The organism is Streptomyces sp. C (genome assembly GCF_000158895.1).
GTDB classification, from domain to species: Bacteria; Actinomycetota; Actinomycetes; order Streptomycetales; family Streptomycetaceae; genus Streptomyces; species Streptomyces racemochromogenes.
Genome location: NZ_GG657750.1, coordinates 4,393,979 through 4,440,796 on the forward strand (window position 1 = coordinate 4,393,979; position 46,818 = coordinate 4,440,796).

Genomic DNA, 46,818 nt, shown 5'->3' on the forward strand with positions numbered 1-46,818 from the left:
GACGCAGTACATCCCGCCGGTGCAGGCGGCGCCCCACGAGCAGGCGACCCAGTACATTCCCCCGGTCCAAGCGGATCCGGGGGCGCTCCACGAGCAGGCGACGCAGTACATCCCGCCGGTGCAGGCGGCGCCCCACGAGCAGGCGACCCAGTACGTTCCCCCGGTCCAGGCGGGTCCGGGTGCGCCGCACGAGCAGGCGACCCAGTACATCCCGCCCGTCCCGGCGGCGGGCGCCGGTGATGCGGCGACGCAGTACATCCCGCCCGTCCCGGCCGCCGGGCTGCACGAGCAGGCCACGCAGCACATCGCGCAGGTCCCGGCCGCCGCCGACGAAGCGGCGACGCAGTACATCCCGCCCGTCCCCGCCGGAGCGGCCCCCGCGGCCCCCGCAGCCCCCGCCGAGGAGTTCGACGCGCTGTTCCGCGCCGACGGGGACGCCGGTGCCGCCGGGCACACCCAGCAGCTGCCGCCGGTGCGGGACCCGGGACCGCGCCGGACCCCGCCGCCCGGACCGCCGCCGCAGCAGCAGCCGCCGCAGCAGCAGTACGCGCCCCCGCCGCCGCCGCCCGCGCCCGCGCGCCGGATCCCGCCGGCCGTCATCGCGGCGGCGGTGTTCGGGCTGGTCGTGGCCGGGCTCGGGGTGGGCGCCCTGCTCAGCGACGGCAAGGCCCAGAACACCGACCCGGGCGCGGTGGCCCCCGCCGCCAGCGGATCCGCGAACTCCGGCGCGGCTCCGGGCGAGGAGGCGGTGGACCCGGCGCGCCCGCAGGCCGTCCAGCTCGACAAGCTGCTGGAGGACGCCAGCGACAGCCGGACCACGGTGATCAAGGCCGTGGACGACATCAAGGACTGCCGGAACCTGACGCAGGCGGCCCAGGACCTGCGCGAGGCCGCGCAGCAGCGCGAGGGGCTGGTCACCCGGCTCCAGGAGCTCAAGATCGACCTGCTCCCGAACCACGCCCGTCTCTCGGCGAGCCTGACCAAGGCGTGGAAGGCCTCGGCGGACGCCGACAACAGCTACGCGGACTGGGCGGACGACGTCGCCCGCGACAAGGGCGGCTGCGGCAACGGCAAGGACGCCAAGGACGACAAGGACGCCAAGGACGGCAAGGCCAAGGTGACGGACGACGCGCAGGACGGCAACAAGTCCAGCGCCGAGGCCACCAAGGCCAAGGAGTCGGCGGCGACCATGTGGAACACGATCGCCGCCAAGTACGGCCTCACCAAGCGGGACAAGTCCCAGCTGTGACGGACGGCCGCCCCGCCCGGGTCAGGCCGAGCGGGGGGCCTGTTCCAGGGTCGGGGTCATGTCGAGGTTCTGCTCGCCGAGCTGGGCGACCAGGCGGCCCGACTGGACGGTCTGGAAGCTGACCCGGCCGTTGACCAGGCGCGGGAACCCGGCGACGGCGCGCATGTCCTGGTAGCGCCAGCTCAGCTCGGGGGTGAGGTTGCCGGTCTGGACGCCCGGGGACTGGTTGAGGGCCCGGGTGAGCTTGCGGGCGGTGATGTCCTCGTTGCTCTTGAACCGCTGGACGATCTGGTTGAGGACGTTGTACGCGATCCAGGTGGTCTGGGCGCCGCTGTCGTCGGGGTCCACGGTGTCGTCGCCGAAGGCCTGCTCGGAGATGACCTTGCGCATCGGCGCCCACAGGGGGTCGGTGGAGACGGGGTACCAGCTGGTGACGTAGGCGCCCTCGAAGGGGCTCTCCTTGCCGCCGGTGCGGTCCACCAGGGCCTGGCTGATGCTGCCGAGGACGGAGGAGATCTGCGTCTTGTGCTGGGTGTCGACGCGCCGGAAGGCGTCGAAGAAGATCTCGGTGCGCTCGCCGAGGACGGCCGTCACGCAGCTCTTGTCCTTGGCGGTGTCGGCGGCCGGGGCCTTCGCGGGCTTGGGCTCCTTGGGGTCCTTGGACGGGGCGGCGGACGCGGACGCGGAGGGGGCGGAGGGGGCGGAGGGTGAGGCCGGGCTCGTGGCCGGTGTCGTGGAGGGTGTGGCGGCCGGGGTCGACGGGGTGCCGGTCAGGGCCTCGCGGGCCTGCGGCTTGAAGTCGGCGGAGTCCTCGGCGGCCCGGATGTCGTCGGCCTCGGGCATGCCGTTGGCCTTGAGCCCCGCGTTCAGCAGGACCGGCATGGTGTCGCCCGCGAGGGTGTCCGGGCGGACCAGGGAGACCTGGGAGCAGGCTTTGCCGAGCTGGTGGCCGGCTCCGGCGAGCAGCGCGGGTTGGCCGCCGTTGACCGGGAAGGACAGGGTGCTCTGGAACTCCTCGGCGGAGACCCCGTAGCCGCCGATGAACGGGATGCCCTCGGCCTCCAGCGGGGCCATGAAGGCGCGGCCGTGCTGGCTGTAGGAGCCGACGACGGCGACGGCCTTCTCGGTGATGGCCTTGCGGGCGCAGTCGGCGGCGCCGGTGGCGGTGTTCTTCTCGTTGCAGGTGAGCACGCGCAGCTTGCGGCCCTTTATGCCGCCGTTGGCGTTCACCCACCGCTCGTAGGCCTTGGCCATTCCCGGCATTCCGGCCATGTTGGTCGCTTTTGTTCCGATGGGTGCGAAGGTCATGACCGTGAGGGAGTCCCCGGAGCCCCCCGTGGCACCGGGGACCACCCCGCACGCTGTGGTGAGACACGCGCCCGTCACCGTGGCAATCAGCAGGCGGGAGAGGGGAGTTGCGCGTCGGTGATTGGTCATGTCCACCGACCCTTCCGCCCCGTGGGTAACTCGGCGATGAGATGGACACAACAAAGGGTGACGCCGAGGTGAATTGCGGGGGTGCGGTCACGCACAGGTGCTTCAAGATCGCACTACTCGGGAACGTACGATCGAAAGCGTGACATTCGCCCAAGGTTCGAAGAACTCTTCCCGCCGCGGCGGCCGCTCCTCCACCATGGGCGGCATGCCCCTCAACGACATGCCGTGGTGGCGCTGGCGCAGCAACGTGCGCTCGGCGCTGCACATGCTTTCCGACCCGCTGTTCCAGGAGGAGGTCTGGGGCGCGGGCGCCGAAGGGTACGGCGACGTCACCGACGCCGTGTACCGGCTCGTCGAGGACACCTGGCTCGACAGCTGGTCCGCCGACAAGTACGTCGGCACGATCTTCCGCGACGCGCAGGAGGCGGCCCTGGTCGACCACGCCGTCCTGCGGGTGCTGCGGATCCTGCACCAGGTCGGTCCCGACGCGCACGTCTCCGCGTACCTCGGCCACCAGGACTGGCCCGAGGCGGTCCGGGCGGCGCGCGAGGCGCACGTACGGATGTCGACGGCGGACGGGGAGGACCCGGACGACCGGCCGACCTCCGTCGACGTGCTGAAAACGCTGACCCGCGTGGTGTGAAAGGCTGTGCCGTCATGAGCGCAGACCCACAGTCCCAGGCCACGCCCCAGGCCCAGGCCCAGTACGTCCTGACCGTCTCCTGCCCCGACAAGCAGGGCATCGTGCACGCCGTGTCGAGCTACCTCTTCATGACCGGCTGCAACATCGTGGACAGTCAGCAGTTCGGAGACCGGGAGACCGGGCTCTTCTTCATGCGGGTGCACTTCGAGGCCGAGCCCGCCGTGACGGTGGAGAAGCTGCGCGCCAGCTTCGCCGCGATCGGCGACTCCTTCCGCATGGACTGGCAGATCCACCGCTCCGACGAGCGGATGCGGATCGTGCTGATGGTGTCGAAGTTCGGGCACTGCCTGAACGACCTGCTGTTCCGCTCCCGGATCGGTGCGCTGCCGGTGGAGATCGCGGCGGTGGTCTCGAACCACACCGACTTCGCCGAGCTGGTCGGCTCGTACGACATCCCCTTCGTGCACATCCCGGTCACCAAGGACACCAAGGCGGACGCCGAGGCGCGGCTCCTGGAGCTGGTGCGCGAGCAGAACGTCGAGCTGGTGGTGCTCGCCCGCTACATGCAGGTGCTGTCGGACACCCTGTGCAAGGAGCTGAGCGGGCGGATCATCAACATCCACCACTCCTTCCTGCCGAGCTTCAAGGGCGCGAAGCCGTACCACCAGGCGCACGCGCGCGGTGTGAAGCTGATCGGTGCCACCGCCCACTACGTGACGGCCGACCTCGACGAGGGCCCGATCATCGAGCAGGAGGTCGAGCGGGTCGGCCACGAGGTCACCCCCGACCAGCTGGTCGCCATCGGCCGCGACGTGGAGTGCCAGGCGCTGGCGCGGGCCGTGAAGTGGCACAGCGAGCACCGGGTCCTGCTGAACGGCTCCCGGACCGTCGTCTTCGCGTAGCCCCGGGCGGCTAACTCGCGACCCAGCCGCCCAGCCCGTTCACCTGGGTGCGGCCGGCCAGGGCCATCGCGTCGGTGAAGCCGAGCAGTTCGGGCGGCAGGTAGCCGGAGCGGACGCCGAGCTCCCACTGGTGCGTCTGGACCGCGAGGGCGGCCAGGGCCAGCGGACCCAGCGGCAGCAGGGTCCGGGGCGCGGGGTCGGCCTCGGCCCGGGCGCTCTCGCGGTGGGCGGTGAGCCGGTCCGCGAGGGCCGTCTCGAAGGCCGCCCGGTCGTCGTCGAGGAGGACGCGCAGCAGCCGCTGGTCCGCGGTCAGCGGGCCGGCGGCGTCCAGGGCGGCGGCCGCCGCGGCGCGCGTGGCGGCGTCCGGCTTGCACAGGGGGACGGTCGGCCAGCCGCTGGGCAGGTGGCTGGTGCTCTCGGTGAGGTAGCCGCACAGGGCGTCCATCGCGGCGAGGTCCCCGGGCTCCGAGTGGGAGGTGTGGCGCGAGTACGGCACCCCGTCGCGGACGGCGGGGGCGTAGTCGTCGCGCAGCAGCAGGCCGGTGACCTTCTTCCAGTCCCACACCAGGCCGCTGACCACGCTGGTCTCGAAGGCGTCGAGCCAGGTCCGGGCGGTGGGCGCGGTGGTGGCGGCGCCGCGGAAGTCGAGGTCCTCGCTGCTGAGCGTCTCGCCGATCAGCGGGAGCGGCACCTCCTGGTCGCCGTCCGGGAAGCAGCCGACGCTCAGGGCGCCCAGGGCGCACTGCGCGGCGGTGTGCAGCGCCGTGCGGGCCTCCTCGCCGAGCCGTCCGCCCTCGGTGGTGCGGGCGGCGACGTGGTCGAGGATCTCCTCGGCCAGCCCCTGCAGCCGCTCGGGGGACGGGTCGGTTTCCAGGCGGCCGTGGCGCATCAGGGTCCGCAGGACGATGTCCTGGAGGGCCCCGGCCGTCCGCTCCCCGCCCACCGAGTGCCGTTCCACTTCCCGTACGTCGTCCTGCATGCCGAGCCGCCTCCCGTGATCGTTCCGGCTGGTGGCGGCACGCTATCAGCGCGCTCGGACAGTGCCCGGGGGGACGGCCCCGGGCGGCTGTCGGGAGGCTGCCGGGAGGCTGCCGGGGCTCAGGCGTCGGGGTCGACGCCGCAGTAGCCGGCGAAGGCCTTGAGGATCTCGTCCTCCGAGATGCGGCCGTCGCCGTCCGCGTCCAGGGCCGCCGCGACATGGGTGGCCAGGGCGGGATCGGTGCCGAGGACGCGCAGCACGCGGGCCGCCGCCGCGGGGCTCGCGCCGGTGCCGTCCCCGTCCGCGACGGCGATCACGGCGTGCAGGAACGGCCGGGCGATCTCCGCGAACCGCTCCGGGTTGTCCCGCAGCCGCTTCGCCGCGCCGGTGACGAACTCCTCGCGCGAGACGCGCTGGTTGCCGTTCACGTCGGCGATCCCGGCCATTCCCTGCCAGAACGCCTCGGCGCCGTTGAAGACGGCCTGGCCCTTCTCCGAGCGTGCGGCCGTACCGAATTCGGCCAGCACGGCCTTCGCCGCCGTGCTGAAGTCCTCCCGGTCGATATAGCCGGACCCGTCCTGGTCGAAGGTGGCGAATCGGGCGGCGATCTTGCGCTCGTACTCTGCGCTGTCCATGTTCGGCGTTCCGCCTTCACGTGTGCGTTGGGGCTGTGGTCGGGGTTCAGATCAAGACAGGCAGGAGCGTAAGGCCTACGTGGCCTGCGCGTTAAGCGAAGCGGTCAAGGAGGTGGCCGCATCGAACCCGCGCACGGGGAGCGCGCCGGGGCGCGTACGCCTGTGCCCACGCGCCGACCGGGATGCGGCCTAGCACGGCGGTCCCGCTCACGGGGGGAGGTTCTCGCAAAACCGGCGCGTTCCCTCCGTTGCCCACTACATTTGACGGGTCGACACACGGTTGGAGGCACGATGGCGAAGGACGTTCCACCGCGTTGGGACCGTCGCATGCAGCAGCGCCTCGCCCGCGGGGAGGCCGCGGCGCTGGGGGAGCTCTACGACCGCTTCGCCTCGCTGGTCCACAGCCTGGCCCACCGGGTCCTCGGTGACGAGAAGGCCGCGGACCGGATCACCCGCGAGGTCTTCGGCTACATCTGGGAGAACCCGGACGCCTACGACCCCAAGCAGGGCTCCATGCGCTCCTGGGTCGCCCGGATCACCCAGGGCCAGGCCGTCGCCCGGCTGCGCCAGGCCGAACTGGGCCGCGGCTCGCGCGAGGAACTGGAGCAGAAGGTGCGCAGCGCCAACGCGGCGGCCCGCGCGGACTACATCGTCACCTCTATGCCCGCGCCGTTGCGGGCCGCGCTGGAGCTGGCGTACTTCAAGCGCCGCGACTACCGCCAGGCCGCCGCCGACCTCCAGATCAGCGAGGACGAGGCACGGCGCAGGCTGCGGCTCGGCCTCCAGCTGCTGTCGACCGCCAACGTCCTCCCCCGGGAGGACACCGCCCCGCCCGGATACGGCCCACGCGGATACGGAACGCCCCGATGACCGGACCCTCCGAAGACACCCCCGACGACGCGTACGAGCAGCGGGCGGGCGGTCGCGCACGGATACCGGGTCCCCGCGCGGCCGGTGACGACCTGCACGCCCCCGAGACCCTGCCGCCCGCACCGCCCTCGCACGCCGTGCTGAAGTCCCTCCTCGGCGCGTGGGCGCTCGCCGCCTGCTCCGCGGAGGAGACCCAGGCCGTCGAGGACCACCTCACCGAGTGCGCGCCCTGCTGCACCCGGAGGAGAGCCTCGACCTCAAGCCGCTGCTGCGTTCGCGGGTGCTGGAGGACTGCCTGGGCAAGCGGCCCGCCCGCATCCCCGTGCCGGTGTGGGCGAACCCGTACGACACCGAGACGGCGCGGCTCGACGCGCTGCTGCGGGACTTCGGCGACTCGGAGTGGCACACCCCGGTGCGGCTGAAGTGGTTCGAGGAGGAACGGCGGCGCACGCACCGCACGACGGTCGCGGGGGTGATCGGTCACCTTCTCACGGTGGACGGGCTGATCGCGACCGCGCTGGGGCTGGACGACCCGCTGGGCCCCAAGGCGCCGCCGGGCGGCGGCCCGGCCGACCGCACCGAGCACTTCTGGAACTCCTCCCCCTACCCGGTCACCCGCAAGGTCCGCGAGCCGTGGCGGGCGCAGGGCCACACGCTGGTCCGCACGGTCTCCTTCGCCGGCCGGGGCGTGGCCGAACTGGCCGTGGACTACGGCGGGTTCGCGCTGCCGCTGGGGGACGCCTTCCTGGAGCGGGCCTTCGAGTGCTGGGTGCACGCCTGGGACATCGCGGAGGCGGTGGACTACCCGTACGAGCCGCCCTCGGGGCCGCACCTGCACCGGATGATCGACCTCGCCGCCCGGCTGCTGCCCGGAGCCCTGGCGGGCCGGCGCCGCTCGGGACTGGCGGCGCCGGCCCGCGGCCTGGTCGCGGCGGGCGCTCCGGGCCGGACCCTGCACCTGGAGATCGAGGGCGCGGGCGGGGGCGGCTGGGACATCGCCCTGGACTCCCCGGCCGCGAAACCGTCGCGGGAGCACACGGTGGCGGAAGTCGCGCTGGACGGCCTGGAGTTCTGCCAGCTGGCCGCCGGGCACATCTCCCCGGAGGAGGCCGCGGTCGGCCAGACCGGCGACCGGGAGGCGATCCGCGACGTGCTCTTCGCGGCGGCGTCGCTGAGCCGGCTGTAGGGCTGAGTCGGCTGTAGGGGCGTGCGCGAGTACGCGGCTCCGGTGGTCCGGAGCCGCGTACGGGGGTGGCTGATCAGTTGCGGGTGGCGAGCATCTGGGCGCTGCCGTCGCCGAGGCCGGCGATGGCGACCTTCTGGGCGCCCATGCCGGTGGCCCACCAGCCCTGCCAGTTGCCGGCTGCGTAGCGGGCGGCGTGGTAGGCCTTGCCGTCGTTGCCGACGGCGAGCATCTGGGTGTCGCCGCTGGGCATTCCGGTGATGGCGAGGCTGGTGGCGGCGAAGCCGGGGGCGCCGCCGTATCCGTCGACCTTGGCCCAGCCCTGGAGGGTGCCGTCGGCGTTGCGGATGTTGTGGTAGACGAGGCCGTCGTTGCCGGTGGCGAGCATCTGGGTGCTGCCGTTGGGGAGGCCGGCGATGGCGATGTTGCCGGCCTGGAAGGTGGCGGCGGTGCCGGTGCCGGGGAGGGCGTTCCAGCCGGTCCAGGTGCCGTCGGTGGCGCGGATGGCGTGGTAGACGTTGCCGTCGTTGCCGATGATGAGGGTCTGGGTGGAGCCGTCGGGCAGGCCGGCGACGGCGATCTTCTTGGCCTGCCAGTTGCCGACGGGGGACCAGCCGGCCCAGGAGCCGCTCTTGAAGCGGGTGTTCTGGTAGATCTTGCCGTCGTTGCCGATCGCCATGACGTTCGAGTCGCCGTTGGACATGCCGGCCATCGCCTGGTCCTTCGCACCGAAGGTCGCCGCGCCGCCGTAGCCGGGCAGGGCCGCCCAGCCGGTCCACTGGCCGTTGGTGTAGCGGGCCGTGTGGTACAGGTTCCCGTCGTTGCCGGTGGCGAGGGTCTGCGTGGAGCCGTCCGGGGTGGCGGCGATGGACTCCTGGGAGGCGTTGAAGAAGGCCGCGCCGCCGAAGCCGTTCAGCGCCTGGAACGGGGTCCAGCTCCCGTCGGTCGCGCGGATCGCGTGGTAGACGTCGCCGGCCTTGCTGACCGGAGCCGGCGGGGTGGTGTCGCCCGGGTACGGGTCCGCGTGGTCCGATCCCAGGTTGGCGGCGGCGCCGCAGCTGCCCCAGGCGCCCGCGCCCTGGCCGGCGAGGATCTTCTCCGCGATCAGGATCTGCTGCTTCTTGGTGGCCTGGTGGGGGTAGGCCGCGTACGCCCGTCCGCCGAAGGCGTCCCAGGTGCTCTTCAGTATCTGGAGGCCGCCGTAGTAGCCGTTGCCGGTGTTGATGCTCCAGTTGTCGGTGCTCTCGCAGTGGGCGACCTTGTCCCAGGTGGCGACCGAGGCGGCCTGGGCGGAGCCGGCTCCGATCGTGGAGAGGGCGACGGCTGCGAGCGCGGTGGCGGTGATGACGGCGAGTCGGGGGCGGGGGGCGGCGGTACGGGACATCGCTGAGGGTCTCTTTCTGGCTTGGCGGGGAAGGGCGGCGCGGGCGGGCCGGCCCACCGGGCGTGGTGGGCCGGCCCGGGTGCTCAGTTGCGGGTGGCGAGCATCTGGGCGCTGCCGTCGCCGAGGCCGGCGATGGCGACCTTCTGGGCGCCCATGCCGGTGGCCCACCAGCCCTGCCAGTTGCCGGCTGCGTAGCGGGCGGCGTGGTAGGCCTTGCCGTCGTTGCCGACGGCGAGCATCTGGGTGTCGCCGCTGGGCATTCCGGTGATGGCGAGGCTGGTGGCGGCGAAGCCGGGGGCGCCGCCGTATCCGTCGACCTTGGCCCAGCCCTGGAGGGTGCCGTCGGCGTTGCGGATGTTGTGGTAGACGAGGCCGTCGTTGCCGGTGGCGAGCATCTGGGTGCTGCCGTTGGGGAGGCCGGCGATGGCGATGTTGCCGGCCTGGAAGGTGGCGGCGGTGCCGGTGCCGGGGAGGGCGTTCCAGCCGGTCCAGGTGCCGTCGGTGGCGCGGATGGCGTGGTAGACGTTGCCGTCGTTGCCGATGATGAGGGTCTGGGTGGAGCCGTCGGGCAGGCCGGCGACGGCGATCTTCTTGGCCTGCCAGTTGCCGACGGGGGACCAGCCGGCCCAGGAGCCGCTCTTGAAGCGGGTGTTCTGGTAGATCTTGCCGTCGTTGCCGATCGCCATGACGTTCGAGTCGCCGTTGGACATGCCCGTCATGGACTGGTCCCTGGCCGCGAAGTCGGCGGCGCCGCCGTAGCCGGCGAGCGGGGCCCAGCCCGTCCAGGTACGGTCCGCGTAACGGGCGGTGTGGTAGAGCTTGCCGTCGTTGCCGGTGGCGAGGGTCTGCGTGGAGCCGTCCGGGGTGGCGGCGATGGACTCCTGGGAGGCGTTGAAGAAGGCCGCGCCGCCGAAGCCGTTCAGCGGTGCGAAGCCCTCCCAGCTGCCGTCGACGAGACGGGTGGCGTGGAAGAGGTCACCGGCCTTGCTGACCGGGGTCGAGGGGGTCTCGGGCAGGCCCGCCGGGCCGATGAAGGCCAGGGCCCGGCCGGCGCCCACGGGGCTGGAGTTGGTCTTCCAGTTGAACCAGGAGCGGAAGCGGACGCCGCCGCTCTCGTTGCCGCCGACCGTCTGGATGTCGTCCCCGTCGACCGCGACGACGATGTTGACGTGGTCGGCCTCGCCGTCGTTCAGGTTGCCGTCCCTGTCGTAGAGGACCGCGTCACCGACCTGCGGGGTGCTGTGCAGCGTCCCCTTGTTCTTGCCGTACTGGTAGATGCTGACGGCCGCCGGGCTGATCCCGGAGGTGTTCGCGCCGGCCTTGTTCCACACCCACTTGGTGAACTCGGCGCACCAGGCGCCGGGGTACTGGCAGTTGTAGTCACCGCAGGTGTTGCCGACCTGGGCACGGGCGATCGTGGCGACCGTCGTCGACTCGGCCTGCGCCGATACCGCGGGCAGGGCCACGGCCAGCAGCGGGGCGGCGACGAAGGAGGTGAGGGCGACGGTGAGCATGCGGGAGGAGCGACGCGCGGTCATGGTGGTGTCTCCAAGAGGACATGGCGGCCCGAGGCGTCAGGGCCGGGGAAGGTCGGGGTGGCCCGCGCAGGTGTGCCGCGGGCGGGCCTGGTCGAGGCCGGAAGGGGTGGGGCGCGCACCGTGGTGCCGGTGGGACGGCTGCCCTGCAGGAACAGCGGTCGGTGAACCGGGTGGCCGGTGGGCCGAAGAAGGTGGTGCGGTGGGTCAGTTGGGGATCAGGGGGCCCATCGAGTAGTGGCGGGCCGCGCCGGTCCCGAGGACGGCGGCGAGCAGTGCGCGGGCCTTGTCATGGGCCTGGGCGTCGTTCTCGGCCCGGACGAACAGGGCCACGCTCATCCCCTCGGGGAGGGGGCGCACCCGTACGTGTTCGAGGGCGTGCTGCGGGCCGGCGTGGGCCCAGAGGGCGTCCTGGAGGAGGCTCGCCCCGCTTTCCGTACCCGGTGCCCCGGTGTGGCTGATCAGGGGCAGTCGGACGAGGAGCACGTCACTCAGTCCCACCCGATGGAGCGGTCCGCGGCGTTGCGGGTCGCGATGGTGCGGAGCGCGGTGAGCTGAGTGGTTCTGGACATGGCGGTGCCCCCTGGCGACGGCTGTTGCGGTGGATCCGGAAGGCGGGTGTCCGGGCTCCGGGGGTGGTCGTCGCCCCCGTGGCCCCGGCTTCGGGTCTTTGTTCCCGCCGCCGTTCCGGTGATCACCATCCTGCTGGTCCGTCAGGGGCCGGGGAAGGCTTTCGGCCCGGCACCAAGCGGCCTGACACCTTGGTGTCAGGCCCCGCTTGGGTCCGGCTCGGTTTCAGCTGTAGCGCTCGCGCAGCCGGTACTTCAGCACCTTGCGCAGGGCGTCGTTGCGGGGCAGCGCGTCGACCAGTTCCAGCTGCTCGGGGAGCTTGTGCGGGGAGAGCCCCTGGGAGCGCAGGTACGCGGTGACCTGGGGCAGGGTGAGGGCGGCGGCGCCGGGCGGCTGCTCGACGACGGCGCAGACGCGTTCGCCGCGTTCCTCGTCGGGCAGGCCGATGACGGCGGCGTCGGCGACGCCGGGGAGCTGGTGGAGGAGGTCCTCGACCTCCTTCGCAGAGATGTTCTCGCCCTTGCGGATGATCACGTCCTTGCTGCGTCCGGTGAGGACCAGGTGGCCGGAGGCGGTGAGGTGGCCGAGGTCGCCGGTGATCAGGTAGCCGTCGGCGTCGAAGGTCTCCTCGGCGGTGTCCGGCCGGTTCAGGTAGCCCTGGCAGACGGCCTCGCCGCGCAGCCGGACCTCGCCGTCGGTGCCGGCGGGCAGGGGGGTGCCGTCGGGGGTGGTGATGCGGATGGACATGCCCTGCGGGGGCCGGCCCTCGGTGGTGGCGAGGTTCTCCGGGGTGTCGTCCGGGGAGCCCATGGTGATCATCGGGACCTCGGTCATGCCGTAGCCGTGGGTGAGCTGGCAGCCCAGCTCGCGCACCACCGCGTGGTAGATCTCCGGGGGCTTGGGGGCGCCGCCGCCGGCCAGCAGCCGCAGGCTCGGCAGGAGCTTCACCGAGGGGTCCTTGCGCTGTTCGGCGAGGAACATCGAGTAGAAGGCGGTGGAGCCGCCGGCGACGGTGACCCCGTGGCGGCGGTAGCCGGCGAGGGCGTCCGGCATCGCGAACTTCTCGAAGAGGACGGCGGGGAACCCGTACAGCAGCAGCATCACCGTGTAGTCCGGGCCGGCTATGTGCGCGTAGGGGAAGGCCATCGAGCCGACGTCGGCGGAGGTCAGGCGCAGGGCGTGGGCGAGGCAGGAGCCGCCGGCGATGAGGGAACGGTCGGTGTGCAGGACGCCCTTGGGGTCGGAGGTGGTGCCGGAGGTCCAGTAGATCCAGCGGACGGAGGTGCCGTCGGCGGGCGGCGGGGGCAGTACGGCCGGGTCGCCGTCGGGGAGGTTCGCGTACGCCTCGAAGACGCCGCGGGCGCCGAGCCGGTGGGCCATGGCGGTGTGGTCGAAGCCGCGCCAGAAGCCGGGTACGGCGAAGAACTCGGCCTTGGACTCGCGCAGCGCGAAGCCGACCTCGCGGTCGCGGTAGAAGGGGATCACCGGGGACTGGACGGCGCCGAGGCGGGCGAGGGCGGCCGACAGCAGCACGGTCTCGATGCGGGTCGGGAGCTGCCAGGCGACGACGGTGCCGGGGCGCACGCCCATGCCGTACAGGCCGGCGGCGACGCGTTCGGCGCGGTCGCGCAGGGCGCCGAAGGTGAGGGTGCGGTCGGCGGTGCCCTGTGCGGTGGCGGCCTGCTCGGCGGTGCCCTGCGCGGTGGCGGGGTGTCCGGCGGTGCCCTGCGCGGTGGCGGGGTGTCCGGCGGTGCCCTGCGCGGTGGCGGGCTGCTCGGCGGCCTCGATGAGGACGGTGGCGGCGGGGGTGAGGGCGGCGCGGCGGGCGATCAGTTCCCAGAGGGTCGCGGACCGGCCGAGGTCGGTGGCGGTGGCCGTGGCGTCGTCCGCCGTTTCCGCCGCCCTTTCCGCCGTCGTCTGCGCCGCCGTTTCCGTGGTCGTCATCGCGGACCTCCCCTGGGCGTGCCGGCCGGACGCCAGCTGACGGTTAGTCAGATCAAGGGCAGAGCGTAGGGCTCCGGCGCTTGTCGGTCCAGGGGTGGCGGGGCTAGCTTGTTTCTGACGATGCATCAGATTGGGGAGAAGGAGCGCGCGCCCATGGCACTGGAACTGCCTCGGATCATCAGCGTCGACGACCACGTGATCGAGCCCGCCCACCTCTTCGACGTGTGGCTGCCCGCGAAGTACCGCGACCGCGGCCCCAAGGCCCTCACCGCCGGGATCGGGGAGCTGGAGTACACCGGCGGCAAGTACGTGATCTCCATGGACCCCGACGGCCCGCCCACCGACTGGTGGATCTACGAGGACCTGAAGTTCCCGTACAAGCGCAACATCGCCGCCGTCGGCTTCGACCGCGACGACATGACCCTGGAGGGCATCACCCGCGAGGAGATGCGCCGCGGCTGCTGGGACCCCAAGGCGCGGCTCCTCGACATGGACCTCAACCACGTCGAGGCCTCCCTGTGCTTCCCGACCTTCCCCCGCTTCTGCGGGCAGACCTTCGCCGAGGCCAAGGACAAGGAGGTGGCGCTGGCCTGCGTGCGCGCGTACAACGACTGGATGGTCGAGGAGTGGTGCGGCGACAGCGGCGGCCGGCTGATCCCGCTGTGCATCATCCCGCTCTGGGACATCGACCTCGCCGTCGCCGAGATCCGCCGCAACGCCGCCCGCGGGGTCCGGGCCGTCACCTTCTCCGAGATCCCCACCCACCTGGGGCTGCCGTCCATCCACTCCGGGTACTGGGACCCCTTCTTCGCCGTCTGCCAGGAGACCGGCACCGTCGTCAACATGCACATCGGTTCCTCCTCCCAGATGCCCGCCGCCTCCCCCGACGCGCCGCCCGCCGTCCAGGCCTCGCTGAGCTTCAACAACGCCATGGCCTCGATGATGGACTTCCTCTTCAGCGGGGTGCTGGTGAAGTTCCCGACGCTGAAGCTCGCCTACAGCGAGGGCCAGATGGGCTGGATCCCGTACGCACTGGAGCGCGCCGACGACGTCTGGCAGGAGCACCGCGCCTGGGGCGGGGTCCGCGGCCTCGTTCCCGAGCCGCCGTCCACGTACTACTACCGGCAGATCTACTGCTGCTTCTTCCGCGACAAGCACGGCATCGCCTCGCTGGACGTCGTCGGCCGCGACAACGCCACCTTCGAGACCGACTACCCGCACGTCGACTCGACCTTCCCGCACACCAAGGAGGTCGCCCTCGACCACGTCAAGGGCCTCGACGAGGAGACCGTCCACAAGCTGATGCGCGGCAACGCCATCCGCATGCTCGGCCTGGACCTCGTCTGATGGACCTGGCCCACTCGCAGGAGGAGCGGGACTTCCGCGCCCGGCTGCGCGAATGGCTCGCCAAGGCACTGCCCGAGCTGCCCGCCAAGCCCTCGCCCGACGACTGGCCCGGCCGGCGCGCCTACGACCTGGGCTGGCAGCGCAGGCTGTACGACGCCGGGTACGCGGGCCTGCACTGGCCCGTCGACGCGGGCGGGCGCGGCGCCACCCCGACCCAGCACCTGATCTTCCTGGAGGAGACCGAACGCGCGGGCGCCCCGTACGTCGGCGCGAACTTCGTCGGCCTGCTGCACGCGGGCCCCACCATCGCCGCCGAGGGCACCCCCGAGCAGCGGGCGCGCTGGCTGCCGCCCGTACTGCGCGGCGACGAGGTGTGGTGCCAGGGCTTCAGCGAGCCCGGCGCCGGCTCCGACCTGGCGTCCCTGCGCACCCGGGCGGTGCGCGACGGGGACGCGTACGTGGTCACCGGATCCAAGATCTGGACCTCCCACGCCGAGGTCGCCGACTGGTGCGAGCTGCTGGTGCGCACCGACCCGGCCGCGCCCAAGCACCGGGGGATCACCTGGCTGGCGATGCCGATGGACGCGCCCGGCGTCACGGTCAGGCCGCTGCGCACGCTCGCGGGCTCGGCGGAGTTCGCGGAGGTGTTCCTGGACGAGGTGCGGGTGCCGGTCGCGAACCGGGTCGGCGCCGAGAACGACGGCTGGCGGGTCACGATGGTGACCCTGTCCTTCGAGCGCGGCACCGCCTTCGTCGGGGAGGTCGTCGCCTGCCGGCGGACGCTGGGCGCGCTGGCCCGGGCCGCGAAGGCGAACGGGCGCTGGGACGACCCGGTACTGCGCCGGCGGCTGGGCCGGCTCTACGGGGAGTTCGGGGCGCTATGGAGGCTGACGCAGTGGAACGTCAGCGAGGCGCAGGGCTCGGGCGGCGGTGTCCCGGGCACGGGCGGCAGCGTCTTCAAGCTGGCGTACTCGCACGCGCGGCAGGAGCTGTACGAGGCGGCCGCGGAGGTGCTGGGCGCGGAATCCCTGTCGCTGGAGGAGGAGTGGACGGCGGAGCGGCTCTCCTCGCTGTCGTACACCATCGCGGCGGGCACCTCGCAGATCCAGCACAACATCGTGGCCGAGCGGATCCTCGGCCTCCCGAAGGGGCGGTGAGCGGCCGTGGACTTCCGGCTGACGCAGGACCAGCGGGACCTGCGGGCGGGCGTACGGGACCTCCTCGCGGGCCGGTACGGGCGCGAGGCGCTGCGGTCCGACGTGGAGCGGGGTGCGGGCGGCGCCCGGGGTGCGGACGCCGGCCGGGGTGCGGGCGGCGGCCGGGGTGCGGGGGTGGACCGCTCGCTCTGGCGGGAGCTGGGGGAGGCGGGGTTCTTCTCCCTCCGGCTGCCGGAGTCCGAGGGCGGGGTGGGGCTCGGCCTGCCGGAGGCGGTGCTCGTCTTCGAGGAGGCCGGGCGGGTGCTGCTGCCCGGGCCGCTGGTGGCCACCCACCTGGCCGCCGGAGTGGTCCCGGGGGCGGCTTCGGGCTCGGCGGTGGTGACCGCGTTCGACCTGGACGGGCCGCTGGTGGCCCACCTGGGCGGGGCCGACGCCGTGCTGGGGATGCCGGAGGTGCCGGCCGGGGTGCCGGTGCGCTCGGCGGACCCGCTGACGCCGCTGTGGCGGGCCTCGGGCGTGCTCCCGGCCGGGTACCGGGACACCGGGGCGCTGCTGACGGCGGCGCTCCAGGTCGGGAGCGCGCTGCGGACGGTGGAGCTGGCGGTGCGGTACGCGGGGGAGCGCGAGCAGTTCGGGCAGCCCGTCGGGGGCTTCCAGGCCGTCAAGCACCTCTGCTCGGGGATGCTGGTGCGGGCGGAGGTGGCGCGTACCGCGGTCTACGCGGCGGCGGTCACCGGTGACCCCGCCGAGATCGCCGCGGCCAAGCTGCTCGCGGACGGGGCGGCGGTGCGGGGGGCGCGGGACTGCCTCCAGGTGCACGGCGGGATGGGCTTCACGTGGGAGGCGGACGTCCACCTGCACCTGAAGCGGGCCTGGGTGCGGGCGGAGCAGTGGCACACGGCGGCGGGGGCGGAGGAGCGGCTCGCGGAGGCACTGCTGGCGGAGGCGTCGACGGGATAGCACCGTGTGACGGGAGGGCGTGTGGGAGGGCGTGGGAGCGCTCGGGAGGGCACGGGAGGGACGACGCGGGACGCATGTCCGATTACAGAGAGTTGATATCGGTTTGTGTCCTTCGCCCGCCTCGATGCGGCCCGGAGGCGGGGGCGCGCCGCGATACGCTCCCACGATGCGAGCGGTTGAGCGGCGCGAGCGTCGCACAGTATGCACCACGCCTACTCCTTCGCGCTGGAATATGCCCGAAGCGCTTGTTGTGGTGACTGTATGTCAACCATGCTGCTCGGCACGGGGATCACACTCGGTGATCCCATCCTGTCGCGAGGCGAAGTGTCCGCCGGTTCGGATGGTGTGAGCGGTGCAGGTGCTTCAGGTACAGCTTGAGGTAGGACCCGACCCCGCCGAGGTCGGCCGGGCGCGCCGGTGGGCGCGGTCCCGGCTGGCCGGCTCGGGGATGGGGGACGACGAACCGCTCGCCGAGACGCTGATCCTGCTGATCTCCGAGCTGGTCACGAACGCGGTCGTGCACACGGGCTGTCCGGCCGTGCTGCGGATGCTGTTCGGGGGGCCGGGGGTACGGGTCGAGGTGGCCGACGCCAGCGACCGCGCCCCGGCCAGGCGGCAGGCCGGTGGGGAGGACACCGGCGGGCGCGGCCTGGAGCTGGTGGACGGCCTCGCGGACCGCTGGGGCTGGCAGCGCGAGGGCGCGGGCAAGCGCATCTGGTGCGAGGTAGACCGCGCGGCGGGCGGGACGGCGGAGGCTCCAGAGCAGGCTCCGAAAAATTGTGGGCTTATGCGGGAACCGCGCGTGTACCTCTAACGAGGTGTTGACGGTTCGTCACCTGTTGATCACCCTGGTGTTGAGCGATTCGTCGCGAGGGGACGCCAAGGGTCCTGTGCCTTGACGAGTGCGGGTCGTGGGGTGGCGGCTGCCGTGCCGCGCTCGGGGCGTGCACGACCGCACGCCGCCACCCGCAGGTTCCGCCGCTGTCACCGCCGCTGCGTAGGCTCGGCCGCATGGCCGACCTCTACGCCCTCGAACTCGCCCTGACGCTCGCCGCCTCCACCCCGGAGCCGGTCCTCGCCCTGATCCGCGACCACATGGAGCCGTACGCGGAGGACGCCGACTCCGACTCCGACTCCGACGGTGACGAGTACGTACCCCCGCCCTTCAAGGTCCTGGCGGAACGCGGCCCGGCGTACCGCGTGGGCGGCGAGTGCACCGCGGCCCTCACCCGCACCCCGACCGGCTGGACCCTCACGGCCCGCCAGGAGATCCACACCGAGAACCTCCCGGACGCGGAGCAGTTCCTGGATGCCCTGACCCCCCACCTCACCACCCCCGAGGCCCCCCTCGGCACCCTCCGCTTCTACGAGGACCCCGCCCCGAAGCCGATCACCCCGAACGCCTCGGGGGCCGTCCGCCTGCCGTAGCGCGCGGGGCGGAGGGGGTGGGGCCGGGCTGGGTTTCGTTGTGGGGGGAGATCGGCGGGAAGTCGGGGGTGGGCGGCTGGAATTGGGGGGTGGGGTTGGTAGGAGCGTACATAAAGGGCAAGGGGGCGTTGTTTTGGGGTCCGGGGGGTGCTTACGGTGGCGGCGCATTCTCAGCGGGCCGTCGTCGGTACGCCTCCGGCGGCGGTCCGTGATCCTTTGATTCGGCCACAAGCCATGGATTGGGAGAGGGGGTACGGCGATGAAGATGCTTTTTGCCATCCGTAACGCTGTTTCCGGTCAGAAGAGCCTCAAGAAGAGCGCCTGGTACTTCTGGTACTAGACCGGCACAGCCGCCCCGGCCGCCCGGCGGCCGGGGCGGCGCAGCCGAGGTGCCGACCGACGGCCTGACTGCCCGACGGATACCACGGATACCACGGAAACATCGGAGTTCCGCATGTCCATCGCCTCCCCGCCGGCCACGCGGACCACGCAGTTCGCGCCCCGGCTGGCCGCCCTGCTGAGTGAGCACACCGGCCAGGACGCCTTCCGGCTGGAGCCCGACACCATGGGCGTCGCAGGCCACGAGCTGGCCGACCGGATCCTCGCCGCGCGCCGCGCCACCGAGACCGAGCGCCCCACCTTCAAGCCGCTGCACGGCCGTTCCATCGAGCGCAACGAGGCCGCGGCCGTCATGCGCGTCATCGGGAAGGACGTACGGGAGGCGCTGGAGCGGCCGTTGGTGAGGAGCGTCGACCTCGCCGGGAGCTGGCCGCTCACCGGGCACCTGTTCCTGCGGGATCTCATTCTCGGGAGCGATCCGCGACGGCTCCGCATTCTCATGAGCCGGAATCTGGAACTGACCCCGAAACTCACCTGGTCGGTGATCGCCGCCGGTGCCGCCATTCCCCGGAGGGGTAGGCGAAGTGCGGAGTCCAGTGGAATTGCGCGGCTGTTCGCCGACGCCCGGGGTTATCACGACCGGCGTTACGCGATGGGCATCTACCGGAGGGCCGCCGCGCCCGTCTGCTTCACCGTGTCCACCCTCGTCGCGAACGCCCTCTGGCTCGGCTCCCCCTTCGAGGAGGGCACCTCGAACCGCAGCATCCTCCACGAGGCCGCCCGGCTGCTGCCGCCCTCCTGGAACATCCTGCGCTACGCCTCCCCCGAGTACGGCGCCGTCGACGCGCGCATCGGCGACCGGGACGACGTACTCGTACTGCCCCTGCTGTCCCACCGGGACCCCGCGCTGTGGGAGGACCCCGACGCGTTCCGGCCCGGGCGGTGGGACCACCTCGACCCCGACACCGCCCCCGGATACCTCCCCTTCGGGCACTCCTCCGAGCGCTGCTGGGGCCGGCACATGGTGATGCCGCTCGCCGAGCTGCTGCTGGACCTCGTCCGGGGCGCCGGGCTGGAGGTCGACCCCGCGCAGCGCAGGGCGAAGGTGCCGCTGGTCGGGCTGCTCGGGGTGGAGGACGTACGCCTGGTCAAGGGGGCGGCGGTGCGGCGTGGGCGTTGAGGAGCCGGGCGTTGAGGAGGTGCCGGTGGCCTTCTTCGACGACCCGCACCCCGACTACCGGCGCTGGCGGGAGCTCGCGGGCGGGGCGCACCGGGTGCGGATCCTCGGGGAGGCGCCGCTGGAGGGGTGGGTGGTCACCGGGCACGCCGACTGCCGGGCCGCGCTCGCCGACCCCCGGCTCAGCAAGAACGCCGCGACCGAGGTCTTCGACCGCCGCGACGGTTCCGAGGAGGGCCCCGGGCCGGGGCGGGCGCTGACCGCGCACATGCTCAACTCCGACCCGCCGGCCCACACCCGGCTGCGCCGCCTCGTCCAGCAGGCGTTCACGGCACGGCGGGTGGCCGCCCTGCGTCCGGTGGTCGAGGGGCACGTGAGGAGGCTGCTGGACGAGATGGAGGGGCGCGGGCCCGCGGTGGATTTGGTGCGGGACTTCGCCGTGCCGCTGCCGCTCGCCGTGGTGTTCGACCTGCTCGGTGCGAGCGAGGGCGCCGACGGCATCCTCAGGGCCTGGGCCGCCACCCTCAGCGGCGAGGAGGGCGACGGGGAGGTCTCCGTCGACACCGCCGAGGCACTGGTGGGGCACATCCGCGCACTCATCGACCACAAGCGCGCCCGCCCCGGCGACGACCTGCTGACCGCGCTCATCGCGGCCCGCGACGAGGACGACCGGCTCAGCGAGCAGGAGATCACCTCGATGGGGTTCCTGCTGGTGGCGGCCGGCCACCAGACCACCGCCAACCTCATCTCCAACGGCGTCCACGCCCTCCTCACCCACCCCCGCGAACTGGCCGCGCTGCGCGCCGACCCGGCCGCCCGGACGGGCCCGTTCATCGAGGAGGTGCTGCGCCACGAGAGCCCGTTCTCCATCGCCACCATGCGCTACACCACCCAGCCCGTGACCATCGGCGGCACCACCGTCCCCGCCGGGGAGTTCGTGCAGGTCTCCGTGCTGTCGGCCAACCGGGACCCGGCCGTCTTCGCCGACCCCGACCGCTTCGACTCCTCCCGCCCCACCGCCGGCCACCTCGCCTTCGGGCACGGCATCCACCACTGCCTCGGAGCACCCCTGGCCCGGCTGCAGGCCGAGATCGCCTTCGGGGCGCTCCTCGCCCGCTACCCGGCGCTGCGCTCGGCCGCGCCCGGCGCCCGCCCGCTGTGGTGGCGCAACCCGCGCCACCGGGGACTGCGCACCCTGCCGGTGCTGCTGCGCTGAGTCAGGTCAGGGCCGGCCGCGCGGTGCGATGACCCGTACGTCGCCTCCGCGCGCCCGGATCCAGTCCTCCAGGGCGGTGCCGGCGAGGGCGGTGCGGGTGCCGTCGGCCGCGACGTGTTCCGCCGGGCCGAAGACGGTGCCGGCCAGGCCCGCGACGCGGGTGTGGTCGTCCAGCACCACCTTGAAGCCGTTCTCCCGGAGCACCGCGCCGCTGAGGTCGGCCCCGCGCAGGTCGGTGTGGTGGAGGTCCGCGCCCAGGATGCGGGCGCCGCGCAGGCTCGCGCCGCGCGCGTCGGCGCCGGACAGCTCGGCGCGTACGAGGTCGGCGCCGTCGAGGACGGTGCCGCGCAGGTCGGCTTCGTCGAGTCCGGCGCGTACGAAGCAGGCGCCGGTGGCGTCGGCGCCGGACAGGTCGGCGCGCTGCATCCAGGTGCGGTGGAAGCAGGTGCCGACCAGGCGGGCGCCGGCCAGCCCGGTGCCGATGAACAGGGAGGAGGAGAAGTCGGCCCGGGCCAGGTCGGCGCCGCTGAGGTCGAGGTCGGTCATGTCGGTCCCGCCGGGTTTGCCCTCGGCGCCCTCCTCGACCCACTTCCACAGCCAGTCCGCGGCCTCCGGGTCGGCGGGCAGCAGCACCCGCCACGGCAGTACGGCGGGCCGCCGCAGCCGGTACCAGGGCGCGGTCGCCGGGTCGGAGCCGAGCTCGTGGCCGGCGTCGTCCACGGTGACGGCCCGGAAGCGGGCGTCGAGGGCTTCGAGGCGGGGATCGCCCTCCAGGTCGCTGCCGCGCAGCGCGTCGCGGGCGTCGAGGTCCTCCGCGTACATGTCGGCCCCGTACCAGCGCAGTGGCGGCCATCCCCCGGCTTCCATGCGGCCGACCAGGTCGGCCCAGGCCCACAGGCGCGGGTCGGTGCCGCGGGGCGCGAAGGGCATGGTGCGTACGGCCTCGGGCAGCCCGCACACGACGGCGTCGGGGAAGGCGGCGACGCCGGCCTGGGTGGCGGTGACGCCGAGGGCGGGGCGGTCCTCGGCGTCGAGGTGCTCGACGCCGGCGATGGTGGATCCGCCGCCGGGGGTGAACACGTGGTAGAGCCACGGCAGGCTCGCGTGGTCGATCAGTACGGCCGTGTCCAGGCCCCGGGCCAGGGCCCGCGCGACGGTCTCGTCGGAGGGCGGGTCTTGGACGGCCTCGCCTGCGTAGAGGTGGAGCTGACAGGAGATGTCCCCGGGCTCGAACCACGTGATCCCGCACTGAACCGGGGTGTCCCACCGCCAGCCGTCGGGCTCTCCCTCTGGCCCGACCTCGACGGCTCCCTCCCCGAGGCCGAAGACTGCGTCGAGTATCGGGCCGAGGGCGGCGGGGTCGGGCGGGGCGGCGACGAGGAAGCCGTAGGCGCGTCCTGTCATCGGGCGGCTCCGCGGGGTACGGCGTACCGGGCTTCGATGCCGGCGACGACCAGGCGCAGGCCTTCCTCGAAGCCCTGGTCGTAGTCCTGGAAGAGGTCGGCTCCGGCTTCGGCGGAGAGCGGGAACCCGGCGAGGCGCTCGGCGCGTTCGGCGACGTCGTAGCCCTCGCGTCGTTCGCCGGGGAGCGGCTCGACGCCCTGTTCCTCGGTGACGAAGCCGAGGGTGAAGAAGTACGCGGTGGTGGTGGCGCGGACGGCCTGGGGGAGCGTGAACCCGGCGGCGGTGAGGGCGCTCAGGTGCTCCTCCATCTGGGCGGCGTGCTCGGTGCCGGTGAAGCGGGAGCCGCTGAAGACCTTGGCGCCGTCGCGGTAGCGGAGCAGGGCGGCGCGCAGGGCGCGGTTGGCGGCGAGGAGGCGGTCCTGCCAGGGGAGGTCCGGGGGGAGGGCGGCGTCGGCGGTCATGCGGCGGTACATCTCCGTCGCCATCTCGTCGAGGAGCTCCTGCTTGTTCTTGAAGTGCCAGTACAGGGCGGGTGCCTGGACGTCGAGCTCCTTGGCGATGGCGCGCAGGCTGAGCCCGTCGAGGCCGAGGTCGTTCAGCAGGCGGAGGGAGGTCTCGACGGCCTGCTTCTTGTCCAGCTTGGGGGATCTGCGGGTAGCCACGCTTGACAGTTTAACAGCGTTAAGTGCACTCTCGTGGAGCCAGCTACTTAACACCGTTAAGGAGAAGTGGGATGAACACGGACGCAATGAACACGGACGCAATGAACACGGACGTACTGATCGACGTACTGATCGTCGGCGCGGGCCCGGCCGGCCTCGCCCTCGCCGTGGACCTCGCCCGGCCCGGGGTGCGGGCGACGGTCGTGGAACGCTCCCCCGGCCTCTTCCCCGGCTCGCGCGGCAAGGGCATCCAGCCGCGCACGCTGGAGGTCTTCGACGACCTCGGCGTGTACGACGCGGTCCGCGCGGCGGGCGGCCCCTACCCGGTCGGGATGATCTGGCAGGACGGGAAGCGGGTCGGCGAGCACGCCATCCTCGACCCCGACGAGACCGGTACGGCCGACGAGGCCACCCCCTACGCGGAGCCCTGGATGGTGCCGCAGTGGCGCACCCAGGAGATCCTCCTCGCCCGCCTCGCCGAACTGGGCGGCGAGGTCGCCTTCGGCCGGGAGCTGGTCGGCATCACGCAGGACGCGGACGGGGTGACGGCCGAGTTCGCCGCGGGCCCGCCGGTCCGGGCGCGGTACGCGGTCGCCGCCGACGGCGGGCGCTCCACGGTGCGGCGCGCGCTCGGCATCGGCATGACGGGGGAGACCGTCGACCCGACCCCGATGCTGGTGGCCGACGTACGCATCGCCGGCCTCGACCGCGACAACTGGCACGTCTTCCCGCCGGCCGACGGCGCGGACGGCTTCCTCGCGATCTGCCCGCTGGCCGGTACGGAGGACTTCCAGGTCACGGCCGCGCTCCCCCAGTCGGACGGCCCGGTCGACCTCTCCCTCCCGGCCCTCCGCACCCTGATCGCGGCCCGCACGCACCTTCCCGCGGAGGCGGTGAAGGAAGTCCGCTGGGCGTCGGACTTCCGGCCGCGCGCGGCGATGGCCGACCGGTTCCGGGAGGGGCGTGTCTTCCTCGTCGGCGACGCGGCGCACGTCCACTCGCCGGCCGGCGGGCAGGGGCTCAACACCAGCGTGCAGGACGCGTACAACCTGGGCTGGAAGCTGGCCGCGGTCCTGCGCGGGACGGCCCCCTCCGCCCTCCTGGCCACGTACGAGGAGGAACGCCTGCCGGTCGCCGCCGAGATGCTGGGCCTGTCGACCCGCATCCACCGCGGCGAGGCCAGCCGGGGAGCGGCCACCCGCCAGCTCGGCCTGGGCTACCGGGACTCCTCCCTGGCGGCGGAAACCCGCCCCGCCCTCCCGGCGGACGCCCTCCACGCCGGCGACCGCGCCCCGGACGGCGTACGCGGCGGCATCCGCCTCTTCGCCGCCCTCCGGGGCCCGCACTGGACCCTCCTGACGGTCGGCACCACCCCGGAGGCGACCCTCCCGGGGGCCCGTACGCTCCGCATCCCCGCGTACGAGGCGTACGGCGACGGCGTGTTCCTCATCCGCCCGGACGGCTACGTGGGGTGGGCGGGCGCCGCGGCGTCGACGGACCTGACGGCGTACGCCGCGCGGGCCGGGGTCTCACTCCAGGGCGAGTAGCGCGAGCTCCCCGAACTCCCCGACCTCGACGGTGGCATCCGCCGCGGGCCGCCCCTGTTCAAGACGCAATGACCCTGACCTTCGCACCGCGGCTGTTGAGCCACGACTCCAGTTCGGACCCGTCCAGCTCGTGTCGCCCATCGGCCCGCACCACTGTCGCGGGACCGAAGATCGTGCCCGAGAGGCCTGCGACCACGGTCTGGTCGTCGAGGGAAACCTCCAGGAAGGTTTCCCACACCGACGCGTCGGTCAGATCGGCACCTCGCAGATCGACGTCAGTGAGGGACGCACCGTGAAGGCTGGCCGCACGAAAGGAAGCAGCGCAGGCATCGACGTTGTACATTTCGACGCTCCCGAGGTCGGCGCCGCTCAGCACCGCTCGGCGCAGCGACGCGTGATCGAGCACCGATTTCACCAGGGACGCCCCCGAAAGGTCCGCCTCGCCGAGATCGGCTCCCTCGAGGTGTGATCGATAGAGGTCCACTCCGGCGAGGCGAGCTCCCCGGAGGGCCGTCTCGGTGAGGAGGGCGTTCGCCAGACTCGCCTGGGACAGGTCAACGCCGGACAGGTCCAGCCCCGCTGCATCGAGCGTGACGAACTCGTGCGCAGCCCAACTGCGCAGCGCTGCGGCCGCTTCCGTATCTTCCGGCCAAACGCGTACGATTCGGCCCTCATCACGGATACCAGACAACTCGATCACTCCACCCGTGTTGCTCGACGATCGCCTTCAGGTCGTCAATTGCTGCTTGATTGGCATTTCTGGTGTCGAGGATGACTGTGCGTCGCCTCTTCACGATCTGTTTGATCAGCGTATTCACCCAGACTTGATTGTTGTCAGGGTCGTACGCGTTCTTGAAAGGCATGGATTTATCGAGCTGCGTGTTGAACGGTGGCCAGTCGGAGTGTACGCCCTTGATGTCATAGAACATCCCCGAACTGGGGGAGTAGAGGTCACCTTGGTTGGCCCCAGGCGGGCGCTGAATGTCGGCCGGGAGCAACCCCCTCTCCCGGAGGTCGAGAGCCAGGCGAGCCTCATCCATCTCGGACGGTGCAACCTGACCTTTGTGGTCCGGGTCATGCTTCAACTCGTCGAAGTCGTCGGAGTACCTCCGTTCCACATCGCCCAGGTGGGAATCCAGGGCGACTCGTTCATCGGGTGAGAGAGCATGCGACGGAGCGTTCAGGCCACCAGGGTCGGCCGACATGGTGCCGCCGCCGTCCTGGTGCGGGACGGTCGGGTTGTCGCTGTGGCCCCCGCCCGCGCCAGGGCCGTCGGCGTGGCTGCCGGTGGAGGGGGTGTCCGTGTGGCTGCCGCCGCCGGTCGGGTCGGTGTCGGTGGCGCCGTGGCCTCCCGTGCCGGCACCTCCTGGTTCGGTGTGGCTGTTGTGCGGCATGTTGTCCGCGGTGCCGCCCGGGGTGTGGGCGTGGGCGCCGACTGTGGCTTCCTGGCGGGTGGGGACTTCGGCGAGGGGGTGGTCCCGGGCCCTTGGGGATGGCGGTGAGGTCGTGCTTGGAGCGGGCGTTGTGGTCGAGGAGTGTAGGTGACCTTGTCGAGTACTGGGGGCGGCCGAGGGTGTCGTCGTGGAGGCGGGCCGTCTCGTGGGGTGGGGGAAGGTGACGCCGGTGGGCGTCGGCCTTGGGGAGGTCGTTCCAGACGACGTCGTTGACCTTGGGGAAGGCTCCGTCGACCTTGCCGATGTTGGCGAGGAGTTCGCCGATCTTGAGTTTGGTGAAGGTGAGGGAGGCGGCTTTGCCTGCGGCTTGGCCGACGTAGGTCATGGGGTCGATGAGGCGTCCGGCTTTGCCGGCGACGCTGATGGTCTTGGCGATGGCGCCGGTTTTGGTTCCGGTGCCGACGCCGCCGGAGAAGACGGTGGTGAGGACGTTGAAGGTGACGCCGCCTGCGGCGCGGGCGGGGTTCTTGCCCCATTCGTCCCAGGCGACGAGGGCTTTGCCGGTTTCCTTCATGGTGTTGCGTGAGTCGCGGAACCAGGCCGGCATGGCCTTGGCGTCGGTGTTCCAGAGGACGAAGGCCGTGCCGGGGTTGGTGGTGAGGGCGATGCCGGTGGCGAGTTTGGCGAGGCCGGTCCAGGCCTGGCCGGCGGCGGCGGAGCCGTCGGCGCTGACGAGGGTGCCCAGGCCGCGGACGGTGCCGACGATGCCGTCCATGACGAGGCCGTCCCAGAGGAAGGACTTGGTCCAGTGGCCGATGTCGTACCAGCGGTGGGATTGAGCGAGCTGTGAGCCCCAGGGGAGGTCCTGGACCTTGTTGAGGTCGGCGGCCCGGTAGCCGTACATGCCGTCGGCGTGAGTGCCGTCGTCGACGGTGAGTGCGGGCAGGCCGCTCAGGGCGCGGATCTTGCTGGCGCAGGTGCGTTCGGCTGCCCAGAAGGCCTCGGCCGCGGCGTTGACGTCGTGGATCAGGTCGTTGTTCTCGTCGACCTTCTTCCCATCGTCCTTCCAGTGGGCGTCGCCGTTGATTTTGTTGGTGAAGGCCGTTGCCTGGGATTGGAGTTGCTTCAGGCGGGCGACGATGGGGCGTGCTTCGACGACGAACTCGCCGAGTGCCTGGGCGGCTGTTTCGAGCTGGTCGGCGAAGTAGTCGCTTTCCGTCTGCACCCGGTTGGTGGTGGCGAAGAGCTGGGCTGCTTCGGGTGCGGAATAGAAGGCGGCCAGGCCCTGGAAGGTGTTGTCGACGTTCGCGCCGGTGTCGCGGAGGGTGGACGCGGCCGCTGCGATGGCCGTGCGGTCCTGCTCCAACGCGTCCAGGTCGCCGGTGAACTGAGGGATCGTGCACGGATTGATCGGTATGTGGTCTGCCACTGCTGTCCCGCCCCCCGGCAGATCGATCTACGTATGGGGCTCTTTCTACCGGCCGACTATTGCGAACGTGAATTCGAAAACGGGTTGGGGAGGAGTTAGGGCCGGAAAGCGTGGGTGGTTGACCGGATCCGGACATGCTGCATTCGGGCCAATGGCGGGGGAGCGGGGGTGGGTGGCGGAGGCTGGGGGTCTTGGGTCGGGTTTGGGTCAGGGGCTGCTTTGGGTGGTGTGCGGGCGTGGGTGGCCGGGCGGGTGCCCCGGGGGGAGGTTGCCGGGGCGGCGCGGATCGTGGTGACCGTTGTCGTCGCCTGGCAGGTGGCGGTCTGGCTCGGGGCCGATCAGCCGCCCGTGTACGCCGCCGTCGTGCCGCTCGTGGCGTTGCGCGGGGATCCGGTGACCGCGCTCGGGGCTTCCGTGCAGCGGTCGCTGGGGGTGGTGGCCGGGGTGCTGATCGGGATCGCGGTGGTGAACCTGTTGCGGCCCTCGACCGCCGCGCTGGCGGTGGTGGTGGCGCTGGGGCTCGGGGTCGGGATGTTCCTGCGGGCCTCGGGCGGGCTGAACATCCAGGTGGCGGCGTCCTCGCTGCTGGTGTTCGCCAGTACCTCGCCGGACGCGTACGCCTGGCACCGGGTGTGGGAGACGGCCGCCGGTGCGGTGGTGACCGTACTGCTCGCGCCCCTGTTGTGGCCGCCCGACCCGTACCGGACGCTGGCCGGGATCGCCGAGGACTGCCGGGTGCGGGTGGCCCGGTCCCTGGGCGGGACCGCCGCCGTGCTGGGTGGGGGGCAGGGGGCCGCGCGGGACAACCTCAGCCTCGTGACCGCCCATGCCGAAGCCGTGCACGGGGACGCCGTCCGGGCGCGGGAGGCCGAACGGGCGATGCGGTTCAACCCGGTGCGGTGGCGGCACCGTGAGGGCGTACGGGTGCGGGCGCGCGGGATCGCCGCCGTCGACCGGGCCGCCGGGGAGGTGGTGGTGCTGGCCGGGGAGGTCGCCGCGTTCGCGGGCCGGGAGGAGCTGGCGGGCGACCTGGCGCGGGCGCGGGCGCCGTTGGCGGAGCTCGCGGACCTCGTGGTGCGGGTCGTCGAGGATGTGCTGGGGGGTGCCGATCCGGCGGCGGGGATCGCTGCGGCCCGTACGGCCGTCGCCGAGTACGCGCGTACGGACTCCAGCCCCGTCGCGGTGGCGTTGCGGCGGCCGCTCGTACGGATGCTGGACTCGCTAGGGGGCCGCTGACGAGGCCCGGCGGACCATTTCTCCGATCCAGACCGGGGCGTACGGGGAGGTGCAGCCCGGGGAGGTCGGGTAGTCCTTCAGGACCTCCAGGCGCTCCCCGATGGCGATCGCGCGGGCGCGGTGTTCGGGGTGCTCGATGCCGATCTGTGCGAGGCAGTGGTTCATCGCCCACTGGAGGCGGTCCGGGGCGTCCTTCATGTGCGTTTCGATGAGGTCCAGGAGGCCCGGGAGGTCGAGTCCCTCCGGCCTTTTCGCCACCCGGTCCGTCGTCAGCGCCCAGCCGGCGCTCGCGACCACCGGGTCCGGGTCGGCGAACCAGGCCCGGCGCAGCTCCTCGGCGTGCGGGCTCTTCTTGACGACGTTGCCGACGAGCCAGTCGTGCACCTTGGGCGTGCGGGCCTCGCGCAGCATGGTGTCGAGCTCTGCCCGGTCGTACGCCTTCGGGCGGCAGATCAGCAGCGCGAGGAGGCGGGCGGCGCTGTCGCCGGTGGCCCAGAGCTCCCGGGCGAGGTCCTGCTGCGTCTTGAGGCGCTTGGCGAGGGCGCGCAGCTTGGTGAGGTTCACGGCGTGGTCGTCGCCCTGGCGCTCGTTCACGGCGCGGATCTTCGGGTCTTCGAGGCCGGACAGTTCGGCCATGACGGCGGCGAGCATCGGTGTGTCGGTCACCCGGTCGTTTCCTGTCCGTCGTGTGCGCACTCGGCGCAGAGGTGCAGATCGTGCAGGGCGGTGGAGAGCATCCCGACGATGTCGATGGGCGGCTCGCGGAACTGGGCGGCGACCACGGCGAAGGGGTCGAGCCGGTGGGTGCTGCCATTCTGGCCGTGGGCTTCGAGTACGTAGCGGTACCCGCGCGGCGTGTCGGGGTCGTCGGCGACGTGCCAGGCGGCGCCGTGGCGCCGGATCATCACGTCCGCGAGGTACGAGGCCAGGTCGCAGTGGAGGGTGATCCAGTCCGACTCCTCGAACTCGTCGAGCGGGGCGCTGTGCACGTAGTCCTGGAGGGCCAGGATGAGGGTGGTCGGGTCGGCCTCGTACGTTTCGGGGGGTACCCCGAGCATGTCGGCGATGCCGCAGGCGTTCTTGTGGGAGTCGTCGTGCCATTCCTGGACAGCGTCCGGGGGGACCATGGGCATCAGGCCTCAGACCTCGGGCTTTCCGAGCCAGGAGCGCTTGAGGAGGTGCTCGGGGAGGTAGGGGGACTCGACGTTGACGGGGATGCCGGCGTCGTGGGCGAGGCAGGTGACGGCGAGGATGCCGATCGGTACGAGGCCGTCGATGTCGTCGGCGCGTTCGGGGGTGGCGGTCCAGTACTGCTTGTGGAGTTCCAGGGCCTCGACGAGGGCCTGGTGGAAGCCCTCTTCGTCCTTGCGGAGGAACTTGTGGAAGAGGTTGATCGGGGGGTAGGCGACCTGCTGGATGTAGTCCGCGTATGCGATGACCGCGACGTGGGGGTGGGAGCGCTGGAAGGTCAGCGTCAGCTCCGGGACCAGTTCGGGGCGCCCCAGCCAGTAGGCCTGGAGGGTGGCGACCCAGTGGTAGAGGTAGTCGTCGTGGTCGGCGCCCGAGGCGCGCAGGACGTCGATCGGGAGCTGGCAGAGCTCGGTCATCTTCGGCTGGTCGCGGGTGATGACCGCGTACCAGAACGCCTCGGTCCATGTCTCCGCGTTCGCGTCCCAGGAGGGCCCCGCCGCCGGCAGGGTGCGCATCTCGTGGTGGATGAGTACCTCGGTCGTGCCCTCGGTCATCCCCGCCGTGCGGAAGAGGGCCGAGCCCAGCTGGGCAGCCGCGACCACGGCTTCCCACGTGCCCAGCTCGGCGGCCTGCGGGTCCACACCGAACCGTGCCGCGACGTTGAACGTGGCGTCGCGCCAGGCCGACCCGAGCCTTCGGGGTGGCGAAGAGGGAGAGAGGGCGTCGAGGTCCTTGATCAGGTTGTTGGTGAGCCGGTCGACCCAGGCCGCGCTGGTCGGCCGCGGTTCCGAATGGCCGGCCACGGTAACGGTCATCGCGCCTCAGACCTCGAACTCTCCGAGCCAGGAGCGCTTGAGCAGGTGCTCGGGCAGGTACGGGGACTCGACGTTGACGGGGATGCCGCCGTCGTAGGCGAGGCAGGTGACGGCGAGGATGCCGATCGGTACGAGGCCGTCGATGTCGTCGGCGCGTTCCGGGGTGGCCGTCCAGTACTGCTTGTGGAGTTCGAGGGATTCCAAGAGCGTGGTGTGGAAACCCTCTTCGTCCTTCTGGAGGAACTTGTAGAAGAGGTTGATCGGCGGGTAGGCGACCTGCTGGATGTAGTCGCGTCCGGCGATGACGGCGACGTTGGGGTGGGAGCGCTGGAACGTCAGCGTCAGTTCCGGTACCAGTTCGGGGCGCTTGAGCCAGTAGGCCTGGAGGGTGGCGACCCAGTGGTAGAGGTAGTCGTCGTGGTCGGCGCCCGAGGCGCGCAGGACGTCGATCGGGAGCTCGCACAGCTCGGTCATCTTCGGCTGGTCGCGCGTGATGATCGCGTACCAGAACGCCTGGATCCAGTCCTCAGCGCTCGCGTCCCATGAGGGCCCCGCCGCCGGCAGGGTGCGCATCTCGTGGTGGATGCGCACCTCGGTCGTTCCCTCGGTCATACCCGCCGTGCGGAATAGCGCGCAGCCCAGCTGCGCAGCATCGACCACGGCCTCCCACGTGCCCAGCTCCGCGGCCTGCGGGTCCACCCCGAACCGGGCGTTGACGTTGAAGGTGCCGTCCTTCCATGCCGACCTGAGATTCCGGGGCGACGAAGAGAGGGCGTCGAGGTCCTCGATCAGGTCCTCGGTGAGTTCATCGACCCAGGCCGCGCTGTCCGGCCTCGGCTCCGCATGGCCGGCCACGAAGACGGTCATCGCTTCTCCTGTCATTTGGTGAGGTCGAAACGGCGAATAGTGTATCCGGCGTAAGTTCCTGTGTTATCGGCTCCCTTGACGACGACGTAGTCGATCCGTGGGGGATCCGCGTTCAACGCTGCCTTGAGGGCTTTATACAGGTCTTTCTCGCTTTGGATGTCTTTTCCGCGCTTCTTCATTTGCTTGAGGATGTCCTCGAAGTACTCGCGGGTTCCCTGCGAGACACGCTTACCGCCGATCCGGCGTTCGCCCAAGTCCGTGGTGACGTGGCTCTTCGCCTCGACCACGACGTACCGGTCGCCGTGCTTGTACACCTGGTCGAACTGGTCGTTGCCATTGTCGGGGCCGTGTAGCTTCTCTTCCTTGGCCCCGGGGAACTCCTTCGGTATCGCGTGTTCCCTGGCTATGGCCTCGCCGTACGCCTCGCTCTTCTTGGAAAGGGCCTCGTGGAACGGAGCGTGCTCCGCCTTGGCGGCGTCCAGGGCAGCCTGGGTTTCGGCCGTGTTGTGGAGCTTGTGCGCCTTCTTGGCCTCGCCGTAGGCGTCATGAGGGCCCTTGTCGGCGGTGATGGCGTCGTGACGCTCCTTCGCGGCCTGGTTGAGCGAGTCTCGCATCTCCTGGGTGACAGTGACGTCCTTGTGGCTGACCGAGTCCGCCTTGCCCAGGTAGTCCGGCGGAACCGGCGGCGGGATGTCCGACTTCGGTACCCAGACGTCGGGGGCGGTCTCCACGAGCTGCGGCGGAACGAGGCCGGTGTGGTCGGGCACGTCGGCACGGAGGCGGTAGCCGAGCTTGTTGTAGTACTTCTTGAAGTAGCCGTCCGTCGGGTCGTTCGCCCGGTGGACCTGGTACTCCATGATCTGCCGCTTTTCGGCATCCGTGTACTTGTGGGCGTTCTCCCGGTGCGGAGGCAGCTCGGGCCGTCCGCCGTGGTCGGGGACACCGCCGCCCTGGTGCGGGACGGTCGGGCCGTCGCCGTGGCCGCCGCCGCCCGTGGAGGGGCCGTCGCCGTGGCCGCCCGTGGAGGGGCCGTCGCCGTGGCCGCCGCCGGTGGGGGTGGTGTCGGTGTTGCCGTGGCCGCCCGTGCCGCCGTTGCCGCCGGGTTCGGTGTGGCTGTTGTGCGGCAGGTTGTCGGCGGTGCCGCCGGGGGTGTGGGTGGCCGCCCCGCCCGGGGTGTGGGTCGTGGCCCCGCCGGGGGTGTGGGAGGTGACGTCCGCGGTGTGGGCGCCGACGCCGACCGGGACCTCCTGCCGCTTGGGGACCTCGGCCAGGGGGTGGTCGACGCCCTTGGGGACCGAGGTGAGGTCCTGCTTGGGCAGGCCCTTGTGGTCCAGGAGCTGGTTGGTGACCTTGTCGAAGTACTGCGGACGGCCGAGCGCGTCGTCGGTGAGCTGGACCGTGTCGTCCGGGTGCGGGAACTTCACCCCCGGCGCGTCGGCCTTCGGGAGGTCCTTCCAGACGACGTCGTCGAGCTTCGGGAACGCCCCGTCGACCTTGCCGAGGTTCGCGAACAGGTCACCGATCTTCAGCTTCGCCAGGGAGCCGGCCTTGCCGATGTAGGTGATCGGGTCGATGATCTTGCCGGCCTTCCCGGCCACCGAGAGGACCTTCGCGATCCCGCCCGCCTTGGCCGCGGTGCCGGCGCCGCCGGTGAACACGGTGGTCAGGACGTTGAAGGTGACCGCACCCGCCGCGCGCGCCGGGTTCTTGCCCCACTCGTCCCACGCGACCAGGGCCTTGCCGGTCTCCTTCATCGCCGTGCGGGAGTCCTTCAGCCAGCCCGGGAGCTGCTTGTCGTCCGCCATCCAGAAGGCCGTGCCGACGCCGGGGATGGTGGTGATGGCCAGGCCGGTGGCGAGTTTGGCGAGACCGGTCCAGGCCTGGCCGGCCTTGTCCCAGCCGTCGACGCCGACCAGGGTGCCAAGGCCCCGGATGGTGCCCCAGATGCCGTCGACGATGATCCCGTCCCACACGAAGGACTTGACCCAGTAGCCGACCTCCCACGCCCGGTGGGTCTCCTCCAGCTGCGAACCCCACGGCAGGTCCTGGACCTTGTTCAGGTCATCGGCCTTGTAGCCGTACATGTTCGCGCCGTTCGAGCCGTCGTTGACGGTCAGCGGCGGGGCGCAGTACAGGGCCCGGATCTTGTTCGCGCAGGTGCGTTCAGCCGCCCAGAAGGCCTCCGCGGCCGCGTTGACGTCGTGGATCAGATCGTTGTTCTCATCGATCTTCTTCCCGTCGTCCTTCCAGTGCTCATCCCCGGCGATCTTGTTCGTGAACGTCGTCGCCTTCGCCTGGAGCGCCTTCAGCCGCGCCACGATCGGGCGGGCCTCGGTGACGTACTCACCGAGGGCCTTGGCCGCCGATTCGAGCTGGTCGGCGAAGAAGTCGCTGTCCGTTTTCACCGGCTTGGTGGTGGCGAACAGCTGCGCCGCCTCGGGAGCGGCGTAGAAGGCGGACAGGCCCTGGAACTCGGAGTCGACGTTCGCGCCGGCGGTGCGGAAGGTGCCCGCGGCCGCCGTGATCGCCGCGTGGTCCTGCTCCAACGCGTCCAGGTCACCCGTGAACTGCGGGATCGTGCACGGATTGATCGGTACGTGGTCGGCCACGGTTACCCCGTCCCCCCGAAGTCGAGCTGTGTTCGCGAGCGTTCCTGTCTACTCGTCAAGTGACGCGAACACAAATGCGAATGGTTCCCGTGGGGGTTGGGGTGAGGGAGAGGTAGTCGACCGGGCGGACGCGCCATTCGGGGCGGAGGCCGCCGCGCAGGACGATGCTGAAGCCGGCGGTTTCGCCGCGGTGGAGGGCGGCGAGGGTGTGGATGCGGCCGCCGCCGTCGGCCCAGGTGAGGGCGCGGTGCACTTCCGTGGGGGAGAGGGCGAAGGGGTGTGCGGTGCGGATCTGGAGGCGGATGCGGCGGACGGCCTCTTCGGGGGTGTCCAGCATGGCGCGGTCGAGGAGTTCGGGAGGCCGGTCGCGGGCGTCGCGGTAGCAGAGGGCCTCGAACCAGTATCCGGTGCGGATGGCCACCGTGTGGTCCAGGGGAAGGGGTCGCGCGGGCATGTACGGCTCTCCTGCCGTTGCTGAGGGTCGCCCCCTCCGGCCGTGACGGGCGGTGGGAGGGGGCGACGGGTCACTCCCTCGAACGGGCGCAGCGTGAGAGGGAGTTGCGGCAGCCAGGGGCGAGCCCGGCGGCACGCTTCGACGTTAGCGTCGGGCTGGGAGGCGTGTCAACCGTTTGACGTCTAACGGGTGATACGGAATATGCCGTCGGCCCCCCGCCATGAGGGCGGGGGGCCGGCGACGGTGGTGGAGCTCAGGCGAGGTCGTCGAACTCGCCTGCGGAGGCCCCGTCGATGAACGCCCTGAGCTTCGCCCGGGACGTCCTGATCACGACGCCGGGGTCATCGCTCTCGCGGATGAGGATCTCGCCATCCTGCACCGCCACTTCCAGGCAGTTCCCCGTGTCCGCGGACCTGGAGGATTTGCGCCACTGAATTTCCACTGTTCTCACGCCTTCACAGTTGTTGCGCCATCTCGCGGATGAAATCGCGAGACCGTTCGGGGTCGAGCGCCCGCTCCTCGGTACGGTCCAGCACGGCCCGGTAGTTGGCGAGCGGCGTCTCGGCGTCGAGCAGCACGCTGCCGGTCGGGATGTCGGTCTGGACGGTGTCCAGCTGCGGAACCGGACCGTGGGCGTAGAGCGTCGGGCCCCCGGCGTTGGGGAAGCCGCCGGCTTCGAAGGTGATGACGCGGACGGTCAGATTGTCCCGCTCCGACTGCTTCAGCAGGTAGTCGAGCTGGTTGGACGTGACCCTGCGGCCGCCGAACCGCATCCGCAGGGCGGCCTCGTGGATCAGGAAGGTGAACGCCGGTGCGTCCTTGCGGTCGAGGACGTCCCGGCGGCGCATCCGGAGGGAGAGGTAGCGCCGCAGGTCCTGAGGGTGGAGGGCTGGGACGGCTTCCTCGAAGACGGCGCGGGCGTAATCCTCGGTCTGTAGCAGCCCCGGCATGTGCATGATCTGCACGCTGCGGAGGGCGACGGCGTGGTGCTCCAGCTCGCACAGGTCGAGCAGGCTCGCCGGGAGGTCGTCGCGGTAGTCGTCCCACCAACCCCGGCCGCGTTCCTCGGCCATGGCGGCGAGGGCGTCTACATAAGCCGTGTCGGGGCAGCCGTAGTGCCGCGCCCAAGTGCGCACGCGGTCGCTGCTGACGCCGAAGCGGCCGCTCTCGACGTTGCTCATGTTGGTTCGGTCGGTGCTCAGTTGGGATGCGGCCTCGGTCATCGAGATGCCCGCGTGTTCCCGGATCTTGCGAAGCTCGCTGCCCAGTCGGCGCTGTCGGGCGGTCGGAGCCTTCCTTGGCGGCATCGGCGTCCCCTCCTGTCGGCTCTCATCTTGGCCTGTGGCCGGGAGCAGGGTCCACCCGTCGCTTCTGTTTTACGGATTACGTAGCAACCGTATGACGAAATCGCTACAGTCTGTGCGCGCACCGCGTCGCACGGCAACGAAGACCGAAGTGCAGTCGCCGGCGCGCGCCTTGGCGCGCGTCACCTGGGGGCGGCCATGGCCACGGCATGCCGGACGGCGGGGAGCGCCAACTCGTACCGCATGGGAGGAGTGTCATGAGCATCAGCGCCGGACCGGCGGAGGGGCTCACCTACCGGATGGTCGCGCCCAGCAGGGCCGAGGCCGTCAAGGTCGCCCGGGACTGGGTCGTGGCCGTGTTGCGGAGTGCCGGGTGCGGAGGTGGGGGAGCGGGCTCGGCTGTGCGTGTCCGAGGTGGTGACCAATGCGCACCGGCACACCGACTCCCCCGAGATCGCCGTCGAGGTGGCCCTGCTCGCGGAGCGGGTCACCGTCTACGTGTACGACTGCGCGCCCGAGCGGTGGCCCGATCAGGGAACGCGCGGGGTGATGGCCACCCACGGGCGGGGGCTCGCGCTCGTCGCCGCCACCGCCGACGACTGGGCGGCCGTCGCGCAGGGGGACTGCGTCAAGGTGGTGTGGTTCGGCTTCGCGGCGGCGGCGGAGGGAACGGGGTGAGGCCGCCCGGCCCCGCGGGCGGGATCGGGCGGCCTCGTCGGAGCAGCGCGTCTCAGCAGGGGCGGATGTGGTAGACGGGGGTCCAGGAGGCGGTGCCGCTGCCCTTCGCCACGTGCGACCAGCGCTCGCTGCCGTCGCTGTTGTAGAAGCGGGCGCGGGTGCCGGAGGTCTGGTTGTTGTTGAACGTGCCGTTGCCGATGCCGTTGAAGTCGTAGTAGCCGCAGCGGTAGTAGTCGTAGTTGTTGCCGTTGCCGTCCACGATGCACAGGTGGCCGTTGTTACACGCCAGCGCCGTGTCCGGAGCGGCCAGGTCGCGGGTCTCGGTCTGGCCCGGGGCCCGCAGGACCACGCTGCCGCCGGCGGTGGACAGCTTGTTCGCGGAGACCTGGCGGGCCGCCGGGTCGGACGCCATGACCGCGTCGACCTGCTGCTGGAGTTCGGACGCCTGCGCGGCCGTGAGGCCGGCGGCGCGGGTCTGCTGTGAGAAGGCGGTCGTCGTCGAGGCTTCGGCGGTCAGGACCGGGCCCGCTATCAGGGCCGCGGTGGCGGTCATCGTCGCGAGGATCTTGCGCGGTGACATGGGTGTTCCCCTTCTTCTGCTTCGGCAGCCGTGCGGTCGCCGCTCGTGACGGCGGCCGCTGAGTCGCGGGACTCATCGTTCCGAAGGCATGGCAGGGCCTGAAAGGGGTGAATCGGCCGGGTTGCGGCTCTTGTCGCGATACCTCGGCTATGCGCGTGCCTCAGGAGCCTCGGGGGTTACCGAACTGGTGCGTGGTCCATGCATCGTTCTCGCTGGCCGGGCGGGGTTCTTCGTTACCGTCCGTTGCGGTGGTGGCGGCGTGGCGCGATGAGGGTGGAACGGTTGGCCGTCAGCGCGGCGCGGCGCGGCGCGGCGTGGGGCGGGGCCGGCTGGAGGGAGAGGTGGTCGATGGAGCGTGCCTGCCACACGAACTTCGGAGCCACCGCCCGGAGGCTCGCCGCTGCGCCGTAGTGAGCCTCCGGAGCGAGCGGAGTGCGAGAGCGCGGAGCTGCTTGCCGCGCCGGACGGTACGGGCTCCCCGGAGGCGCCGGCTACCGGGGGCACGGCGGCGGAGCGTGCGGCCTCGTGCGCGGGCGGCGTCGACGCCTAGCGCGCCGCGGCCCTGACGTTGTCGGCCATTCGGCGGAGGACCCGCAGTGCGGCTACGTACTCCTCGTCGGTGATGCCCTCGTGGATCTCCGTCCGGAGGGCGGTGACCAGTTCCCGGATCCGCTCGATGGCCTCGCGGCCGGTGTCGCTGACGGTCAGCAGCTCGGCGTTGCCGTAGCTGTCCAGCCAGCCGCGGTGAATCAGCTGGTCGACCGCGCGCGGGACGTCGTGCGGGGTGTCCGCCGACTCCGCCAGGTCCGCGAGGACGGTCTCGCGGGGGAGCGGCCCGTCGGCCCGCTGGACGCGGTTGAGCGTCCACCACTGGGGCTGGGTGACGTCGACCCGGGCCATCGCGTCCCGGATGTGCCCGATCACGGCCCGATGGGCGACCCCGCTCCAGTACCCGATGGGCTGGCTGGGCAGCATCTCGTCGGTGGCGGCGGGGTCGGCGGGGGCGGCTATGCGCTGGGTCTGTGTGGTCATGCCGCTGACCGTAGGACCCCAAGTCGACTTGAGGTCAACCCGCTTGGTCGAGGATCGCTCGACCCGGGCCCCTTCGCCCGGACGTATCGCCCGGTCGGCGCAGGTTGACGGGACAGGCGGGTCGTCCGCGGGTGTAATGGCAGCCGGGGGTGAGACGGTGCCGACAGGGGCCAGCGGCCCTGGACAGCTTGGGAATGGGCGGCGAAATGGACAGGGCTCAGGCCGAGGAGCTGTCGCGTCGTGCAGGGGAACTGTTCCGGTCCGGGAGGGAGCGGATCTTCGATGACGTGGCGCAGCGGAGGCTCCACTACCACCTCCTCCGGCTGACCCTCGCCGGCCTCACCCACGAGGACGTGGAGGATCTGCGCGAGCTGGGCCGCCGCGTGTTCGAGGACGGGGACGTCGCCGAGCAGTCGGCCAGGATCAGCCGACGGGCCGACGCCAGTGCCCTCGCGATGGCGATCGTGGGGGTCGTGGACGGTGTCGCGCAGGCCGGGAACGGCGCGCCCCGGGAGCAGGTGATGCTCGGAGCGATCCTCGGCGCCTACGCGGTCGTCGGCGGCTCGGGCGCGTTCAGCGGTGTCGCGCGGGAGGACCTCCAGACGGCGGCCGTTCTCTGCGCGGTCGGCGGTGCCCTCGCCACCTCGGCGAGCCCTGTCGTCCTCGACAGGATCGCCCAGGTGGGTCTGGAGGAGTACCTCAGCCATCAGGATTGAGGTGCCGTGCTGGAGCCCCCCTGGATCCGTCGATCGTCCGGGACGGGGGGAGGGGAAGGGGAAGCTTAGAGCACCGCCACCGGGGCGACCGGGGTGCCCGTGCCGCCGACGAAGGGTTCCGGCATCGCCGACAGGAGGAAGGAGTGGCGGCCGGCTTCCGCACAGGCTGTGGACAGTTCCTCCAGGTTCCAGTTCTGGCCCTGGTGCATGCCCATCTCGACCAGGTCCAGCGCGTGCACCGGAAGCCACAGGTTCTCGATTTCCGGCGGGAAGATCTCGAACGTGAGGGTGTCGTTCGCGACGGCCGCCACGTCCCGCGCGTGGAACCACTCCGGGGTGTGGACGGAGAGGCCGGGGGACGGGAAGCCGTAACCGTGCTTGTCGCCCGCCAGGTAGGCCTGGATCTGGCCCGTGCGGACGAGTACGACGTCACCCGCGCGGACCGTGACGCGGCCGAACTCCTCCGCCTCCGCCAGGTCCCCCGGGGTGACCGCGTGGTCCCCCGGGAGCCGGTCCAGGCCCTTGGCACGGGCCACGTCCAGTAGGACCCCGCGCGAGACGATGTGCCGGGCCTTGTCGATGCCGCTGAACTCCGCCCGCCCGTGCGCGGTGATCGTCGACGCCGGGCGGCCGTTGTAGATGCGGCCCGAGTGCGAGACGTGCGTCAGGGCGTCCCAGTGGGTGGCCGACTGGAGGCCCATCGTCACGGCGTCGTCGGAGCACGCCACCGTGCCCGGGCCGAAGAGCTCCTGGTTGATCTGGACCATCGTGTGCAGGGGGTTGACCCGGCCCGGGATGAGGCCCGCCTGGACGCCGTCCTCCTTGAGGGGGAGGGCGAGCGGGATGCGGCGGCCGGTGCGGATCTCGGCCGCGGCGGCGCGCACCACCTCGTCGGTGATCAGGTTCAGCGTGCCGATCTCGTCGTCGGCGCCCCAGCGGCCCCAGTTGTTGATCCGCTTGGCGATCTCGTGGAACTCGGGAGGGAGGGTCACCGGCCATCAGCTCCTAGGGCTCGGGGCTTGCTCAGGGCTTGTGTGAAGGGATCTGACTGGTCATAGAATCTAACGGTCCGTCAGAAAACACGGGAAGGGGTCGGCCGTGGGGAACTTCTTGGCAGGAAAGGTGGTCGCCGTCACCGGCGCGGGCCGGGGCATCGGCCGGGCGGTGGCGCTCGCCGCCGCCGCCGAGGGCGCCAAGGTCGTCGTCAACGACTACGGGGTCGGGATCGAGGGCGGCGAGCCCACCAGCGAGGTCGCCGAGAACGTGGTCAAGGAGATCCAGGCCGCCGGCGGCGAGGCCGTCGCCGTCGCCGACGACATCTCCACCATGGCCGGAGGCCAGCGCATCGTGGACACCGCCCTCGCCGAGTACGGGCGCGTCGACGGCGTCGTCTGCGTCGCCGGCATCCTGCGCGAGCGGATGCTCTTCAACATGTCCGAGGAGGAGTGGGACCCCGTCGTCGCCACCCACCTGAAGGGCACCTTCACCGTGTTCCGGGCCGCCTCCGCCGTCATGCGCCGCCAGGGCTCCGGCACCCTCATCGGCTTCACCAGCGGCAACCACACCGGATCCGTCGCCCAGGCCAACTACAGCGCCGCCAAGGGCGGGATCATCTCCCTCGTCCGCAGCGCCGCCCTCGGCCTCCACAAGTACGGGGTCACCGCCAACGCCGTCGCACCCGTCGCCCGGACCCGGATGTCCGCCAACGTGCCGATGGAGCTCAAGGAGATCGGCGACCCCGAGGACGTCGCCGCGCTCGTGACGTACCTGCTCAGCGACCGCGCCAAGGCCGAGGACATCACCGGGCAGGTCTACACGATCGCCGGCCCCAAGATCGCCGTCTGGGCGCAGCCGCGCGAGCTCCGCGCCGGCTACGCCGAGGGTGCCTGGACCCCCGAGAGGATCGCCGACTTCCTCCCCGGGACCGTCGGCACCGACCCGATGCCGATGCTCGCCCAGCTCGAAGCCATGGCCAAGGCCGCCGCCGCCAAGGACCGGCCCAACGCCTGAGAAGGGGGTGGGGGACACCGTGGACTTCAGCTTCGGGGCCGAGGACGAGGAGCTGCGCGCCCGCGCCCGCGCGTGGCTCACCGGGCACCTCGTCGGCCCGTACGCGCAGGCGGTCGGCCTCGGCGGACCGGGCAGCGAGCACGAGGGGGTCGGGGCCCGCCGCGACTGGGAGCGGGAGCTCGGCCGCGGCGGCTGGATCGGCCAGGGCTGGCAGGAGGAGGGCTACGGCAACCGGCGGCTCTCCCTCACCGGGCAGGTGGTGTGGGCCGAGGAGTACGCGGCGCTGCGCGCCCCCGCCCGCGTCGGACACATCGGGGAGAACCTCCTCGCCCCCACCCTGATCGCCTACGGCAGCCGCGAGCAGAAGGACCGCCACCTCCCCGCCATCGCCCGCGGCGAGGAGCTGTGGTGCCAGGGCTACAGCGAGCCCGGCGCCGGATCCGACCTCGCCGGGGTCCGCACCACCGCCGTACGCGACGGGGCCGACGGGCTGCTGCGCGTCACCGGGCAGAAGATCTGGACCTCCCTGGCCCGCGAGGCCGACTGGTGCTTCGTCCTGGCCCGCACGGAAGCCGGATCCCGCCGCCACCGGGGGTTGTCCTTCCTCCTCGTGCGCATGGACCAGCCCGGCCGCGTCGAGGTCCGCCCGATCCGGCAGATGTCCGGGACGGCGGAGTTCAACGAGGTCTTCTTCGACGGGGCCGTGGCGCAGGAGGTGGTCGGCGGCGAGGGCAACGGCTGGGCCGTCGCCATGGGCCTGCTCGCCCTCGAACGCGGCGTCTCCACCCTCGTCCAGCAGATCGGCTTCGCCGCCGAACTGGAGCGCGTGGTCAAGGCGTACGCGGCCTCCGGCGCGCCCGATCCGGTCCTGCGCGAACGCCTCGTACGGCAGTGGGCGGAGCTGCGCACCATGCGCTGGAACGCCCTGCGGACGCTGGGCGGCGCGGCCGGTGACCCCGGCGCGCCCAGCGTGGCGAAGCTGCTGTGGGGCGGGTGGCACCGCCGGCTCGGCGAGCTGGCCGTCCAGGTCCGGGGCGCGGCCGCGTCGGCCGGGCCGGGGCTCTGGGCGCAGGGGGACCCGTACGAACTCGGGCTCGACGAGGAACAGCGCCTCTTCCTGTTCACCCGGGCCGACACGATCTACGGCGGCTCGGACGAGATCCAGCGGAACATCATCGCCGAGCGGGTGCTCGGCCTGCCTAAGGAGCCCAGGTGAGAGGCGTCGTGTTCGACGGCAAGCAGGCCCAGGTGGTCGGGGACCTGGAGATCCGGGACCCGGGGCCGGGGGAGGTGCTGGTCGCGATAGCGGCGGCCGGGCTGTGCCACAGCGACCTGTCGGTGATCGACGGGACGATCCCGTTCCCGCCGCCGGTGGTGCTCGGGCACGAGGGCGCGGGCGTGGTGGAGGCGGTCGGAGCGGGGGTGACGCACGTGGCGCCCGGTGACCACGTCTCCCTGTCGACCCTCGCGAACTGCGGGGCCTGCGCGGACTGCGACCGGGGCCGGCCGACGATGTGCCGCAAGGCGATCGGGATGCCGGACCGGCCCTTCTCGCGGGCCGGGCAGCCGCTGTTCCAGTTCGCCTCGAACTCGGCGTTCGCGGAACGGACCCTCGTCAAGGCCGTGCAGGCGGTGAAGATCCCGGACGAGGTCCCGCTGACCTCCGCCGCGCTGATCGGCTGCGGGGTGCTCACCGGCGTGGGCGCGGTCCTGAACCGGGCCAGGGTGGGGCTCGGGGAGAGCGTCGTGGTCATCGGCACCGGCGGGATCGGGCTCAACGTCATCCAGGGCGCCCGGATCGCGGGGGCGTCGGTCATCGTCGCGGTGGACGCGAACCCGGCGAAGGAGGCGGTGGCCCGGCAGTTCGGCGCCACCCACTTCGTGGACGCCTCGGCCGTGGCCGACACCTCGGCGGCGGTCCGGGAGGTCCTGCCGACCGGCGCGGACCACGCCTTCGAGTGCGTCGGCAACGTCAGGCTGATCCGGCAGGCCGTCGACCTGCTCGACCGGCACGGGCAGGCGGTGCTGCTCGGCGTGCCGGGCTTCAAGGAGGAGGCGTCCTTCCTGGTGTCCTCCATGTACCTGGACAAGACGATCATGGGCTGCCGGTACGGGTCCTCCCGCCCGCAGCGCGACATCGCCCTCTACGCCGAGCTGTACCGGCAGGGGAAGCTGCTGCTGGACGAGCTGGTGACGGAGGTCTACCCGGTGGAGGACTTCGCCAAGGCCGTGGACGACGCCCACCACGGGCGGGTCGCGCGCGGAGTGCTCACGTTCTGATCCGGGTGCCGGGTGGCCCGCCGTCGCACTACGCGCGGCGGGCCATCCAGGTCAGCGCCAGCGCCGGTGCGGGCAGGGCGAGGGGGGCCCAGAGGCGGGTGAAGCCGGCCACCGGCACCTCCAGGGCCAGCGGCAGCAGGGCGAGGACGCCGAGGAGCAGCAGGCCGAGGGCGGGCAGGTGCGTGCCGGGGTCGAAACGGCGCATCCGCTCCAGGCCCCTCGGCTCGATGTACGACTTGATCGCGCCGCCCGCGACGAAGGGCCACGGGAAGAGGACGAGCGCGAGGAACACGGTGATCCACACGTTGCGGTACGAGCGGGCGGGCCGGATGCCCACGCCGGCCTCGGGGTGGGCGGGGGCGAAGTAGACCTCGGCCGTGGTGCCCGGCTCCGGGTACTTCCCGGTGGTCACGCCCTCGACGGCCACGTCCCGGGGGCCGCCCTCGTACGGGACGCTGAGGACCACGTCGGTGGTGTAGAACTCGTCGTTGTCGTCCGTGGCCTGGTGGTGGACCGGTTCGCCGGTCAGCCGGACGATCCGGGCCTCGTGGCGGTCGTACCCGGCCCGCTCCAGCCGGTCGCTGCGCCTGCCCTCCTCGCCGGACCCGGTGAAGCACACGACGAGGGCGGCGAAGGTGGCGACGGGGATCCCGAAGGCGAGCACGATGCGCAGCAGGCGGCCGCGCGGCCGTCGCGGCGGGCGGCTGCGCGGGTCGGCCAAGCTCGGGTAGGCCAAGCGCGGGTCGGCCTTGCGCAGGTCGACCTTTGGGCGGGTCGACCTCGGGCGGGACGCGGCGGGCGTGGAGGGAGGCCGCCACCCAGCACGCGGCGAAGAGGGCGGAGGCGCCGGCCAGGCAGACCTCCGCCGTCAGCGGCGGGTACGGGCTCACCCCGACGAGGGCGCACAGGACCGCCGCCGCGGCGCTCCCCACCATCAGCCACCCGGTGGTGCTGGTCCACCGGGTGCGCCCCGGCCCGTACGCGTTCCCCATGGTCCCCCGCCCTGACGTCCGACCGCAGGAGGATAACGGCCGGTCGGGGCGCGGGAGTCAGTCGGCCAGGCGGGCGAAGCGGCCCTTGTGGAAGAGGAGCGGGCCGCCCTCGCCGGCGGCGCCCATGGCCTCGACGCGGCCGACCACGATGAGGTGGTCCCCGCCGGTGTGGACGGCGTGGATCCGGCAGTCGATCCAGGCCGGTACGCCGTCCAGCTGCGGGGAGCCGGTCACGGGGGCGGGCCGGTGGGAGACCCCGGCGAACTTGTCGGCGCCGCTGACCGCGAAGGCCCGGCACAGCTCGCCCTGTTCGGCCCCGAGGATGTTGACGCAGAACACCCCGGCGCGGGCGATCCGCGGCCAGGTGGTCGACGTACGGGCCACCATGAAGGTGACCAGGGGCGGGTCCAGGGAGAGCGAGGCGAAGGACTGGCAGGCGAAGCCGGCCGGGCCCTCCTCGCCCTCGGCGGGCGGGGCGGTGACGACCGTAACCCCGCTCGCGAAGTTGCCCAGCACGGCCCGGAACTCGGCGGGACTGACGGGCGCGCGCTCGTCCTCGCCGACGGCCCGGAGGTCGGGGCGGGGCAGAGCGTCGACGTGTCCGGCGGAGGTGGGGGAGCCGGCTGACCTGAGGTATCGGACGACGGTGGCCGCCATCCCTGCGTGTCCCATCACCCTTCCGATTGAAGCTGACGGTGCGTCAGATGGGAAGGGGTGGGGGGTCGGGACGTGAGCCCGGCCCGGATGCTCGGTCGCGGCGCCGCCGTGGCCACGGCCCTCCTGCTGGTGCTGCTGCTCTTCGGCGGCGGCCTCGTCCTCGGCGGCTGAGCACCGGCCACCGACCCCCCGAACGGGTGAATCCACCGGGCCCCGGGCGGCCGTACGCCTCCGCGCGCGCGGGGCGTGGGCATGGTGGCCAGCGACCGTGTCGCCCCACCCGCTGGAGGACCCCATGCTCGGCACCGCCTTCCGTACCGGATCGCCCAACTGGCTCGACCTCGGCAGCCCCGACACCGCCGCGGCCGCCGCCTTCTACGGGTCGGTCTTCGGCTGGGAGTTCGTCTCCGCCGGGCCCGACGCGGGCGGGTACGGGTTCTTCCGGCTCGGCGGGAAGACCGTGGCGGGACTCGGACCGCTCACCGAGAAGGGCGCCACGTCGGCGTGGATGGTGCACTTCCAGAGCGCCGACATGCAGGCCACGGCCGAAGCGGTGCGGGCCGGGGGCGGGACCGTGCGGATGGAGCCCATGGACGTCATGGGCGAGGGCTGGCTGGCGCAGTTCACCGACCCGCAGGGCGCCCAGTTCGCGTCCTGGCAACCCGGCAAGACCGGCGGGCTGGAGGTGGCCTCCGAGGTGAACACCCTGGTGTGGACGGAGCTCCACGTACCCGACCCGGTCGCCGCGATCCGCTTCTACAGCGGGGTGTTCGGCTGGCGGTACATCGAGATGGAGACGCCGGGGATGACGTACCGGGTGCTCAGCATCGGCGAGGGCGACCAGGAGCAGGGGTCCTTCGGCGGGGTGGCCCCGCAGGGCGAGGGCGCCGGCGGCGCTTCGGCGATGGTGCCGCGCTGGGTGCCGTACTTCCAGGTGGTGGACGTCGACGCCACCGTCACCGCGGTCGAGCGCAACGGCGGCGCCGTGCTGATGCCGGCCGCCGACGTCCCCGACGTCGGCCGCATCGCCTGGGCGTCCGACCCGGCCGGGGCGGTGTTCGCGCTGCTGAGGCCGAGCCCCCGCGCGTAGCCGCCGCCGGGGTCCGGCCGACGGGGCGTGCGGCCCGTCGGCCGGACCGGTCCACGGGGCCGTCCTGCCCCCTCCAGGCCGGCCGTCCCGCGTGCCCACAGGTCGGCTCGCCGGGGTCGCCGGGGTCGCCGGGCAGGCCTCAGCGGCCCAGGTACTTCGGGGTGCGGCGCTCCACGAAGCTCGCCACGCCCTCGTTCGCGTCGGCGGTGGTCATGTTGATCTCCTGGGCGGTGGCCTCGGCGGCCAGCGCGTTCGCCCTGTCCCCGTCCAGGGAGGCGTTGACCAGCTGCTTCGTGAGCGCGAGGGCACGCGTGGGGCCCTGCGCGAGCCGCTCGGCCCACTCGCGGGCGGCCGCCTCCAGCGCGTCGGCGGGGACCACCTTGTTGACCAGCCCGAGCCGGGCCGCCTCCGCGGCGGGGACGGCGTCGCCGAAGAACATCAGCTCCTTCGCCTTCTGCGGGCCGATCAGGCGGGGCAGGAGGTAGGCGCCCGCGCCGTCGGGGACGAGGCCGCGGCGGACGAACACCTCGATGAAGCGGGCGGTGTCGGCGGCGATGACGAGGTCGCAGGCGAGGGCGAGGTGTGCGCCGATGCCGGCGGCGGTGCCGTTGACGGCGGCGATGACGGGCTTCTCGCAGTCGAGGACCGCGGTGATCAGGCGCTGCGCGCCGAGCCGGATCATGCGGGCGACGTCGCCGGCGACGCGCTCGCCGGGCGCTTCGCTGCCGTTGGCGTTGGCGTTGGCGTTGGAGTTGCCGCTGCGGAGGTCGGCGCCGGCGCAGAACCCCTTGCCGGTGGCGGTGACGACGACGGCCCGCACGCCGGGGTCGCCGGAGGCGGCGTCGAGCAGCGCGATGACGCGCTCGCGCTGCTCCCAGGTGAGGGCGTTCATGGCGTCGGGCCGGTTGAGGGTGAT

Annotated in this window: 46 protein-coding genes and 1 pseudogene; 20 read left to right on the top strand and 27 right to left on the bottom strand. The window is 72.1% G+C overall.

The annotated features are described in order from the left end of the window. On the top strand, positions 1-1,249 hold a 1,249-nt coding region (locus SSNG_RS19745; protein WP_128637047.1), incomplete at its 5' end, for a hypothetical protein. Between the two features lie 21 nt (positions 1,250-1,270). Here the strand turns inward: SSNG_RS19745 and SSNG_RS19750 are convergent. Next, on the bottom strand, positions 1,271-2,557 hold the full coding sequence (locus tag SSNG_RS19750; protein WP_347232456.1) for an ABC transporter substrate-binding protein: 1,287 nt from the start codon (positions 2,555-2,557) through the stop codon (positions 1,271-1,273). 325 nt (positions 2,558-2,882) lie between these two features. On the opposite strand from SSNG_RS19750, the gene SSNG_RS19755 reads away from it, so the two are divergent. Continuing rightward, complete coding sequence (locus SSNG_RS19755) at positions 2,883-3,329, top strand: hypothetical protein (protein WP_050779675.1); 447 nt, start codon at positions 2,883-2,885, stop codon at positions 3,327-3,329. 14 nt (positions 3,330-3,343) lie between these two features. Next, positions 3,344-4,231 carry a formyltetrahydrofolate deformylase gene (gene purU, locus SSNG_RS19760; protein WP_007265649.1) on the top strand — a complete coding sequence of 296 codons (888 nt, stop codon included), beginning with the start codon at positions 3,344-3,346 and terminating at the stop codon, positions 4,229-4,231. 10 nt (positions 4,232-4,241) lie between these two features. Here the strand turns inward: purU and SSNG_RS19765 are convergent, their stop codons facing one another. Both SSNG_RS19765 and SSNG_RS19770 read right to left on the bottom strand, forming a co-directional pair. Next, complete coding sequence (locus SSNG_RS19765) at positions 4,242-5,210, bottom strand: Imm49 family immunity protein (protein WP_007265650.1); 969 nt, start codon at positions 5,208-5,210, stop codon at positions 4,242-4,244. Positions 5,211-5,329: 119 nt separating this feature from the next. Continuing rightward, positions 5,330-5,845 carry an EF-hand domain-containing protein gene (locus tag SSNG_RS19770; protein WP_007265651.1) on the bottom strand — a complete coding sequence of 172 codons (516 nt, stop codon included), beginning with the start codon at positions 5,843-5,845 and terminating at the stop codon, positions 5,330-5,332. Between the two features lie 291 nt (positions 5,846-6,136). Between SSNG_RS19770 and SSNG_RS19775 the strand changes: the two genes are divergently transcribed. Both SSNG_RS19775 and SSNG_RS19780 read left to right on the top strand, forming a co-directional pair. After that, complete coding sequence (locus SSNG_RS19775; protein ID WP_007265652.1) at positions 6,137-6,715, top strand: sigma-70 family RNA polymerase sigma factor; 579 nt, start codon at positions 6,137-6,139, stop codon at positions 6,713-6,715. After that, positions 6,712-7,901, top strand: a pseudogene (locus tag SSNG_RS19780) (zf-HC2 domain-containing protein). Before SSNG_RS19775 ends, SSNG_RS19780 begins: the two are co-directional and overlap by 4 nt. A gap of 73 nt (positions 7,902-7,974) precedes the next feature. Here SSNG_RS19780 and SSNG_RS44885 read toward each other — a convergent pair. From SSNG_RS44885 to SSNG_RS19800, 4 genes are all read right to left on the bottom strand, one after another. After that, positions 7,975-9,282, bottom strand: a complete 1,308-nt coding sequence (locus SSNG_RS44885; protein WP_007265654.1) for a transglycosylase family protein — start codon at positions 9,280-9,282, stop codon at positions 7,975-7,977. A gap of 83 nt (positions 9,283-9,365) precedes the next feature. Next, positions 9,366-10,820, bottom strand: a complete 1,455-nt coding sequence (locus SSNG_RS38025) for a CHAP domain-containing protein (protein WP_128637049.1) — start codon at positions 10,818-10,820, stop codon at positions 9,366-9,368. A 204-nt stretch (positions 10,821-11,024) separates the two neighbouring features. Then, complete coding sequence (locus tag SSNG_RS19795; protein WP_007265656.1) at positions 11,025-11,318, bottom strand: hypothetical protein; 294 nt, start codon at positions 11,316-11,318, stop codon at positions 11,025-11,027. A 294-nt stretch (positions 11,319-11,612) separates the two neighbouring features. Further along, positions 11,613-13,331: an AMP-binding protein gene (locus SSNG_RS19800; protein ID WP_007265658.1), complete on the bottom strand. Its 1,719-nt coding sequence runs from the start codon at positions 13,329-13,331 to the stop codon at positions 11,613-11,615. 153 nt (positions 13,332-13,484) lie between these two features. On the opposite strand from SSNG_RS19800, the gene SSNG_RS19805 reads away from it, so the two are divergent. The 7 genes from SSNG_RS19805 (at position 13,485) to SSNG_RS19835 (ending at position 20,955) form a co-directional block, all read left to right on the top strand. Continuing rightward, on the top strand, positions 13,485-14,678 hold the full coding sequence (locus SSNG_RS19805; protein ID WP_042801425.1) for an amidohydrolase family protein: 1,194 nt from the start codon (positions 13,485-13,487) through the stop codon (positions 14,676-14,678). After that, positions 14,678-15,835, top strand: a complete 1,158-nt coding sequence (locus tag SSNG_RS19810) for an acyl-CoA dehydrogenase family protein (RefSeq protein WP_007265660.1) — start codon at positions 14,678-14,680, stop codon at positions 15,833-15,835. The genes SSNG_RS19805 and SSNG_RS19810 overlap by 1 nt, the downstream gene beginning before the upstream one ends. A gap of 6 nt (positions 15,836-15,841) precedes the next feature. Next, complete coding sequence (locus tag SSNG_RS19815; protein ID WP_007265661.1) at positions 15,842-16,795, top strand: acyl-CoA dehydrogenase family protein; 954 nt, start codon at positions 15,842-15,844, stop codon at positions 16,793-16,795. Positions 16,796-17,147: 352 nt separating this feature from the next. Further along, a complete protein-coding gene (locus SSNG_RS19820) occupies positions 17,148-17,609 on the top strand; it encodes an ATP-binding protein (protein ID WP_007265662.1) in 462 nt (153 codons plus the stop codon). A gap of 197 nt (positions 17,610-17,806) precedes the next feature. Further along, the gene (locus SSNG_RS19825; RefSeq protein ID WP_007265663.1) at positions 17,807-18,223 is read left to right on the top strand and encodes a hypothetical protein; all 417 of its coding nucleotides are present in this window, start codon (positions 17,807-17,809) and stop codon (positions 18,221-18,223) included. A gap of 454 nt (positions 18,224-18,677) precedes the next feature. After that, positions 18,678-19,742, top strand: a complete 1,065-nt coding sequence (locus SSNG_RS19830; RefSeq protein ID WP_007265664.1) for a cytochrome P450 — start codon at positions 18,678-18,680, stop codon at positions 19,740-19,742. After that, positions 19,732-20,955, top strand: a complete 1,224-nt coding sequence (locus SSNG_RS19835; protein ID WP_007265666.1) for a cytochrome P450 — start codon at positions 19,732-19,734, stop codon at positions 20,953-20,955. Before SSNG_RS19830 ends, SSNG_RS19835 begins: the two co-directional genes overlap by 11 nt. Positions 20,956-20,961: 6 nt before the next feature. Here SSNG_RS19835 and SSNG_RS43965 read toward each other — a convergent pair whose 3' ends face one another. Both SSNG_RS43965 and SSNG_RS19845 read right to left on the bottom strand, forming a co-directional pair. Beyond that, a complete protein-coding gene (locus SSNG_RS43965; protein ID WP_007265667.1) occupies positions 20,962-22,359 on the bottom strand; it encodes a pentapeptide repeat-containing protein in 1,398 nt (465 codons plus the stop codon). Beyond that, a complete protein-coding gene (locus SSNG_RS19845) occupies positions 22,356-23,021 on the bottom strand; it encodes a TetR/AcrR family transcriptional regulator C-terminal domain-containing protein (RefSeq protein ID WP_007265668.1) in 666 nt (221 codons plus the stop codon). The genes SSNG_RS43965 and SSNG_RS19845 overlap by 4 nt, the downstream gene beginning before the upstream one ends. Positions 23,022-23,122: 101 nt before the next feature. Between SSNG_RS19845 and SSNG_RS19850 the strand changes: the two genes are divergently transcribed. Then, complete coding sequence (locus SSNG_RS19850; protein WP_050779676.1) at positions 23,123-24,568, top strand: FAD-dependent monooxygenase; 1,446 nt, start codon at positions 23,123-23,125, stop codon at positions 24,566-24,568. 58 nt (positions 24,569-24,626) lie between these two features. On the opposite strand, the gene SSNG_RS19855 is transcribed toward SSNG_RS19850, so the two are convergent. From SSNG_RS19855 to SSNG_RS19865, 3 genes are read right to left on the bottom strand one after another with little or no spacing between them, the layout of a single operon-like run. After that, on the bottom strand, positions 24,627-25,268 hold the full coding sequence (locus SSNG_RS19855) for a pentapeptide repeat-containing protein (protein ID WP_007265670.1): 642 nt from the start codon (positions 25,266-25,268) through the stop codon (positions 24,627-24,629). Beyond that, on the bottom strand, positions 25,243-25,773 hold the full coding sequence (locus tag SSNG_RS19860; protein ID WP_129593320.1) for a hypothetical protein: 531 nt from the start codon (positions 25,771-25,773) through the stop codon (positions 25,243-25,245). Before SSNG_RS19860 ends, SSNG_RS19855 begins: the two co-directional genes overlap by 26 nt. Continuing rightward, complete coding sequence (locus tag SSNG_RS19865) at positions 25,718-27,391, bottom strand: hypothetical protein (protein ID WP_050779677.1); 1,674 nt, start codon at positions 27,389-27,391, stop codon at positions 25,718-25,720. The genes SSNG_RS19860 and SSNG_RS19865 overlap by 56 nt, the downstream gene beginning before the upstream one ends. 291 nt (positions 27,392-27,682) lie before the next feature. Here SSNG_RS19865 and SSNG_RS19870 point away from each other — a divergent pair, with 291 nt between their 5' ends. Next, positions 27,683-28,627: an FUSC family protein gene (locus SSNG_RS19870; RefSeq protein ID WP_165365012.1), complete on the top strand. Its 945-nt coding sequence runs from the start codon at positions 27,683-27,685 to the stop codon at positions 28,625-28,627. Here the strand turns inward: SSNG_RS19870 and SSNG_RS19875 are convergent. From SSNG_RS19875 to SSNG_RS19910, 8 genes are all read right to left on the bottom strand, one after another. Next, the gene (locus SSNG_RS19875; protein WP_042803818.1) at positions 28,613-29,278 is read right to left on the bottom strand and encodes a DNA alkylation repair protein; all 666 of its coding nucleotides are present in this window, start codon (positions 29,276-29,278) and stop codon (positions 28,613-28,615) included. The genes SSNG_RS19870 and SSNG_RS19875 overlap by 15 nt on opposite strands. Before the next feature lie 11 nt (positions 29,279-29,289). Further along, positions 29,290-29,760 (bottom strand): hypothetical protein, encoded by a 471-nt coding sequence (locus SSNG_RS19880; protein ID WP_007265676.1) that lies wholly within the window; start codon positions 29,758-29,760, stop codon positions 29,290-29,292. Between the two features lie 6 nt (positions 29,761-29,766). Then, positions 29,767-30,633: an immunity 49 family protein gene (locus SSNG_RS19885; protein WP_007265677.1), complete on the bottom strand. Its 867-nt coding sequence runs from the start codon at positions 30,631-30,633 to the stop codon at positions 29,767-29,769. A 6-nt stretch (positions 30,634-30,639) separates the two neighbouring features. Then, positions 30,640-31,500: an immunity 49 family protein gene (locus tag SSNG_RS19890; RefSeq protein WP_042801431.1), complete on the bottom strand. Its 861-nt coding sequence runs from the start codon at positions 31,498-31,500 to the stop codon at positions 30,640-30,642. Between the two features lie 11 nt (positions 31,501-31,511). After that, positions 31,512-34,109 (bottom strand): hypothetical protein, encoded by a 2,598-nt coding sequence (locus tag SSNG_RS19895; RefSeq protein WP_042801432.1) that lies wholly within the window; start codon positions 34,107-34,109, stop codon positions 31,512-31,514. 55 nt (positions 34,110-34,164) lie between these two features. After that, entirely contained in the window at positions 34,165-34,563 is a 399-nt protein-coding gene (locus SSNG_RS19900; RefSeq protein WP_042801434.1) for a hypothetical protein, read from the bottom strand. 253 nt (positions 34,564-34,816) lie between these two features. Continuing rightward, positions 34,817-35,014 carry a DUF397 domain-containing protein gene (locus SSNG_RS19905; RefSeq protein ID WP_007265682.1) on the bottom strand — a complete coding sequence of 66 codons (198 nt, stop codon included), beginning with the start codon at positions 35,012-35,014 and terminating at the stop codon, positions 34,817-34,819. Positions 35,015-35,018: 4 nt separating this feature from the next. Beyond that, positions 35,019-35,870 (bottom strand): Scr1 family TA system antitoxin-like transcriptional regulator, encoded by an 852-nt coding sequence (locus tag SSNG_RS19910; RefSeq protein ID WP_007265683.1) that lies wholly within the window; start codon positions 35,868-35,870, stop codon positions 35,019-35,021. A gap of 378 nt (positions 35,871-36,248) precedes the next feature. Between SSNG_RS19910 and SSNG_RS19915 the strand changes: the two genes are divergently transcribed. After that, a complete protein-coding gene (locus SSNG_RS19915; RefSeq protein ID WP_277752151.1) occupies positions 36,249-36,545 on the top strand; it encodes an ATP-binding protein in 297 nt (98 codons plus the stop codon). Positions 36,546-36,597: 52 nt separating this feature from the next. Here SSNG_RS19915 and SSNG_RS19920 read toward each other — a convergent pair whose 3' ends face one another. The 3 genes from SSNG_RS19920 to SSNG_RS19925 form a co-directional block, all read right to left on the bottom strand. Further along, positions 36,598-37,125: a hypothetical protein gene (locus tag SSNG_RS19920; RefSeq protein WP_042801440.1), complete on the bottom strand. Its 528-nt coding sequence runs from the start codon at positions 37,123-37,125 to the stop codon at positions 36,598-36,600. A 233-nt stretch (positions 37,126-37,358) separates the two neighbouring features. Next, positions 37,359-37,508: a hypothetical protein gene (locus SSNG_RS42220; RefSeq protein WP_007265686.1), complete on the bottom strand. Its 150-nt coding sequence runs from the start codon at positions 37,506-37,508 to the stop codon at positions 37,359-37,361. Positions 37,509-37,671: 163 nt separating this feature from the next. Then, the gene (locus tag SSNG_RS19925) at positions 37,672-38,157 is read right to left on the bottom strand and encodes a MarR family winged helix-turn-helix transcriptional regulator (protein ID WP_007265687.1); all 486 of its coding nucleotides are present in this window, start codon (positions 38,155-38,157) and stop codon (positions 37,672-37,674) included. A 206-nt stretch (positions 38,158-38,363) separates the two neighbouring features. On the opposite strand from SSNG_RS19925, the gene SSNG_RS19930 reads away from it, so the two are divergent. Then, positions 38,364-38,873 (top strand): hypothetical protein, encoded by a 510-nt coding sequence (locus SSNG_RS19930; protein ID WP_128637507.1) that lies wholly within the window; start codon positions 38,364-38,366, stop codon positions 38,871-38,873. Positions 38,874-38,938: 65 nt separating this feature from the next. Here SSNG_RS19930 and SSNG_RS19935 read toward each other — a convergent pair whose 3' ends face one another. After that, positions 38,939-39,865 carry a cyclase family protein gene (locus tag SSNG_RS19935; RefSeq protein ID WP_007265689.1) on the bottom strand — a complete coding sequence of 309 codons (927 nt, stop codon included), beginning with the start codon at positions 39,863-39,865 and terminating at the stop codon, positions 38,939-38,941. A 106-nt stretch (positions 39,866-39,971) separates the two neighbouring features. Between SSNG_RS19935 and SSNG_RS19940 the strand changes: the two genes are divergently transcribed. From SSNG_RS19940 to SSNG_RS19950, 3 genes are read left to right on the top strand one after another with little or no spacing between them, the layout of a single operon-like run. Further along, on the top strand, positions 39,972-40,883 hold the full coding sequence (locus tag SSNG_RS19940) for an SDR family NAD(P)-dependent oxidoreductase (protein WP_007265690.1): 912 nt from the start codon (positions 39,972-39,974) through the stop codon (positions 40,881-40,883). A gap of 19 nt (positions 40,884-40,902) precedes the next feature. Then, positions 40,903-42,099 carry an acyl-CoA dehydrogenase family protein gene (locus SSNG_RS19945; RefSeq protein WP_042803825.1) on the top strand — a complete coding sequence of 399 codons (1,197 nt, stop codon included), beginning with the start codon at positions 40,903-40,905 and terminating at the stop codon, positions 42,097-42,099. Then, complete coding sequence (locus SSNG_RS19950) at positions 42,096-43,163, top strand: Zn-dependent alcohol dehydrogenase (RefSeq protein ID WP_042801442.1); 1,068 nt, start codon at positions 42,096-42,098, stop codon at positions 43,161-43,163. The genes SSNG_RS19945 and SSNG_RS19950 overlap by 4 nt, the downstream gene beginning before the upstream one ends. 28 nt (positions 43,164-43,191) lie before the next feature. Here SSNG_RS19950 and SSNG_RS19955 read toward each other — a convergent pair whose 3' ends face one another. Continuing rightward, positions 43,192-43,899, bottom strand: a complete 708-nt coding sequence (locus SSNG_RS19955) for a hypothetical protein (protein ID WP_007265693.1) — start codon at positions 43,897-43,899, stop codon at positions 43,192-43,194. Between the two features lie 313 nt (positions 43,900-44,212). Next, positions 44,213-44,812, bottom strand: coding sequence for a flavin reductase family protein (locus SSNG_RS19960; RefSeq protein WP_042801446.1), 600 nt, complete (start codon positions 44,810-44,812; stop codon positions 44,213-44,215). Positions 44,813-45,107: 295 nt separating this feature from the next. On the opposite strand from SSNG_RS19960, the gene SSNG_RS19965 reads away from it, so the two are divergent. After that, the gene (locus SSNG_RS19965) at positions 45,108-45,902 is read left to right on the top strand and encodes a VOC family protein (RefSeq protein WP_007265695.1); all 795 of its coding nucleotides are present in this window, start codon (positions 45,108-45,110) and stop codon (positions 45,900-45,902) included. A 139-nt stretch (positions 45,903-46,041) separates the two neighbouring features. On the opposite strand, the gene SSNG_RS19970 is transcribed toward SSNG_RS19965, so the two are convergent. Then, positions 46,042-46,818: enoyl-CoA hydratase-related protein (locus SSNG_RS19970; RefSeq protein ID WP_128637051.1), on the bottom strand; the 777-nt coding region annotated here is incomplete at its 5' end.

Bases quoted from the DNA above. Each gene is read 5' to 3' on its own strand.
- SSNG_RS19750 (WP_347232456.1), bottom strand. From the start codon at position 2,557: ATGACCTTCGCACCCATCGGAACAAAAGCGACCAACATGGCCGGAATG.
- SSNG_RS19755 (WP_050779675.1), top strand. From the start codon at position 2,883: ATGGGCGGCATGCCCCTCAACGACATGCCGTGGTGGCGCTGGCGCAGC.
- purU (WP_007265649.1), top strand. From the start codon at position 3,344: ATGAGCGCAGACCCACAGTCCCAGGCCACGCCCCAGGCCCAGGCCCAG.
- SSNG_RS19765 (WP_007265650.1), bottom strand. From the start codon at position 5,210: ATGCAGGACGACGTACGGGAAGTGGAACGGCACTCGGTGGGCGGGGAG.
- SSNG_RS19770 (WP_007265651.1), bottom strand. From the start codon at position 5,845: ATGGACAGCGCAGAGTACGAGCGCAAGATCGCCGCCCGATTCGCCACC.
- SSNG_RS19775 (WP_007265652.1), top strand. From the start codon at position 6,137: ATGGCGAAGGACGTTCCACCGCGTTGGGACCGTCGCATGCAGCAGCGC.
- SSNG_RS44885 (WP_007265654.1), bottom strand. From the start codon at position 9,282: ATGTCCCGTACCGCCGCCCCCCGCCCCCGACTCGCCGTCATCACCGCC.
- SSNG_RS38025 (WP_128637049.1), bottom strand. From the start codon at position 10,820: ATGACCGCGCGTCGCTCCTCCCGCATGCTCACCGTCGCCCTCACCTCC.
- SSNG_RS19800 (WP_007265658.1), bottom strand. From the start codon at position 13,331: ATGACGACCACGGAAACGGCGGCGCAGACGACGGCGGAAAGGGCGGCG.
- SSNG_RS19805 (WP_042801425.1), top strand. From the start codon at position 13,485: ATGGCACTGGAACTGCCTCGGATCATCAGCGTCGACGACCACGTGATC.
- SSNG_RS19810 (WP_007265660.1), top strand. From the start codon at position 14,678: ATGGACCTGGCCCACTCGCAGGAGGAGCGGGACTTCCGCGCCCGGCTG.
- SSNG_RS19825 (WP_007265663.1), top strand. From the start codon at position 17,807: ATGGCCGACCTCTACGCCCTCGAACTCGCCCTGACGCTCGCCGCCTCC.
- SSNG_RS19830 (WP_007265664.1), top strand. From the start codon at position 18,678: ATGTCCATCGCCTCCCCGCCGGCCACGCGGACCACGCAGTTCGCGCCC.
- SSNG_RS43965 (WP_007265667.1), bottom strand. From the start codon at position 22,359: ATGACAGGACGCGCCTACGGCTTCCTCGTCGCCGCCCCGCCCGACCCC.
- SSNG_RS19850 (WP_050779676.1), top strand. From the start codon at position 23,123: ATGAACACGGACGTACTGATCGACGTACTGATCGTCGGCGCGGGCCCG.
- SSNG_RS19860 (WP_129593320.1), bottom strand. From the start codon at position 25,773: ATGTCGGCCGACCCTGGTGGCCTGAACGCTCCGTCGCATGCTCTCTCA.
- SSNG_RS19875 (WP_042803818.1), bottom strand. From the start codon at position 29,278: ATGCTCGCCGCCGTCATGGCCGAACTGTCCGGCCTCGAAGACCCGAAG.
- SSNG_RS19880 (WP_007265676.1), bottom strand. From the start codon at position 29,760: ATGCCCATGGTCCCCCCGGACGCTGTCCAGGAATGGCACGACGACTCC.
- SSNG_RS19885 (WP_007265677.1), bottom strand. From the start codon at position 30,633: ATGACCGTTACCGTGGCCGGCCATTCGGAACCGCGGCCGACCAGCGCG.
- SSNG_RS19890 (WP_042801431.1), bottom strand. From the start codon at position 31,500: ATGACCGTCTTCGTGGCCGGCCATGCGGAGCCGAGGCCGGACAGCGCG.
- SSNG_RS19900 (WP_042801434.1), bottom strand. From the start codon at position 34,563: ATGCCCGCGCGACCCCTTCCCCTGGACCACACGGTGGCCATCCGCACC.
- SSNG_RS19910 (WP_007265683.1), bottom strand. From the start codon at position 35,870: ATGCCGCCAAGGAAGGCTCCGACCGCCCGACAGCGCCGACTGGGCAGC.
- SSNG_RS19920 (WP_042801440.1), bottom strand. From the start codon at position 37,125: ATGTCACCGCGCAAGATCCTCGCGACGATGACCGCCACCGCGGCCCTG.
- SSNG_RS19925 (WP_007265687.1), bottom strand. From the start codon at position 38,157: ATGACCACACAGACCCAGCGCATAGCCGCCCCCGCCGACCCCGCCGCC.
- SSNG_RS19930 (WP_128637507.1), top strand. From the start codon at position 38,364: ATGGACAGGGCTCAGGCCGAGGAGCTGTCGCGTCGTGCAGGGGAACTG.
- SSNG_RS19960 (WP_042801446.1), bottom strand. From the start codon at position 44,812: ATGGCGGCCACCGTCGTCCGATACCTCAGGTCAGCCGGCTCCCCCACC.
- SSNG_RS19965 (WP_007265695.1), top strand. From the start codon at position 45,108: ATGCTCGGCACCGCCTTCCGTACCGGATCGCCCAACTGGCTCGACCTC.